The sequence below is a fragment of the Ralstonia sp. OTU4908 genome (assembly GCF_038440115.1).
In the GTDB taxonomy this organism is placed as follows: domain Bacteria; phylum Pseudomonadota; class Gammaproteobacteria; order Burkholderiales; family Burkholderiaceae; genus Ralstonia; species Ralstonia pickettii.
In genome coordinates, this window is sequence record NZ_JASATD010000005.1 from 57,055 (window position 1) to 112,643 (window position 55,589).

55 protein-coding genes and 1 other RNA gene (2 of these 56 only partly in view) are annotated in these 55,589 nt (G+C 64.6%); 28 read left to right on the forward strand and 28 right to left on the reverse strand.

Annotation, left to right across the window (positions count from 1 at the left end; translation table 11 throughout):
* From AAHM38_RS06310 to AAHM38_RS06325, 4 genes are all read left to right on the forward strand, one after another.
* On the forward strand, nt 1–558 hold the 3' end of the coding sequence (locus AAHM38_RS06310) for a 3-hydroxyacyl-CoA dehydrogenase/enoyl-CoA hydratase family protein (protein ID WP_116575865.1). Its footprint begins 1,923 nt before the window's first position; the window shows 558 of its 2,481 coding nt (coding positions 1,924–2,481); its start codon lies beyond the left edge, outside the window; its stop codon occupies nt 556–558.
* A gap of 33 nt (nt 559–591) precedes the next feature.
* The gene (locus tag AAHM38_RS06315) at nt 592–1,791 is read left to right on the forward strand and encodes an acetyl-CoA C-acyltransferase (RefSeq protein WP_012761166.1); all 1,200 of its coding nucleotides are present in this window, start codon (nt 592–594) and stop codon (nt 1,789–1,791) included.
* Between the two features lie 218 nt (nt 1,792–2,009).
* On the forward strand, nt 2,010–2,975 hold the full coding sequence (locus AAHM38_RS06320) for a DegV family protein (RefSeq protein WP_116575866.1): 966 nt from the start codon (nt 2,010–2,012) through the stop codon (nt 2,973–2,975).
* 26 nt (nt 2,976–3,001) lie between these two features.
* Complete coding sequence (locus tag AAHM38_RS06325) at nt 3,002–3,766, forward strand: enoyl-CoA hydratase (RefSeq protein ID WP_116575867.1); 765 nt, start codon at nt 3,002–3,004, stop codon at nt 3,764–3,766.
* 63 nt (nt 3,767–3,829) lie between these two features.
* Here AAHM38_RS06325 and AAHM38_RS06330 read toward each other — a convergent pair whose 3' ends face one another.
* Entirely contained in the window at nt 3,830–4,267 is a 438-nt protein-coding gene (locus AAHM38_RS06330) for an acyl-CoA thioesterase (protein ID WP_012761169.1), read from the reverse strand.
* Between the two features lie 90 nt (nt 4,268–4,357).
* Here AAHM38_RS06330 and AAHM38_RS06335 point away from each other — a divergent pair, with 90 nt between their 5' ends.
* From AAHM38_RS06335 to AAHM38_RS06365, 7 genes are all read left to right on the forward strand, one after another.
* Complete coding sequence (locus tag AAHM38_RS06335) at nt 4,358–6,196, forward strand: ABCB family ABC transporter ATP-binding protein/permease (RefSeq protein WP_116575868.1); 1,839 nt, start codon at nt 4,358–4,360, stop codon at nt 6,194–6,196.
* A 16-nt stretch (nt 6,197–6,212) separates the two neighbouring features.
* Complete coding sequence (locus tag AAHM38_RS06340) at nt 6,213–7,157, forward strand: LysR substrate-binding domain-containing protein (protein ID WP_116575869.1); 945 nt, start codon at nt 6,213–6,215, stop codon at nt 7,155–7,157.
* A 151-nt stretch (nt 7,158–7,308) separates the two neighbouring features.
* Nucleotides 7,309–8,610 carry a Glu/Leu/Phe/Val family dehydrogenase gene (locus tag AAHM38_RS06345; RefSeq protein ID WP_037027574.1) on the forward strand — a complete coding sequence of 434 codons (1,302 nt, stop codon included), beginning with the start codon at nt 7,309–7,311 and terminating at the stop codon, nt 8,608–8,610.
* A 521-nt stretch (nt 8,611–9,131) separates the two neighbouring features.
* The gene (locus tag AAHM38_RS06350) at nt 9,132–10,040 is read left to right on the forward strand and encodes a glutamate/aspartate ABC transporter substrate-binding protein (protein WP_012761173.1); all 909 of its coding nucleotides are present in this window, start codon (nt 9,132–9,134) and stop codon (nt 10,038–10,040) included.
* A 99-nt stretch (nt 10,041–10,139) separates the two neighbouring features.
* On the forward strand, nt 10,140–10,868 hold the full coding sequence (locus AAHM38_RS06355) for an amino acid ABC transporter permease (RefSeq protein WP_012761174.1): 729 nt from the start codon (nt 10,140–10,142) through the stop codon (nt 10,866–10,868).
* 17 nt (nt 10,869–10,885) lie between these two features.
* Nucleotides 10,886–11,569: a glutamate/aspartate ABC transporter permease GltK gene (gene gltK / locus AAHM38_RS06360; RefSeq protein WP_116575870.1), complete on the forward strand. Its 684-nt coding sequence runs from the start codon at nt 10,886–10,888 to the stop codon at nt 11,567–11,569.
* Entirely contained in the window at nt 11,566–12,300 is a 735-nt protein-coding gene (locus AAHM38_RS06365) for an amino acid ABC transporter ATP-binding protein (RefSeq protein ID WP_004633206.1), read from the forward strand. The genes gltK and AAHM38_RS06365 overlap by 4 nt, the downstream gene beginning before the upstream one ends.
* A 189-nt stretch (nt 12,301–12,489) precedes the next feature.
* Here AAHM38_RS06365 and AAHM38_RS06370 read toward each other — a convergent pair whose 3' ends face one another.
* Nucleotides 12,490–13,320 (reverse strand): class II glutamine amidotransferase, encoded by an 831-nt coding sequence (locus AAHM38_RS06370; protein WP_004633204.1) that lies wholly within the window; start codon nt 13,318–13,320, stop codon nt 12,490–12,492.
* Nucleotides 13,321–13,476: 156 nt separating this feature from the next.
* Between AAHM38_RS06370 and AAHM38_RS06375 the strand changes: the two genes are divergently transcribed.
* The 4 genes from AAHM38_RS06375 (at nt 13,477) to rnpB (ending at nt 17,003) form a co-directional block, all read left to right on the forward strand.
* Nucleotides 13,477–14,775 carry a glycerate kinase type-2 family protein gene (locus tag AAHM38_RS06375; RefSeq protein WP_012761175.1) on the forward strand — a complete coding sequence of 433 codons (1,299 nt, stop codon included), beginning with the start codon at nt 13,477–13,479 and terminating at the stop codon, nt 14,773–14,775.
* 33 nt (nt 14,776–14,808) lie between these two features.
* Complete coding sequence (pyrC, locus tag AAHM38_RS06380; protein WP_012761176.1) at nt 14,809–15,843, forward strand: dihydroorotase; 1,035 nt, start codon at nt 14,809–14,811, stop codon at nt 15,841–15,843.
* Between the two features lie 7 nt (nt 15,844–15,850).
* Nucleotides 15,851–16,648, forward strand: a complete 798-nt coding sequence (locus AAHM38_RS06385; protein ID WP_012761177.1) for a DUF3025 domain-containing protein — start codon at nt 15,851–15,853, stop codon at nt 16,646–16,648.
* 13 nt (nt 16,649–16,661) lie between these two features.
* An RNA gene (rnpB, locus tag AAHM38_RS06390) (RNase P RNA component class A) lies at nt 16,662–17,003 on the forward strand.
* Nucleotide 17,004: 1 nt separating this feature from the next.
* On the opposite strand, the gene AAHM38_RS06395 is transcribed toward rnpB, so the two are convergent.
* Entirely contained in the window at nt 17,005–17,451 is a 447-nt protein-coding gene (locus tag AAHM38_RS06395) for an OsmC family protein (RefSeq protein ID WP_004633197.1), read from the reverse strand.
* 700 nt (nt 17,452–18,151) lie between these two features.
* Between AAHM38_RS06395 and rplM the strand changes: the two genes are divergently transcribed.
* The 5 genes from rplM (at nt 18,152) to erpA (ending at nt 20,920) form a co-directional block, all read left to right on the forward strand.
* Nucleotides 18,152–18,580, forward strand: coding sequence for a 50S ribosomal protein L13 (gene rplM, locus AAHM38_RS06400; RefSeq protein WP_009239122.1), 429 nt, complete (start codon nt 18,152–18,154; stop codon nt 18,578–18,580).
* Between the two features lie 12 nt (nt 18,581–18,592).
* Nucleotides 18,593–18,985, forward strand: a complete 393-nt coding sequence (rpsI, locus tag AAHM38_RS06405) for a 30S ribosomal protein S9 (RefSeq protein ID WP_004633190.1) — start codon at nt 18,593–18,595, stop codon at nt 18,983–18,985.
* Between the two features lie 230 nt (nt 18,986–19,215).
* On the forward strand, nt 19,216–19,971 hold the full coding sequence (locus AAHM38_RS06410) for a DUF6776 family protein (RefSeq protein ID WP_012761178.1): 756 nt from the start codon (nt 19,216–19,218) through the stop codon (nt 19,969–19,971).
* 43 nt (nt 19,972–20,014) lie between these two features.
* The gene (locus tag AAHM38_RS06415; protein ID WP_012761179.1) at nt 20,015–20,419 is read left to right on the forward strand and encodes a bactofilin family protein; all 405 of its coding nucleotides are present in this window, start codon (nt 20,015–20,017) and stop codon (nt 20,417–20,419) included.
* 126 nt (nt 20,420–20,545) lie between these two features.
* A complete protein-coding gene (gene erpA / locus AAHM38_RS06420) occupies nt 20,546–20,920 on the forward strand; it encodes an iron-sulfur cluster insertion protein ErpA (RefSeq protein WP_004633183.1) in 375 nt (124 codons plus the stop codon).
* A gap of 65 nt (nt 20,921–20,985) precedes the next feature.
* Here the strand turns inward: erpA and AAHM38_RS06425 are convergent, their stop codons facing one another.
* The gene (locus AAHM38_RS06425; RefSeq protein ID WP_012761180.1) at nt 20,986–22,140 is read right to left on the reverse strand and encodes an anhydro-N-acetylmuramic acid kinase; all 1,155 of its coding nucleotides are present in this window, start codon (nt 22,138–22,140) and stop codon (nt 20,986–20,988) included.
* Between the two features lie 175 nt (nt 22,141–22,315).
* On the opposite strand from AAHM38_RS06425, the gene tyrS reads away from it, so the two are divergent.
* The 3 genes from tyrS to AAHM38_RS06440 are packed head-to-tail and all read left to right on the forward strand — an operon-like array spanning nt 22,316 to nt 24,790.
* Complete coding sequence (gene tyrS / locus AAHM38_RS06430; protein ID WP_116575909.1) at nt 22,316–23,581, forward strand: tyrosine--tRNA ligase; 1,266 nt, start codon at nt 22,316–22,318, stop codon at nt 23,579–23,581.
* Nucleotides 23,578–24,090, forward strand: coding sequence for a D-aminoacyl-tRNA deacylase (gene dtd, locus AAHM38_RS06435; RefSeq protein WP_116575871.1), 513 nt, complete (start codon nt 23,578–23,580; stop codon nt 24,088–24,090). The genes tyrS and dtd overlap by 4 nt, the downstream gene beginning before the upstream one ends.
* A 19-nt stretch (nt 24,091–24,109) precedes the next feature.
* A complete protein-coding gene (locus AAHM38_RS06440) occupies nt 24,110–24,790 on the forward strand; it encodes a histidine phosphatase family protein (RefSeq protein WP_009239120.1) in 681 nt (226 codons plus the stop codon).
* Here AAHM38_RS06440 and AAHM38_RS06445 read toward each other — a convergent pair.
* The 11 genes from AAHM38_RS06445 to AAHM38_RS06495 all read right to left on the reverse strand — a co-directional run bounded on the left by AAHM38_RS06445 (nt 24,787) and on the right by AAHM38_RS06495 (nt 36,270).
* On the reverse strand, nt 24,787–25,503 hold the full coding sequence (locus tag AAHM38_RS06445; RefSeq protein WP_012761184.1) for a queuosine precursor transporter: 717 nt from the start codon (nt 25,501–25,503) through the stop codon (nt 24,787–24,789). The genes AAHM38_RS06440 and AAHM38_RS06445 overlap by 4 nt on opposite strands.
* Nucleotides 25,504–25,520: 17 nt before the next feature.
* Nucleotides 25,521–26,594, reverse strand: a complete 1,074-nt coding sequence (ruvB, locus tag AAHM38_RS06450; RefSeq protein ID WP_004635579.1) for a Holliday junction branch migration DNA helicase RuvB — start codon at nt 26,592–26,594, stop codon at nt 25,521–25,523.
* A 64-nt stretch (nt 26,595–26,658) separates the two neighbouring features.
* Complete coding sequence (gene ruvA, locus AAHM38_RS06455) at nt 26,659–27,240, reverse strand: Holliday junction branch migration protein RuvA (RefSeq protein WP_004635578.1); 582 nt, start codon at nt 27,238–27,240, stop codon at nt 26,659–26,661.
* Between the two features lie 100 nt (nt 27,241–27,340).
* Nucleotides 27,341–28,480 carry a glycerophosphodiester phosphodiesterase gene (locus AAHM38_RS06460; RefSeq protein WP_116575872.1) on the reverse strand — a complete coding sequence of 380 codons (1,140 nt, stop codon included), beginning with the start codon at nt 28,478–28,480 and terminating at the stop codon, nt 27,341–27,343.
* Nucleotides 28,481–28,559: 79 nt separating this feature from the next.
* On the reverse strand, nt 28,560–29,105 hold the full coding sequence (ruvC, locus tag AAHM38_RS06465) for a crossover junction endodeoxyribonuclease RuvC (RefSeq protein WP_012761187.1): 546 nt from the start codon (nt 29,103–29,105) through the stop codon (nt 28,560–28,562).
* A gap of 81 nt (nt 29,106–29,186) precedes the next feature.
* Complete coding sequence (gene purH, locus AAHM38_RS06470; RefSeq protein WP_116575873.1) at nt 29,187–30,773, reverse strand: bifunctional phosphoribosylaminoimidazolecarboxamide formyltransferase/IMP cyclohydrolase; 1,587 nt, start codon at nt 30,771–30,773, stop codon at nt 29,187–29,189.
* Nucleotides 30,774–30,869: 96 nt separating this feature from the next.
* A complete protein-coding gene (locus tag AAHM38_RS06475; RefSeq protein WP_004635563.1) occupies nt 30,870–31,103 on the reverse strand; it encodes a Fis family transcriptional regulator in 234 nt (77 codons plus the stop codon).
* Nucleotides 31,100–32,167, reverse strand: coding sequence for a tRNA dihydrouridine synthase DusB (dusB, locus tag AAHM38_RS06480; RefSeq protein WP_012761189.1), 1,068 nt, complete (start codon nt 32,165–32,167; stop codon nt 31,100–31,102). The genes AAHM38_RS06475 and dusB overlap by 4 nt, the downstream gene beginning before the upstream one ends.
* 195 nt (nt 32,168–32,362) lie before the next feature.
* On the reverse strand, nt 32,363–33,646 hold the full coding sequence (locus tag AAHM38_RS06485; protein WP_116575874.1) for an FAD-dependent oxidoreductase: 1,284 nt from the start codon (nt 33,644–33,646) through the stop codon (nt 32,363–32,365).
* Between the two features lie 3 nt (nt 33,647–33,649).
* Nucleotides 33,650–34,885, reverse strand: a complete 1,236-nt coding sequence (locus AAHM38_RS06490; RefSeq protein ID WP_116575875.1) for a UbiH/UbiF/VisC/COQ6 family ubiquinone biosynthesis hydroxylase — start codon at nt 34,883–34,885, stop codon at nt 33,650–33,652.
* Nucleotides 34,882–36,270: an aminopeptidase P N-terminal domain-containing protein gene (locus tag AAHM38_RS06495; protein WP_012761192.1), complete on the reverse strand. Its 1,389-nt coding sequence runs from the start codon at nt 36,268–36,270 to the stop codon at nt 34,882–34,884. The genes AAHM38_RS06490 and AAHM38_RS06495 overlap by 4 nt, the downstream gene beginning before the upstream one ends.
* A 225-nt stretch (nt 36,271–36,495) precedes the next feature.
* Between AAHM38_RS06495 and AAHM38_RS06500 the strand changes: the two genes are divergently transcribed.
* Nucleotides 36,496–38,553, forward strand: coding sequence for a putative bifunctional diguanylate cyclase/phosphodiesterase (locus tag AAHM38_RS06500; protein ID WP_116575876.1), 2,058 nt, complete (start codon nt 36,496–36,498; stop codon nt 38,551–38,553).
* 4 nt (nt 38,554–38,557) lie between these two features.
* Here the strand turns inward: AAHM38_RS06500 and murU are convergent, their stop codons facing one another.
* From murU to AAHM38_RS06520, 4 genes are read right to left on the reverse strand one after another with little or no spacing between them, the layout of a single operon-like run.
* Nucleotides 38,558–39,250 (reverse strand): N-acetylmuramate alpha-1-phosphate uridylyltransferase MurU, encoded by a 693-nt coding sequence (gene murU / locus AAHM38_RS06505; RefSeq protein WP_041668438.1) that lies wholly within the window; start codon nt 39,248–39,250, stop codon nt 38,558–38,560.
* 17 nt (nt 39,251–39,267) lie between these two features.
* Complete coding sequence (locus AAHM38_RS06510; RefSeq protein ID WP_116575877.1) at nt 39,268–39,594, reverse strand: AzlD domain-containing protein; 327 nt, start codon at nt 39,592–39,594, stop codon at nt 39,268–39,270.
* Nucleotides 39,591–40,319, reverse strand: a complete 729-nt coding sequence (locus AAHM38_RS06515; protein ID WP_116575878.1) for an AzlC family ABC transporter permease — start codon at nt 40,317–40,319, stop codon at nt 39,591–39,593. Before AAHM38_RS06515 ends, AAHM38_RS06510 begins: the two co-directional genes overlap by 4 nt.
* Complete coding sequence (locus tag AAHM38_RS06520) at nt 40,319–41,392, reverse strand: aminoglycoside phosphotransferase family protein (protein WP_012761197.1); 1,074 nt, start codon at nt 41,390–41,392, stop codon at nt 40,319–40,321. Before AAHM38_RS06520 ends, AAHM38_RS06515 begins: the two co-directional genes overlap by 1 nt.
* A 176-nt stretch (nt 41,393–41,568) precedes the next feature.
* Between AAHM38_RS06520 and AAHM38_RS06525 the strand changes: the two genes are divergently transcribed.
* From AAHM38_RS06525 to rsmA, 4 genes are all read left to right on the forward strand, one after another.
* A complete protein-coding gene (locus AAHM38_RS06525; protein ID WP_116575910.1) occupies nt 41,569–44,010 on the forward strand; it encodes an LPS-assembly protein LptD in 2,442 nt (813 codons plus the stop codon).
* The gene (locus AAHM38_RS06530; protein WP_012761199.1) at nt 44,003–45,505 is read left to right on the forward strand and encodes a peptidylprolyl isomerase; all 1,503 of its coding nucleotides are present in this window, start codon (nt 44,003–44,005) and stop codon (nt 45,503–45,505) included. The genes AAHM38_RS06525 and AAHM38_RS06530 overlap by 8 nt, the downstream gene beginning before the upstream one ends.
* 88 nt (nt 45,506–45,593) lie before the next feature.
* Nucleotides 45,594–46,610, forward strand: coding sequence for a 4-hydroxythreonine-4-phosphate dehydrogenase PdxA (gene pdxA, locus AAHM38_RS06535; protein WP_012761200.1), 1,017 nt, complete (start codon nt 45,594–45,596; stop codon nt 46,608–46,610).
* A gap of 31 nt (nt 46,611–46,641) precedes the next feature.
* A complete protein-coding gene (gene rsmA, locus AAHM38_RS06540) occupies nt 46,642–47,487 on the forward strand; it encodes a 16S rRNA (adenine(1518)-N(6)/adenine(1519)-N(6))-dimethyltransferase RsmA (protein WP_116575879.1) in 846 nt (281 codons plus the stop codon).
* On the opposite strand, the gene AAHM38_RS06545 is transcribed toward rsmA, so the two are convergent.
* The 9 genes from AAHM38_RS06545 to lnt all read right to left on the reverse strand — a co-directional run.
* A complete protein-coding gene (locus tag AAHM38_RS06545; protein ID WP_102064531.1) occupies nt 47,474–48,379 on the reverse strand; it encodes a DMT family transporter in 906 nt (301 codons plus the stop codon). The genes rsmA and AAHM38_RS06545 overlap by 14 nt on opposite strands.
* Nucleotides 48,363–48,770, reverse strand: coding sequence for a lactoylglutathione lyase (gene gloA, locus AAHM38_RS06550; protein ID WP_027678185.1), 408 nt, complete (start codon nt 48,768–48,770; stop codon nt 48,363–48,365). Before gloA ends, AAHM38_RS06545 begins: the two co-directional genes overlap by 17 nt.
* 119 nt (nt 48,771–48,889) lie before the next feature.
* Nucleotides 48,890–49,768, reverse strand: coding sequence for a M48 family metallopeptidase (locus tag AAHM38_RS06555; RefSeq protein WP_012761204.1), 879 nt, complete (start codon nt 49,766–49,768; stop codon nt 48,890–48,892).
* Nucleotides 49,765–50,517 (reverse strand): lysophospholipid acyltransferase family protein, encoded by a 753-nt coding sequence (locus AAHM38_RS06560; RefSeq protein WP_012761205.1) that lies wholly within the window; start codon nt 50,515–50,517, stop codon nt 49,765–49,767. Before AAHM38_RS06560 ends, AAHM38_RS06555 begins: the two co-directional genes overlap by 4 nt.
* Before the next feature lie 11 nt (nt 50,518–50,528).
* Nucleotides 50,529–51,107 (reverse strand): D-glycero-beta-D-manno-heptose 1,7-bisphosphate 7-phosphatase, encoded by a 579-nt coding sequence (gene gmhB, locus AAHM38_RS06565; RefSeq protein WP_012761206.1) that lies wholly within the window; start codon nt 51,105–51,107, stop codon nt 50,529–50,531.
* A gap of 31 nt (nt 51,108–51,138) precedes the next feature.
* Entirely contained in the window at nt 51,139–53,232 is a 2,094-nt protein-coding gene (gene glyS / locus AAHM38_RS06570; protein ID WP_116575880.1) for a glycine--tRNA ligase subunit beta, read from the reverse strand.
* Between the two features lie 86 nt (nt 53,233–53,318).
* On the reverse strand, nt 53,319–53,978 hold the full coding sequence (locus AAHM38_RS06575) for a hypothetical protein (RefSeq protein WP_065856696.1): 660 nt from the start codon (nt 53,976–53,978) through the stop codon (nt 53,319–53,321).
* Nucleotides 53,975–54,955, reverse strand: a complete 981-nt coding sequence (gene glyQ, locus AAHM38_RS06580; RefSeq protein WP_116575881.1) for a glycine--tRNA ligase subunit alpha — start codon at nt 54,953–54,955, stop codon at nt 53,975–53,977. The genes AAHM38_RS06575 and glyQ overlap by 4 nt, the downstream gene beginning before the upstream one ends.
* A 169-nt stretch (nt 54,956–55,124) precedes the next feature.
* A protein-coding gene (gene lnt / locus AAHM38_RS06585) for an apolipoprotein N-acyltransferase (protein ID WP_116575882.1) crosses the window boundary here: on the reverse strand, nt 55,125–55,589 show its final stretch. Its footprint extends 1,047 nt past the window's final position; 465 of the gene's 1,512 nt are visible here — the last part of the coding sequence; its start codon lies beyond the right edge, outside the window; the stop codon is at nt 55,125–55,127.

The following is a 55,589-nucleotide window of genomic DNA, read 5'->3' on the forward strand; positions in this document are numbered from 1 at the left end:
GGCGTGGGCCTCGTGCCGGCAGGTGGTGGCCTGAAGGAGGCGGCTCTGGCGGCAGCCAAGGCTGCGCAGGCAGCCGGCAGCACGAACATCCTGCAGTTCCTGACCAATCGCTTCCAGGCCGCGGCCATGGCGAAGGTGTCGTCTTCCGCGCTGGACGCGCAGAAGATCGGCTACCTGCAACCGACCGACACGATCGTGTTCAACGTGCACGAATTGCTGCACGTTGCACGCAATGAAGTGCGTGCGCTGTCCGATTCGGGCTACCGCGCACCGCTGCGTCCGGTGGGCATTCCGGTGGCGGGCCGTTCGGGCATCGCCACGATCAAGGCGTCGCTGGTGAACATGCGTGACGGCGGCTTCATCTCGCAGCACGACTTCACGATTGCCTCGCGCATTGCTGAAGCCGTGTGCGGCGGTGATGTCGAAGCCGGCGCCCTGGTGGACGAAGAATGGCTGCTGGCGCTGGAGCGCAAGGCCTTCGTGGATCTGCTCGGCAGCTCCAAGACCCAGGAACGCATCATGGGCATGCTTCAGACCGGCAAGCCGGTGCGCAACTAATTGCCGCGACGACAGAGAGACAGGAGTTTCATCATGACCAAGCAACTGCAAGACGCCTACATCGTCGCCGCGACGCGTTCCCCGATCGGCAAGGCGCCGAAGGGCACGCTCAAGAACCTGCGCCCGGACGATCTGCTGGCGACCATCCTCAAGAGCGCTGTTGCCCAGGTGCCGAACTTGGACCCGGCGCTGATCGAAGACGCCATTGTTGGCTGCGCGATCCCGGAAGCGCAGCAGGGCCTGAACGTGGCGCGTATCGGTGCGCTGCTGGCCGGCTTGCCGAACACGGTGGGCGGTGTCACCGTCAACCGTTTCTGCGCCTCGGGCCTGACCGCTGTGGCGATGGCAGCCGACCGCATCCGCGTGGGTGAATCCGACGTGATGATCGCCGCCGGTGTCGAATCGATGAGCATGGTGCCGATGATGGGCAACTCGCCGTCGATGTCGCCAGACATCTTCACGCGCGACGAGAACGTCGGCATCGCCTACGGCATGGGCCTGACCGCCGAGAAGGTCGCCCAGCAATGGAAGATCTCGCGCGAGGCGCAGGACGCCTTCTCGCTGGCTTCGCACCAGAAGGCGCTGGCCGCGCAGCAAGCCGGCGAGTTCAAGGACGAGATCACCCCGATCGAGATCATCGAGAAGTTCCCGAACCTGGGCACGGGCGCGATCGACATCAAGACCCGCACGATGTCGCTGGATGAAGGCCCGCGTGCCGATACGTCGGTCGAAGGCCTGGGCAAACTGCGCGCCGTGTTCGCCAACAAGGGCAGCGTGACGGCCGGCAACAGCTCCCAGACGTCGGACGGTTCGGGCGCGTTGATCCTGGTGTCGGAGAAGATCCTCAAGCAGTTCAACCTGGTGCCGCTGGCGCGCTTCGTATCGTTTGCGGTGCGCGGCGTGCCGCCGGAGATCATGGGGATCGGCCCGAAGGAAGCGATTCCGGCCGCGCTGAAGGCGGGCGGCCTGACGCAGGACCAGATCGACTGGATCGAGCTGAATGAAGCGTTCGCCGCGCAGTCGCTGGCCGTGATCCAGGACCTGGGCCTGGACACCAGCAAGATCAACCCGCTGGGTGGCGCGATCGCGCTGGGCCACCCGCTGGGCGCCACCGGTGCCATTCGTGCGGCCACGGTGGTGCATGGCCTGCGCCGTCGCAACCAGAAGTACGGCATGGTGACGATGTGCGTCGGCACCGGCATGGGCGCCGCGGGCATTTTCGAACGCATGTGACCCCACGTCAGGGGGAAGGATTAAGTTCTTCCCCCTGCTTGTAAATCGCCCGTCTCAACACGCATGATTGCGCAGGCGCGCGCAGTACTACATCAACAAGCGCGCCGAAGAACGCGGCCGGCATCTAGCCGGCATCGCGACAGAAGCGGAACCATGATTCCGCAACAGAGGAGACACACCACCGGGCCACCGGCGGTGCACCAAGAGGAGGGCGTGCGATGGGCAACACTATCGGCGACACAATCGTATTGACCGACGCGGCATGCGATATGCCACGCTCGATGATCGATCAACTGGGGTTGGGCGTAGTGCCGTTCCGCATTCGTGCGGGCGAATTGTTTGTGGAAGACCGCCGCGACGAGGTGGCGCTTCCGCAGCTCTATCGCAAATACCTCGTCGACAAGCAGGATCACTACGCCGAATCGATTCCGCTGCTCGAGCGCGAAATCGAAGACTTCCTGCTCAAGCACGTGGTCACGCAGCACGATCGGGCCTTGCTGCTGACCATTGCCAGTTCGCGCAGTCATTTCTACAGCCATGCAACTGGTGCGGTGGTAGGCACCACGGCCAAAAGCTTCAAGCCACGCAAGGATGCAGGCCGGTCAGGGCTGTTCGAGTTGACGGTGGTCGATACCGGCGCCATTGGCCCGGGCCAGGCGCTGATGGTGCATGAAGCCGCACGCATGCTGCGGGAAGGCGCAGAGGTACGTGACGTCGTGCACGTGATCGAAAACCGCCTGCGCGACGCCTCGCACGTCTATCTCGTGCCCGACGAGTTGCTGTACATGTACACGCGCGCCAAGCAGAAGGGCGAGAAGAGCATCACTTGGGGCCGCTACATGATGGGGACGGCGTTCAACGTGCGTCCGCTCATCCATATGCACCGGGGCGAGACGGAAGCCATCGCCAAGGTGCGCGGCTCGGAGGAAGGGATTCGCCGCCTGCTTGCGCATACCGAAACCATGATCGCCGAAGAGCGGCTGGCCACGCCCGTGGTGGCGATCACGTATTCCGGTTCGCTCGACACCGTACGCCGCATGGAACCGGTGCAAGCGTTGATGCGAACCGCACAGGACCACGGCGTGGAGGTACTGCTTGCGCCGATGAGCCTGACCGTGGCGTTGAACGTTGGGGCCAACGCGTTCTCCGTCGGTTATCTATCTGACTCTCCTGTGCCGATTTAGGGGCGCAGGTTTTACCTGGAGTTTTCATGTCGATTCGTACCGAGACTGCAGACGGCATCCTGACGCTGACCTTTGACCGCCTGGACCGCAAGAACGCCATCACGGCCGCGATGTATCAAACGCTGGCCGATGCACTGGTGGCCGCCGAAACCGATCCCGTCATCCGCGTGATCGTGCTGGCCGGTCATGAGAGCGTGTTCACGGCGGGCAACGATCTCGAAGACTTCATGAAGAATCCGCCCAAGGACGAGAGCGCCCCTGTGCACCAGTTCCTGCGGGCGATCAGCACAGCGAGCAAGCCATTGATCGCCTCCGTGAGCGGCGCGGCTGTCGGCGTGGGTACGACCATGCTGCTGCATTGCGACCTCGTCTATGCGTCCGAGACGGCCAAGCTGTCGATGCCGTTCGCGCAGCTGGGGCTCTGCCCTGAAGCCGCATCGAGCTTGCTGCTGCCGCAGCTGGCCGGCTACCACCGCGCGGCTGACAAGCTGCTCTTCGGCGAGCCGTTCGATGCGAACGAAGCGCGCGAGCTGGGCCTGGTCAACCGCGTGTTGCCGGCCGGCGAGCTGGATGCGTTCGTGCGCACGCAAGCGCGCAAGCTGACGTTGTTGCCGCCCGCATCGCTGCGGGCCACCAAGCGCCTGATGAAGGAGGGCGCAATGCCGCAGATCGCCGAGCGCATGTCGGTGGAAGGCAAGCAGTTCGGCGAGATGCTGCGTGCCCCGGAGGCGCGCGAGGCGTTCACGGCGTTCTTCGAAAAGCGCCGCCCGGACTTCTCCAAGTTCAACTGAGCGAATCGTTTCCTGCAAAAGAAAACCCGGCGCGAAGCCGGGTTTTTTGTTGGGCCTGACCGTTCAGAGCGGCGGCAGCACGCGCGGCTTGCGGGTCTCGTCGGTCGCCACGTAGGTGAGGGTGGCTTCCGTCACCTTGACGGTGGCGTGCCGGCCGTTGGCGTGCATGCGTTGCGCATAGACTTCCACGTCCACGGTGATTGACGTGCGGCCTGTCTTCACCACGTTGGCGTAGAAGCTCACCAGATCGCCCACGTACACCGGCTGCTTGAAGACGAACGAGTTGACCGCGATCGTCGCCACCCGGCCGTTGGCGCGCACCACGGCGGGAATCGACCCTGCGATATCCACCTGCGACATGATCCAGCCGCCAAACACATCGCCGTGAACGTTGGCGTCGGAGGGCATGGGCATCACGCGCACGGCGGGTTGCTTGTCGGCGGGCAACGTGACGGTTTCAGGTGGGGCTTGGGTATCGGACATGATGATGCAGGGCAGCATTGAAGCAGAGGGAGGGCCCACCAGCGGGGCCAGGGCGCGCGCAGGTGATCGGTGGGAGAATACACAATCCGCCATTTTATTGCACCGCACATGCGCCGCTTTCCCGCCTCTTCCGAACCGCCTCCGCCGGGGGCTGCCCGCGGCGACTGGCGCACCATCAAGAGCCTGCTGCCGTATTTGATGGCCTACAAGTGGCGTGTGGCGCTGGCGTTGTCGTTCCTGATCGCAGCCAAGGTGGCAAACCTTGGGGTGCCGATGGTCATGAAACGGCTGATCGATTCCATGAACGTGTCGCCGTCCGACCCGCGCGCGCTGCTGGTTGTGCCGGTGGGCATCATCATCGGCTACGGGCTGCTGCGGCTGTCGACGTCGCTGTTTTCGGAGCTGCGCGAAATCCTGTTTGCGAAGGTGACCGAGAGTTCTGTGCGCACGCTCGCACTGCAGGTGTTTCGCCATCTGCATGCACTGTCGCTGCGCTTTCACCTTGAGCGCCAAACCGGCGGCATGAGCCGCGACATCGAGCGCGGCACACGCGGCATCCAGTCGCTCATCTCCTATTCGCTGTACAGCATCCTGCCGACGCTGGTGGAAGTGGGCCTTGTCATCACGTATTTCTTCGTGAAGTACGACGTGTGGTTCGCGCTCATCACGTTCTGCGCGCTGGTCAGCTACATCGTCTTTACGGTGACGGTGACGAACTGGCGCACGCACTTCCGTCGCAAGATGAACGAGCTGGATTCGCGCGCCAACCAGAAGGCGATCGATTCGCTGCTCAACTTCGAAACGGTCAAGTACTTCGGCAACGAAGACTACGAAGCACGTCGCTACGACGAGAACCTGAAGCACTACCGCGCCGCGGCCATCCGGTCACAGAACTCGTTGTCGGTGCTGAACTTCGGCCAGCAGTTCATCGTCGCCACGGCGCTCATCCTGATTCTGTATCGCGCCACGCAGGGTGTGGCGGCGGGGCACATGACGCTGGGCGACCTCGTGCTCGTCAACACGCTGATGCTGCAGATCTACATTCCGCTCAACTTCCTGGGCGTGATCTACCGTGAGCTGAAGCAGGCCGTGACCGACATGGACCGCATGTTCAATCTGCTGCAGACCAACCGCGAAGTGGCCGACAAGCCAGACGCCCCGCCGCTGACGGTGCATGCGGGCGAAGTGCGCTTCGCGCATGTCGACTTCAGCTACGAGGCCAATCGCCAGATTCTGTTCGATGTCGATTTTACGATTCCGGCCGGCACGACCACGGCGGTGGTGGGGCAGAGCGGTTCCGGCAAGTCGACGCTGGCGCGCCTGCTGTTCCGTTTCTATGACGTGAAGTCCGGCGCCATCCAGATCGACGGACAGGACTTGCGCGATGTCACGCAATCCAGCGTGCGCGCCGCTATCGGCATCGTTCCGCAAGACACGGTGCTCTTCAACGACAGCATCTACTACAACATCGCCTACGGCCGCCCCGATGCAAGCCGCGAAGAGGTGATCGAAGCCGCCCGCGCGGCGCAGATCCATCACTTTGTCGAATCGCTGCCCGACGGCTACGAGACGCAAGTCGGCGAGCGCGGCCTGAAGCTCTCCGGCGGCGAGAAGCAGCGCGTGGCGATTGCGCGCACCCTGCTCAAGCGGCCACCGATTCTCGTCTTCGATGAAGCGACGTCTGCGCTGGACTCGCGCACCGAGCACGCCATCCAGGAAGAACTGATGCGCCTGGCGCAGAACCACACCACGTTGGTCATCGCGCACCGCTTGTCGACCATCGTGCGTGCGCACCAGATCCTGGTGATGGAGCACGGTCGCATCATCGAGCGCGGCACGCATGAATCGTTGTTGCGTGCGGAAGGTCGTTACGCGCAGATGTGGCGCATGCAGGCGCGCGAGCCGGAGCGCGTCTCCGAAGAAACAGAAGACGCCCGAGCAGGTTGAGGGGAGAGACAACGCGATGGAACTCAAATGGCTGGAAGACTTCATCAGCCTGGCCGAGACGCGCAGCTTTTCGCGCTCGGCCGAATTGCGGCACGTGACGCAGCCGGCGTTTTCGCGGCGCATCCAATCCCTTGAGGCGTGGCTTGGCAATGAGCTGATTGACCGATCAAGCTACCCCACGCGCCTGACCCCCGCCGGCGAGGTCTTCTACGAACAGGCGTTGGCGATGCTCGCCCAGGTAAGCGAGACGCGCGCACTGATGCGCGGCCAGCGTCCGGCCAGCGCGTCGACGATCGACTTTGCCGTGCCGCATACGCTGTCGCTCACGTTCTTCCCCGGCTGGCTTGCACAAGTGGAAGAAAAGATCGGCAAGCTGCAATGCCGCTTGCGCGCGCTCAACGTGCACGATGCCGTGATGACGCTGGTGGAGGGGGGGTGCGATCTCGTGATGGTCTATCACCATGCACGGCAGATGATCCAGCTCGACCCCACGCGCTACGACATGCTGGTGCTTGGCACCGAGCGCCTGTCTCCGTTTTCCAGACCGGATGCAAGCGGGCGGCCGATTTATCGGCTCGTTCCGACCGCACGCAAGCCCATCGCCTACCTGAGCTACACGCCCAACGCTTTTCTCGGGCGCATGGTGGATGTGCTGCTGGAAAACTCGCCGGTGGCGCCGCTGCTTGACAAGTGCTACGAAACCGACATGGCTGAGGCGCTCAAGGTGATGGCGCTGGCCGGCCATGGCGTGGCCTTCCTGCCCGAGAGTGCGGTGCGCGACGACGTGGCAGCCGGACGCCTCGTGCGCGCCGAAGGCAAGGGCGGCGGTACGTTGTCGATCGAGATGGAAATCCGGCTTTACCGCGAGCACCCGCAAAGCGGCGCACACGACCGTCGACACCCCCAGTCCAAGCGGAAACGCGAGCTGATCGACACGTTATGGAGCGCGCTGGCGGCCTGAACGGACACCCGGATTCGAGTAGAGGGTTATGCGTCTGATGCATAACCCGATGTAAAAACGGCATTGGATTTCGTTCTGGCCGGTCCCTAAGCTGGCGGGCATTTTGTGGGACTTGAAGGACCTTACCGAGGTCCAAAAAAGGAAGACAGCCATGTCCAATGTCGCATCTCCGTCGACACTCCAGCACGCCATCCCGTCCTATCTGCCGGCCGACAATCTCGGCCCGTGGGGCATCTATCTGCAGCAGGTCGATCGGGTCACCCCCTATCTCGGCTCGCTCGCACGTTGGGTTGAAACGCTCAAGCGCCCCAAGCGCGCGCTGATCGTCGATGTGCCGATCCAGATGGACGACGGCCGCATCGCCCACTTCGAGGGCTATCGTGTGCAGCACAATACGTCGCGCGGCCCGGGCAAGGGGGGCGTGCGTTTCCACCAGGACGTGACGCTGTCGGAAGTGATGGCGTTGTCTGCCTGGATGTCGGTGAAGAATGCGGCCGTGAATGTGCCGTACGGTGGTGCCAAGGGCGGTATCCGCGTCGACCCGCGCAAGCTGTCTTCCGGTGAACTTGAACGCCTGACGCGCCGCTACACGAGCGAGATCGGCATCATCATCGGTCCGAACAAGGACATTCCGGCTCCGGACGTGAACACCAACGCGCAGATCATGGCGTGGATGATGGACACGTACTCAATGAACGAAGGCTCCACCGCCACTGGCGTGGTGACCGGCAAGCCGATCGCACTGGGCGGCAGCCTGGGCCGTCGCGAGGCGACCGGCCGCGGCGTGTTCGTGGTCGGCAGCGAAGCCGCACGCAATCTCGGCATCGACGTCAAGGGTGCGCGCATTGTGGTGCAGGGCTTCGGGAACGTCGGCAGCGTGGCCGCCAAGCTGTTCCACGACGCCGGCGCCAAGGTCATTGCCGTGCAAGACCACAAGGGCATCGTCTTCAACGGCAACGGCCTGGATGTCGACGCGCTCATCAAGCACGTTGACCACAATGGCAGCGTGGCCGGCTTTGCTGCCGAGACCGTCTCGCAAGACGACTTCTGGGCCCTGGACTGCGAATTCCTGATCCCGGCCGCGCTGGAAGGCCAGATCACCGCCAAGAACGCGCCCCATATCAAGGCAAAGATTGTCGTGGAAGGTGCAAACGGCCCGACGACGCCCGAGGCGGACGACATCCTGCGCGACCGAGGCATCCTGGTCTGCCCGGACGTGATCGCCAACGCCGGCGGCGTGACGGTCAGCTACTTCGAGTGGGTGCAGGATTTCTCGAGCTTCTTCTGGACCGAAGACGAGATCAACCAGCGCCTGGTACGGATCATGCAAGATGCCTTCCGTGGCGTCTGGCAAGTGGCGCAGGACAACAAGGTTACTCTGCGTACGGCGGCGTTCATCATCGCCTGTACGCGGATTCTGCAGGCTCGCCAAGAGCGCGGTCTGTACCCCTGATCGGCAACGCGCTGGTCAATACCGGCGCGGTGCTCCAACAGGGCACCGCACTGGTCTATCGCGTTGCTGCCGATCAGGCGGCCATGCGCGACGGTTGAAGAAAGCCGGTGCTCATGGGGCGAACCATAACGTTCCGGAGCGCCGCACCATGAGAAGGGCGATGGCGTCATCGTCGTCCTTCCCATCCTCAAGTCGGGTTCGTTAAGCGACAGAGAGCGCACATCGGGCGGGCTTTATTTCCCCTGGTTTTCCTTAGCAATGGGCGGTCATTCCGCTCAAGCAACCGTGCCCGCGTGCCGATGTTGCAGAGCGCCGCCATGTCTGGCCCTGCGCGTCTTTTCCGGTTTTCCGGAAAGCACAACGTAAGGTATCCGGTTGCTCGGAAAACACAGCTGCGGCAGGGTCCGCGCCAGAGGAAAAACTCCGTTGGATTCAACGATTTAGTGGCAACACCAATACTGTCGCCAAACGTTTTTTGGTACAGTCCCGTCTTTCTCTTTCATGGTCAAAAGGAGACTTTCATGAACCTCGCCAAGCTGGCAACTGTGGTTGCAGCCGTTGGTGTCGCCGTTGGTACGTTCGGCAGCGCTGCCCACGCAGAAGAGCTGACCGGTACGCTCAAGAAGATCAAAGACACCGGCACCATCACGCTGGGCGTGCGCGATTCGTCGATTCCGTTCAGCTACAACGTCGGCGGTGTCCGCACGATCGGCTATTCGTACGACGTCGCCACCAAGATTGCCGAGGACGTGAAGAAGCAACTCGGCCTGAAGGATCTGAAGGTCAACGAGATTCCGGTTACGTCGCAGAACCGCATCACGCTGCTGCAGAACGGCACCATCGATCTGGAGTGCGGCTCGACCACGAACAACCTCGAACGTCAGAAGCAGGCATCGTTTACGAACACCATCTTCATCATCGGCACGCGCATCATGGTGAAGAAGGATTCGGGCGTCAAAGATTGGGCAGACCTGAAGGGCAAGAACGTCGTGACCACCGCCGGTACGACTTCGGAACGCCTGCTGCGCAAGATGAACGATGAGAAGCAGATGGGCATGAACATCATCAGCACGAAGGACCACGGCCAGTCGTTCCTGACGCTGGAATCGGGTCGCGCTGTCGCGTTCATGATGGACGACGCCCTGCTGTATGGCGAGCGCGCCAAGGCCAAGAACCCGGCTGACTGGGTGGTCGTGGCCAAGCCGCAATCGCGCGAAGCCTACGGCTGTATGGTTCGCAAGGACGACAAGCCGTTCAAGGCCCTGGCCGACAAGACGATCGCCGGCATGATGAAGGACGGCACGATCAACGCCGAATACAAGAAGTGGTTCGAGCAGCCGGTTCCGCCCAAGGGCGTGAACATGGAGTTCCCGCTGTCGGACGACATGAAGGCGCTGATCAAGAACCCGAACGACAAGGCTCTTGACTGATCGGCTCCCTCAACGGGCCTGATACAAGCGTCACCGAAACGGAAGGCAAAGGCCGGTTAACAGGTCTTCTCCCTTCCGTTTCTTTTTGAGGGAACCATCATGAATTACCACTGGAACTGGGGCGTCTTCTTTACGGAAGCCGCCCAGAATCAGACCTATCTGGACTGGCTGCTGGCGGGGTTGAAGACCACCGTCGTGCTCGGCCTGTCTTCCTGGATCATCGCGCTCGTCATCGGCTCCGTGCTGGGCGTGCTGCGTACGGTGCCGAACAAGTGGCTGTCGGGCCTTGCCGCAGCCTACGTGGAAGTGTTCCGCAACATTCCGCTGATCGTGCAGCTCTTCATCTGGTACTTCGTCATGCCAGAACTCGTGCCGGGCGGCGACTACATCAAGCAGATGAACCCCGCCACGGCGATGTTCCTGTGCGCGATGCTGTGCCTCGGTACCTTTACCGCGGCACGTGTGTGCGAACAGGTGCGCTCGGGTATCAATTCGCTGCCGCGCGGTCAACGCAACGCAGGCCTGGCGATGGGCTTCACGCTTGCGCAGACGTATCGCTACGTGATGTTGCCGATGTCGTTCCGCATCATCGTGCCGCCGCTTACGTCGGAGTTTCTGAATATCTTCAAGAACTCCGCCGTGGCCTCGACGATCGGCTTGCTTGAGCTTGCCGCACAAGGCCGCCAGTTGGTCGACTACACCGCACAGCCGTACGAATCGTTCATCGCCGTGACGCTGATGTACATGCTGATCAACCTGACCGTGATGGGCCTCATGCGCTGGGTGGAAGCACGTTCCCGGCTGCCTGGCTTCATCGGTGGCAAGTAATCGGGCGAGGACTCTTCATGGCTTATCAATTCGATTTCTCGTCCATCAACGTCGACAACATGCGCGTGCTCGGCGAGGGCATGGTCCTTTCGCTCGAGATCACAGGCACGGCCATCCTGGTCGGCATCGTGTGGGGCACGCTGCTGGCGATGATGCGCCTGTCGGGCATAAAGCCGCTGCAGGTGTTCGGGCAGGCGTACGTGAACCTCTTCCGGTCCATCCCGCTGGTGATGGTGCTGCTGTGGTTCTTCCTGATCGTGCCGCAGGTACTGCAGAAAATCTTCAACCTGTCGCCGGCCACCGACATGCGCATGACGTCCGCGCTGGTCGCCTTCGCGCTGTTTGAAGCGGCGTACTACTCGGAGATCATCCGCGCCGGTATCCAGAGCGTCTCGCGCGGGCAGATGTTCGCCGCCTACGCGATGGGTATGACGTACGGCCAGGCCATGCGCCTGGTGATCCTGCCGCAGGCATTCCGCAACATGATTCCGTTGCTGCTCACCCAGGCCATCGTCCTGTTCCAGGATACGTCGCTGGTGTATGTGAGCGCGCTGTCGGACTTCTTTACGCAGGCATACAACATCGGTGAGCGCGACGGCCGTATCGTCGAGCTGCTGCTGTTTGCCGGCTTGTGCTATTTCGTGATCTGCTTCGGCGCCTCCGTGCTGGTGAAGCGACTTCAGAAGAAGGTGACCCAATGATCGAGATCAAGAACGTTTCCAAGTGGTACGGCAGCTTCCAGGTGCTGACCGACTGCACCACCAGCGTGAAGAAGAGCGAGGTGGTGGTGGTGTGCGGCCCGTCGGGTTCGGGCAAGTCCACGCTGATCAAGACCGTCAACGCGCTGGAGCCGTTCCAGAAAGGCGAAATCTTCGTCGACGGCACTTCGGTCGGCGCCAAGGGCACCAACCTGCCGAAGCTGCGTTCGCGCGTGGGCATGGTGTTCCAGAACTTCGAGCTGTTTCCGCACCTCTCGATTACCGAGAACCTGACGATTGCACAGCAGAAAGTGCTGGGCCGCTCGAAAGAAGAAGCCATGGCCAAGGGCCTGAAGTATCTGGATCGCGTGGGTCTGAAGGCGCACGCTGCCAAGTACCCGGGCCAACTGTCGGGCGGTCAGCAGCAGCGGGTGGCAATCGCCCGCGCGCTGTCGATGGACCCGATCTGCATGCTGTTCGACGAGCCGACCTCCGCGCTGGACCCCGAAATGGTCAACGAAGTGCTCGACGTGATGGTGGAACTGGCAAAGGAAGGCATGACCATGATGTGCGTGACTCACGAAATGGGTTTCGCGCGCAAGGTGGCCAACCGCGTGATCTTCATGGACCAGGGCCGCATCGTTGAAGACTGCGAGAAGGAAGAGTTCTTCGGCAACATCGACGCGCGTTCCGATCGCGCCAAGCAGTTCCTGTCGAAGATCCTGTCGCACTGAAAATCGCTTCACGATCCTACTGCGCGACCCGATCTTGGCCCTGCGATGCTCGCCGTACCCATGTACGGCTGCGCTTCTCGGACCAACCTCAGGCCGCTCGCTACGGATTGTGAACCGATTTAAGCGCCGGGTTGGAGGCAACAAAAAGCCGCTCTATCAGGAGCGGCTTTTTGTTGGGCGATGATCATGTCAGGTGCAAGCCGTATTGGCCGCGTTGGCGATCTGCACGGCTTCCGGAATCGGCACCTTGGTCGCCATCGTGGCTTGGCCCGATTCGAACATCAGCAGCTCGCCCGGGGCGAATTGCGTCCAGACTTCGTTGTCGGTGAGCGGCGCAGTGGCGATGACAGCCACCCGATCGGCGGGCGTGGTGTATTTGGCGAAGTCGATCGTCATGTCGGCGTCGATCAAATGCGCCGTCGAGAACGGCCACTGCCGCACGATGTAATACAGCCGCGTTGAGCAATGCGCGAACTGCGCCTGCCCGTTGCAGAGCAAGAAATTGAACACACCGTAGCGGGTGATTTCCTTGGTGATGTCGGACAGCGCGTAGAACAGCTCGTTAAGCGGCGGCTGCGACCCGGGAAAGCGCTTGCGCAGCGCCTGCATGATGAAACAGAAGGCGAGTTCGCTGTCGGTATCGCCCACGGGCTGGTAGACGCCCGAGAGAAACGGCGAGAAGTTCTTCAGGTCGCCGTTGTGCGCAAAGATCCAATGCCGGCCCCACAGCTCCCGCATGAAGGGGTGGCAGTTTTCCAGCCGCACCGTGCCCTGCGTCGCCTTGCGGATGTGCGAGATGACGTTCTTGGACTTGATCGGGTAGCGCTTGACCAGTTCCGCCACCGGCGAGGTGCCGGCCGACTGATTGTCGATGAACAGGCGGCAGGCCTTGTCCTCGAAAAAGGCGACGCCAAAGCCGTCGGCATGGTGGTCGGTGACGCCACCGCGCGCGGCGAACCCGGTGAACGAGAACGTCACATCGGTCGGTTCGGCGCAGTTCATGCCCAGCAGCTGGCACATGGTGGGGGAAAAGTCGGATGCAATAAAATGTTCATTATCCTGCCGGCCGCCGGGGGTGCCAAGCGCCTTCGTCTTCACGGCACCGCCCCTGGGGCCGGGCGTTGCGCACATGCCGCACGCCATGCGTCCAGACTACCTAAACCGGAAGCCATTCCCATGAAGCTCGACCGCACCGCCGCCCGCGCCCTCCTGCTGGAGAGCTACGCCGCCGCCGTGGGCGCGGCCGATCCGCTGAAAATCGTCGCTGACTTCCTCCCCCCGCCGCATGCCGTGGGCAAGACGCTCGTGGTCGGCGCCGGCAAGGCGGCTGCCTCGATGGCGCTGGCCGTCGAGCAGGCCTATGCCGGCCGCGCACAGATCGAAGGCCTGGTCGTCACGCGTTATGCGCATGGCCTGCCGACCGAGCACATCCGCGTTATCGAAGCCGGGCACCCGGTGCCGGACGAGGCGGGCGAACAGGCGGCGCAGGAAATCCTGGATCGGGTTTGCGCGCTCACCGAGCGCGACCGCCTGATCGTGCTGGTTTCGGGTGGCGGCTCCAGCCTGCTGTCCCTGCCTGCCGAAGGCATCCCGATGGCCGATCTGAAGGCCGTGACGCGGGAGTTGCTGCGCTGCGGCGCGCCGATCACCGACATGAACATCGTCCGCAAGCACCTGTCGCGCATCCAAGGCGGGCGGCTTGCGGCCGCATCCCGCGCGCCGGTCACGACACTGATCGTCTCGGACGTGGCAGGCGATGACCCGAGCGCCATTGCCAGCGGCCCGACCGTGCCGGATGCGAGCACTTACGCCGATGCGCTGGCCATCATCAAGCGTTGGGGCGCGCAGATACCCGATACCGTGCGCGCGCACCTCGAACGTGGCGCACGCGGCGAAATTGCCGAAACGCCCAAACCCGGCGACGCCTGCTTTGCACGCGTGACCAATCACGTCATCGCCACCGCGCAACAAAGCCTCCAAGCCGGTGCCCAGGTGTTTGCGACGCGCGGCATCCACACGGCCATCCTCGGCGACACGGTGACCGGCGAGGCGCGCGAGGTCGCCCAGGTGTATGGCGCGCTGGCGCGGCAGGTGCGCCAGCACGGCACCCCGTTTGTAGCGCCGGTAGCCCTCATCTCCGGTGGCGAATGCACGGTGACGATTCCGCCAGGCTTGACCGGTGGTCGTGGCGGGCGCTGCGCGGAGTTCCTCCTCTCGCTCGGCGTCACGCTCGAAGACATGGACAACGTCTACGCACTCGCCGCTGATACAGACGGCATCGACGGATCGGAGGACAATGCGGGTGCGCTGCTCGACCCCGAATCCATCGCCCGCGCTGCCGCCAACGGTGTCGGCGCACGCGCCGCGCTCGACGCACACGACGCCTACGGTTTCTTTGCGGCCGCCCATGACCTGATCGTCACGGGCCCGACACGCACCAACGTCAACGATTACCGCGTCATCCTCATTCTCTGATTCACGTTTTTGCCGACCGCTTTCGCACGCACCATGACCGACACTCTTACGATCGTCCGCCCCGATGACTGGCACCTGCACCTGCGCGACGGCGATGCGCTCGCCGATGTGGTGGGCGACACCGCGCGCCAGTTCGGCCGGGCGATCATCATGCCCAACCTCAAGCCGCCGGTGACCACGACTGCGCAGGCGCGGGCCTACCGCGAACGCATCCTTGCCGCGCTGCCCGCCGGCACGCAGTTCGAGCCGCTGATGACGCTGTACCTCACCGACAACACCTCGCCCGAGGTGATCCGCGAAGCGAAGGCCAGTGGTTTCATCCACGGCGTGAAGCTGTATCCGGCCGGCGCCACGACCAACAGCGATGCCGGCGTGACCGATCTGCGGCGCTGCGCCAAGACGCTTGAAGCGATGCAGGAAGTCGGCATGCCGCTGCTCGTGCACGGCGAGGTGACGGACCCGACCGTCGACATTTTCGACCGCGAGGCCGTGTTCATCGACACCGTGATGCTGCCGCTGCGCCGCGATTTTCCCGCGCTGAAGGTCGTGTTCGAGCACATCACCACCAAGCACGCCGCCGAATACGTGCGCGATGCGGAAGGCCCGGTTGGCGCGACCATCACCGCGCATCATCTGCTGTACAACCGCAATGCGCTGTTCGTCGGCGGTATTCGCCCGCATTACTACTGCCTGCCGGTGCTCAAGCGTGAAACGCACCGCCTGGCGCTGGTGGCAGCGGCCACCTCGGGTCACCCGCGGTTCTTCCTTGGCACCGACAGCGCGCCGCACGCCAAGGGTGTGAAGGAACACGCCTGCGGCTGCGCCGGCTGCTACACCGCGCTGCACGCCATGGAGCTGTACGCCGAGGCCTTTGAAGACGCCAACGCACTCGACAAGCTCGAAGGGTTTGCGAGCCTGCACGGGCCGGACTTTTACGGCTTGCCGCGCAACGCCGGCACGCTCACGCTCACGCGCTCGCAATGGCAGCTTCCCGCCGAAGTCCCGTTCGGTGAGCAGACGCTGGTGCCACTGCGCGGCGGCGAGATGCTGCGCTGGAAGTCGGTCTGATTTGGCAGTGGAATGCTTGGGTGCGATCGATTGGAGCCATCCGGCGTTCGCACCGCTCGCTGCAGTGGGCGCGCCGCTTGCAGAGGCAATCTCGCGTGGCGCCGATCTTCGAGACGCACTGAACGCACAGCCGGCGGCACAAGCGATCCGCACGTGCAGCGGCCATGCTCTGCGCTTCGTCCCGCAAGATGCACTGCCGGCCGGCGCCGCGTACGAAGCACACATCGCCGCCACCGGCCAGGTGCCGACGCGGGACAATCTCCACGACTTTTTCAACGCCCTGATCTGGCTGCATTGGCCGCGTGCGAAGGCAGCGCTCAACGCGCGCCAGGCGCGGGCGATCACGCAGGACGGGATTGGCGCGGCACGCGGCACCGTCCGCGATGCCGCCACGCTGTTCGACGAAAACGCTCTGATCTTCGTGCACACCGAAGACGCGCCGGAGCGCTGTCTGACCGGATTCGACTGGCGCGGCTTGTTCGTCGAGGGCAGGGCTGCGTGGGGCGCCACGTGCGCCGTTCTGCCGTTTGGTCACGCAGTCTTGGAAAAGCTGGTCGCGCCTTACAAGTCGATCACCGCACATGCGTGGCCAGTGCGCGTGGCTGCGTTGCCGGCGAACCGCCCCTCGCTAGACGCTGCGCTGGCCGCGACGCTCCTGCACGCCGATCTCGCGCCGGGCAATTTCCGTCCGTTGCCCGTCATGGGGATCCCCGGGTGGTGCGATGCCAACGAAGACGCCGGCTTCTATCTGGACACGTCAGTCTTTCGCCCGGGCCGGCGGCGATTCTTACCCGAACAGTGCTAGACTCGCGCCTCGCGAAGCGGACCAGACAACCGCTGCTTCCGCCGCCTCGTGCGAGCGGAAGGGGAGGAAAGTCCGGACTCCATAGAGCAGGGTGATGGCTAACGACCATCCACGGTGACGTGCGGAATAGGGCCACAGAGACGAGTCTTCGCCCCGGCTTCGGTCAGGGCGAAGGGTGAAACGCGGTAACCTCCACCCGGAGCAATCCCAAGTAAGCAGGCGATGAAGCGGCTCGCTGAGTCTGCGGGTAGGGAGCTTGAGCCGGCTGGCAACAGCCGGTCTAGAGGAATGGTTGTCACGCCGCTGGTTTCGGCCACGCGGCGCACAGAATCCGGCTTATCGGTCCGCTTCGCTTCTTATTCCGATGCCGTTGGCTGCGTGGCGAGGTCCACCAGTTCCAACGAGTGCGTAATCTCGGCCGTCTTGGCCAGCATGATCGACGCCGAGCAATACTTCTCGTGCGAAAGCTGTACCGCGCGCTCCACCGTTTCCCGTTTCAGATTGCGCCCCGTCACCGTGAAGGTGAAGTGGATGCGCGTGAAGACCTTGGGGTCGGTCTCGGCGCGGTCGGCGTGCAGCTTGACGCTGCAGCCCTGCACGTCCTGGCGACCGCGTTTGAGGATCAGCACCACGTCATATGCGGTGCAGCCACCGGTGCCCAGCAAGACCATTTCCATGGGGCGCGGTGCCAAATTGCGGCCACCCCCGTCCGGCGCACCATCCATCGTGACGAGATGGCCGCTGCCGGTTTCCGCCAAAAACGCCATGCCATCCGGGCCGGTCCAGCTCACTGTGCAGTCCATGTCCAATCCTTGTGCAGAGGGTCGGCCAGCGCCGACGGAAAGCCACATTGTAGCCATCGACCCTCGCACGCGTTGGCATGCCTAGGGTGAACGCGGCTTGACAGTGACACCCATGCGAAAAGGTGCAACCCGTCACTTGTGCACCCAAATCGCGCGCGAATTTGAGGAATAGCTCTAGCGTTGGCTGGCTGGGTCGACGGCAATTGTGAGCAAACCGTTGATTTATAAAGTAAATTCTCAAACTTCGCTCACCCGATTTGTATTCCGCATTACGAAATTCAATTTCGTAGTGCAAATTTCCTTGCGCGTGCCCCAGAAGTGGATATAATTTGCACCATTGGATCGACTGATGCGGTGCAACCCACCAAGTCAACGATCAGCAGGTGTCTCCTCCACCCTCCTCCTTTGGTGGATTCAAACCCAAGCTTGATGGCTTGGGTTTTTTTTGTCCGTCGGTCACGTTGGTGCCTTTTTTCTTGTGTCAAGGGGTCTCTGCGGGGTACAATCGAAATCTTTTCCGGATTGCCCGCGGAAAAGAAATCCAGAGAGCCCGCACCAACAAGCGGGAAGGCGGGCCGGCGATGACCTTGCATGAGGTTGCGCAGGCGTCCGCAAGACGATCCGTTCGTGAGCAGTCTGAACGCAAGTTCTCAGCGCGATACGGGTCCACTCGGGCACTGACTCAATATTTGGAAAAATCATGAAGACCTTTTCCGCAAAGCCCCATGAGGTGAAGCGCGATTGGTACGTGATTGACGCGACGGACAAGGTCCTCGGGCGTGTCGCCAGCGAAGTGGCACACCGACTGCGCGGCAAGCACAAGCCCGAATTCACTCCGCACGTCGATACCGGCGATTTCATCATCGTCATCAACGCAGCCAAGCTGCGCGTGACGGGCGCCAAGACGACCGACAAGAAGTACTATCGCCACTCGGGTTACCCGGGCGGTATCTACGAAACGACGTTTGGCAAGATGCAGCAGCGTTTCCCGGGCCGTGCCCTGGAAAAGGCTGTGAAGGGCATGCTGCCGAAGGGTCCGCTGGGCTACGCGATGATCAAGAAGCTGAAAGTTTACGCCGAAGGCTCGCATCCGCACGAAGCTCAGCAGCCGAAAGCGCTGGAAATCTAAGGGGCCTAATCCATGATCGGAAACTGGAACTATGGCACCGGCCGCCGCAAGAGCGCTGTGGCACGTGTCTTCATCAAGTCCGGCAAGGGCGACATCATCGTCAACGGCAAGGCCATCAACGAGTACTTCGCTCGTGAAACCTCGCTGATGATCGTGCGTCAGCCGCTGGAACTGACCAACCACGCCGCTACGTTCGACATCAAGGTGAACGTGGTCGGTGGCGGTGAAACCGGCCAAGCCGGTGCCGTGCGTCACGGCATCACCCGCGCCCTGATCGATTACGATGCAACGCTCAAGCCCGCCCTGTCGAAGGCCGGTCTGGTGACGCGCGATGCACGTGAAGTCGAGCGTAAGAAGGTTGGTCTGCGCAAGGCCCGCCGCGCCAAGCAGTTCTCGAAGCGTTAATCCGCTTCCACCTGCTTCAGCAAAGAACCACACCCTCGGGTGTGGTTTTTTGTTTTGAGCGTTCGAACTAAACGATGTGATGTTTTGGGCGCGTTGCTTACCCTTTGCAACAGCTCCGACATGTCCGCAGGACTACAATTCACACTTCGTTAGCGTTCGGCCCGTATGATGCAATCCGCTGTTTCTCCTAATCCGATTCTGATCCGCAAGACGGGTCAGGAGGTGCGCGCATGAAGGCGCGTCGCTTGTTGCGTCGCGCTTCCGTGCTCGCGCCGAACGTCACTGTCCGTTCGCGCCTGCCTTGGCCAGTAACAGTTTTGCTGGTCGCGGTCGTACTGGGGCTAGCGGCAGCCGCGGCGCTGTGGGCGTTCGAAGAAGGGCGCCGCCTGACCGGGCCGCACGATGCCGATTTGCGCGCAATGAATCGCGAGCTGGCTGCCAAGTTGGCCGCCGTGCAGGCCGAGCGCGACAAGCTTTCCGCATCGGCCGGCACGGTGGATGCCCGTCTGGGGATCGCCGAAGGTGCTCAGGCGCAGATGGCCGAGCAACTCAAGGCACTGGAGACTGAAAACGCTCAGTTGAAGGAGGATCTGGCGTTCTTTGACAGTCTGTTGCCCGCCCCCACCAATTCCGCTGGTATCTACGTGCGCAGCTTCCGCATCGCGCCGGATGAGGCGCAGCCGACGCGCATGCGGTTCCGGGTTCTGCTGATGCAGGGCGGCGGCAAGGCCTTCGCGCCGGTGTCCGAATTCGAGGGGCAGCTGGCGCTCACGCTTAACGTAGTGCAGGGTGGCAAACCTGCTACGATCGATTTCCCGGGCGCCGCAGCGAGTGGATCACCTGCGACCAGCGCCCGCGTCAAGCTCACGCACTACCAGCGCCTCGAGGGCTGGGTGGACGTGCCCCCCGGCGCCACGGTGCAATCGGTGATGGTGAAAGTGCTGCAGAACGGCAAGATCAAAGCGAGCCAGAGTTTTTCCATCTGACGGGCGTTGTCCTGTCGAGGATCCGTACACAGAGGAGTCGACGATGCTATTTGGCAAAAAGAAAGGGCTAGCGATCGAAACGCTACTGGGTGCCCGTACCAAGCTGGAGGGGGATCTGCGTTTCTCGGGCGGTCTGCGGATTGATGGCGAGATCAAGGGCAACATCTACGGCGATCCTGACAAGCCCAGCATGTTGGTGATTACCGACAGTGCGCGTGTCGAGGGGGAGGTGCACGTCGGCCATCTGATCCTGAACGGGACGGTGGTTGGCCCGGTGCACGTGGCGGAGCTGCTGGAACTGCAGCCGAAGGCGCGCATTGAGGGCAACGTGCAGTATGCGGCGCTGGAAATGCACCAAGGCGCAGTCGTCATGGGCACGCTGACGCACGCGGCGCCTGGCGATGTGAAGCTGCTGCCCAACCTCAAGCTGGCCTCCAACCAGGATTGATCACATCCCGCGCCGGCCGTTGCTGGCGCACCGCACAATGCCCACTTGAAACGCGGGGCTTCGGCACGATTTGCAGCTTGCGCTTAAAATACAGGCAAGTTTCAGTCGTTCCCACAGGAGATTTTCATGAACGCAGTCGCGCAGGCAGCCACGCCCGATGTGAACGAGGTTCCGGCTCCGCTGGTCTTTACAGACAGCGCTGCGGACAAGGTCAAGCAACTGATTGAAGAAGAAGGTAACCCAGAGTTGAAGCTGCGCGTGTTCGTGCAAGGCGGCGGGTGCTCGGGCTTCCAGTATGGCTTCACCTTTGACGAAGAGACCAACGAAGACGATACGACCATGACGAAGAATGGCGTCTCGCTCTTGATCGACTCGATGAGCTACCAATACCTGGTGGGCGCCGAGATCGACTACAAGGAAGACATCAACGGCGCGCAGTTCGTCATCAAGAACCCGAATGCTTCGACCACGTGTGGTTGCGGCTCGTCGTTCTCGGTCTGACGCCATATCGCTGTAAAAGAAAAAGCGCACTTCGGTGCGCTTTTTTGTTGGCTGCAGATTGGGGCTCAAGCCGGGTAGATCGCGCCGAGGATGCGACCGCCCGATGCGCCGGTCGCGGTGTGCAGATTGCCGTGGGCGCGGAGCAGGCACTGGCGCGCGAGCCACGCGAATGCGAGCGCCTCCACCTGATGTGCGGGCACACCGAACACCTCCGTCGGAGCGACTTGCACCCCCGGTAATTGCTGCGCGATGCGTGCCATCAGCGCGCCGTTGCGGGCGCCACCACCACAGACCAGTAGTGACGCCGCCTGTGCCGCATGGGTATGTACGGCATCGGTGATGGTGTCCGCCGTGAGCGCGAGCAGCGTGGCTTGAACATCTTCGGGGCGCGCGGTGTTCAGCGCATCGCCGAGGATTTGTTGCAGCCATGCCGGGTTGAACAGGTCGCGGCCGGTGCTCTTGGGCGGCAGCGCCGCGAAGAACGGTTCAGCCTTCAAGCGCGCAAGGAGCATCTCGTCGACGTGTCCGCTGCGGGCCCAGGCGCCGTCGGCGTCGTAGCGGGTATCGCGGTGCATGTGAACCCAATAGTCCATCAGCGCGTTGCCCGGGCCGCAGTCGAAGCCAAGTACGGCGTCGCGCGCGTTGGAGGCCTGCGGCGGCAAGATCGTGAGGTTGGCGATGCCGCCAATGTTGCAGACCACTCGCCAAGCATCGGGCAGGCCGAACAGCGCGCGATGCAGTGCCGGAACGAGGGGGGCGCCTTGGCCGCCGGCGGCGATGTCGCGACTGCGAAAATCGGCAATGACATCGATGCCGGTGCGCTCGGCCAACACCGCCGGGTGCTGCGTTTGGCGCGTGTAGCCGATGCCATCGTGGGTGCCGGGCTGATGACGGATGGTCTGCCCGTGCGCGCCGATGGCCCGCACGTCCTGCGCGGCCAGGCCGGTTGCGGCAAGCAGTCGGGCAACGCAGTCGGCGTAGGCCATGGCCAGCGCATTGGCGGCCAGCGCCTCACGATGGATCTCGTCGTGGCCGGCGTGTTGCAGGTCCAGGAAGCGCTGGCGCAACTCGGGCGAGAAGGGCACGTACGCGTCGGCGAGGACGGTCGGGGTTTCGCCGGAAAAGTCCGCCAGTACGCCATCGACGCCATCCAGGCTGGTGCCCGACATGAGGCCGATGTAGCGATCGGTAGAGAGTGCGGTGTGGTTCGGATGGCTCATGCGCGACAGCTTACCAGCGCAATGGCAGGCCAAATGGACACATCACGGTAAAATCCCCGGATCGCGCGGCCGGCACGCTTCAATTGATGTCGGCCATCGTGCACGCACCTTTTCCCTGATTGTTGATCCGTTCGCGCCGTTTTCCCTGTGCGGCGCGGTGACCTTTCCTTTTGCCATGACTGCACCTGCCACTTCCGCCGCTTCCGACAACGCTACGCCGGGCAAACCAAAGTATCCGGTCACCCTGGAGGTGGCGCACGCGATGGAAGTGTCGCTGCGCGGCTGCGACGAATTGCTGATCGCTGCCGAGTGGGAGCAGAAGCTGGCCAAGAGCGCCGCGACAGGTGTGCCGCTGCGCATCAAGCTGGGCCTGGATCCCACGGCGCCTGACATCCACATCGGCCACACGGTGGTGCTCAACAAGATGCGCCAGTTGCAGGACCTGGGCCACCAAGTGATTTTCCTGATCGGCGACTTCACGTCGACCATTGGTGACCCGTCCGGCCGCAACGCCACGCGCCCGTCGCTCACGCGCGAGCAGATCGAGACCAACGCGCAGACGTACTACCGCCAGGCCAGCATGGTTCTGGACCCGAGCAAGACCGAGATCCGCTACAACAGCGAGTGGTGCGACCCGCTGGGCGCGCGCGGCATCATCCAGCTCGCCGCCAAGTACACCGTCGCCCGCATGATGGAGCGCGATGACTTCACCAAGCGCTACAAGGCCGGCGTGCCGATCTCGGTGCACGAATTCCTTTACCCGCTGATGCAGGGCTACGACTCGGTCGCGCTCAAGTCCGATCTGGAACTGGGCGGCACCGACCAGAAGTTCAACCTGCTGGTCGGCCGCGAACTGCAGAAGGAATACGGCCAGGAGCCGCAGTGCATCCTGACGATGCCGCTGCTGGTTGGCCTGGACGGCGTCGAGAAGATGTCCAAGTCCAAGGGCAACTACGTCGGTATCAGTGAGGCGCCCAACGAGATGTTCGGCAAGCTGATGAGCATCTCCGACGACCTGATGTGGACGTACTACACGCTGCTGTCGTTCCGCCCCCTGGCCGAGATCGACCTGATGAAGCAAGAGATCGCGCTGGGCCGCAACCCGCGCGATTGCAAGGTGATGCTGGCGCAGGAGATCGTTGCGCGCTTCCACAGCCAGGCGGACGCCGAACGCGCCCTGGAAGACTTCAACCACCGCGCACGCGGCGGTGTGCCGGACGACATTCCGCAGATCGAGCTGTCGGGCGCACCACTGGGTATTGCACAACTGCTGAAGCAGGCTGGGCTCTGCCCGTCCACGTCGGACGCCAACCGCAACATCGAGCAGGGCGGCGTGAAGATCGACGGTACCGTCGTCAGCGACAAGGCCTTGAAGATCGACGCCGGCACGTTTGTGATGCAGGTCGGCAAGCGTCGCTTTGCGCGCGTGGTGCTGAAGTGATCGGACTGATCCAGCGTGTGTCCGAGGCGGCGGTCCGTGTGGACGGCCGCGTCGTCGGCGAGATCGGCCCGGGCCTGCTCGCGCTTGTCTGTGCGGAGCGCGGTGACACCGCTGCAGAGGCCGATCGTCTGCTCGAGAAGCTGCTGAACTATCGCGTGTTCTCCGACGCGCAGGGCAAGATGAACCTGCCCGTGCGCAACATCGACGGCAACGGGCAGGAGGGCGGCTTGCTGCTGGTGTCGCAGTTCACGCTGGCGGCCGACACCAAGTCCGGCACGCGGCCGAGCTTTACCCCCGCCGCGCCGCCGGAAGATGGCCGCCGCCTGTACGAACACTTCGTGGCGCGCGCGCGTGCGCAGCACCCGATCGTGGCGACCGGCGAGTTTGGTGCCGACATGAAGGTGTCGCTCGTCAACGATGGCCCGGTCACGTTTTGGTTGCAGGTTGCGCCGCAAGCTGCTGCATCTGCTGCAAAGATAGCCACGCCGGACGTGGCCAAATCTGTCTGACTCGTCCAGGAACCTTGTGATGCCACGCGCCGCCGCCATCCCCCTGCCGATGCTGCAGATCACCCACATCGTGCTCATCCGCCACGGCGAGACCGACTGGAACCGTGAACGGCGCCTGCAAGGCCAACTCGACGTGCCGCTGAACACGCAAGGGCTGGAGCAGGCTGCGCAGTTGGGCAAGGCACTCGCGCGCGAGCGGTTCGATGCGGTCTATGCGAGCGATCTGTCGCGCGCCAGGCAGACGGCGCGGGCGCTGGCAGATGAAGTGGGCGTGCCCGTGCGCGACGACGCCGGTTTGCGCGAGCGCTGCTACGGCCAGTTCGAAGGTCTGACCTACGCCGAAGTTGCCGCACGGCATCCGGACGACTTTGATGCCTGGCAGAACCGCGTGCCCGAATTTGCCCCGCCCGGCGGCGAGACCCTCACTGAATTCCACGAACGTGCGGTCGAGACTGCGCTCCGGCTGATCCGTCGCCACCCCGGCGAGCGCATCGCGCTGGTCAGCCACGGCGGCGTGCTCGATTGCCTGTACCGCCACGCCAACGCCATGACGCTCACCGAGCCGCGCCAGCACGAGCTGCGCAACGCGAGCATCAACCGGCTTTCATCCGATGGTCATCAACTGACCGTGTTGCAATGGGGGGATGTCGCGCACCTGGATTTGCTGGTGCTCGACGAAGTGGACCGCCGTGTTCCTTAAACCTTCAGCCGGAACGGCGTGAAGTTGGTGTCGCGGTCGTAGTAATCCTCGTTCTCGGCGCGCTTGAGGAAGGCGACGACGCGGTAGGTGAGCGGCGTTGCGACGATTTCCCAGCCAGTCTTGAGGATGTATTGCGCAATGGCGACACGCAGCACCTGTTCGTGGGGCCAGATGCCGTAGAAGGCGATCACGTAGAACAGCGACGAATCGACCGCCTCGCCCACCACGGTGGATCCGACGATGCGCGTCCACAGCCATTTTCCTTCCGTCGCGATCTTCATCTTCGCCAGCGTGTAGCTGTTGGCGAAGCTGCCGCACCAGAACGCAATGAGCGACCCGGCGACGATGCGCGGCGTGTTGCCGAACACGTCGTTCAGGCTCTTCTGATAACCGGCCATGAAGGGCGCCACCGGTAGCGCCAGCACGACCAGCGACATGAACGACGCAAAGATCAGTGCGGCAAAGCCCGCCCACACCACGCGCCGATCACGCCCGTAACCGTACACCTCGGTGAGGATGTCGCCGAAGATGTAGGAAATTGGAAAGAACAGCACGCCAGCGCCGAAGGTGACCGATCCGAGCACCGGTAACGTGACCTGCGCCGCCTTGGACGCGCCGATCAGGTTCGAGCACAGCAGCACTGTGACGAAGGCCGCCATGATGAAGTCGTAGTATCGGAACGTGCGATTCGGGTGGTGCGGGGCGGCAGACATGTCGGGGTGCGCGGAGGTTATTGGTTGTCGTCCCAGAGGTCCCGCACCGGGCCGCTCTTCGGAGCGCCCAGCCCGAAGTGCTGGTATGCCGAAGCCGTGGCCACGCGGCCGCGTGGCGTGCGCTGCAGGTAGCCTTGCTGGATCAGGTAGGGCTCGAGCACGTCTTCAATGGTGTCGCGCTCTTCGCCGATGGCGGCTGCCAGGTTGTCGATGCCGACCGGCCCGCCATTGAACTTGTGCAGGATCGCTTCGAGCAGTTTGCGGTCCATCAGGTCGAAGCCGACCGCATCCACGTCGAGCATGGCGAGGGCGGCATCGGCGACTTCGCGGGTGATGATGCCGTCGGCCTTGACTTCGGCGAAGTCGCGCACGCGGCGCAGCAGGCGGTTGGCGATACGGGGCGTGCCGCGCGAGCGCTTCGCAATTTCAAGCGCGCCTTCGTCCACGATGTGGGCGTTCAGCAGCCCCGACGAGCGCGTGACGATCTTCGCCAGTTCGGCCGGTGTATAGAACTCCAGACGCGCGACGATCCCGAAGCGATCACGCAGCGGGTTGGTCAGCATGCCGGCGCGCGTCGTGGCGCCCACGAGCGTAAAGGGCTGCAGATCGAGCTTGACCGAGCGCGCCGCCGGGCCCTCGCCGATCATGATGTCGATCTGGTAGTCCTCCAGCGCCGGGTACAGGATTTCTTCCACCACGGGCGAGAGCCGATGAATCTCGTCGATGAAGAGGACGTCGTTGGCTTCGAGGTTCGTGAGCAGCGCGGCCAGATCGCCCGGGCGCTCCAGCACGGGGCCGGAAGTCTGGCGCAGGTTGACGCCCATTTCGCGCGCGATGATGTGCGCCAGCGTCGTCTTGCCGAGGCCCGGCGGCCCGAACAGCAGCACGTGGTCCAGCGCTTCGCTGCGGTTCTTGGCCGCGGTCATGAAGATGTCGAGCTGGCCGCGCACCTTTTCCTGACCGACGTATTCGTCGAGCAGCTTGGGGCGCAGCGCCCGCTCGAACGCCTCCTCATTGGGGGAGGCGGGGGAGGCTGAGATGATGCGCTCAGCAGAGACAGCCTTGGCGGCGAGCTTGTCGGTTTCGATCATGACGGGCAGACGGCGCCGGGAAGGCGCGAGCAGGCCATTCTACCGTCTTGCCGCGCCGCGGGCTTCAGCCTTTGGATAGCGCCTTGAGCGCTAGCTTGATCCCCTCGGATACGCCCGTGCCGGCCGGCACCTGCTTGATGGCGAGCGCCGCTTCCTTGTCGGAATACCCCAGTGCCAGCAGGGCGTTGAGCACGTCGACCGCGTCGTCCGAGACGGCGGGGCCGCCGGGCACCGTACCCAGGTCGGCACCGAGCTTGCCCTTGAGTTCGAGCAGCAGGCGCTCGGCCGTCTTCTTGCCGATGCCCGGGATGCGCGTCAGCCGCCCGGCTTCCTGCAGCGTGACGGCCTGCGCGAGTTCGGCCACCGACATACCCGACAGCACCGCCAGCGCGATGCGGGCGCCGATGCCTGAAATCTTGATGAGCTGGCGGAAGGTTTCACGTTCGGCGGCGGTGCCGAAACCGTAGAGCAGGTGCGCATCCTCGCGCACGATCTGCTGCGTGAGCAGGACGACCTTCTCGCCGGTGGCGGGGAGGTTGTAGAACGTGCTCATCGGCACGTCGATTTCGTAGCCGACGCCGTGGCAATCGACCAGCAGGTGCGGCGGGTTCTTTTCGATCAGCGTCCCGGCGATGCGTCCGATCATGGGTGGGGTTCCTCCTCCAAAACGGGACGCAGTGTAGCCCAAACCCACCGCACGGCCCGGTCCGGTCTCTGCCGCTGCCGACGGCTCCGATGCGCGAGGGCTAGCGTTTGAAGGTCGACACGGCTTGCCGCCCGACGGCAGGATCATCCGTGAAGAAGCCGTCCACGCCCGCGCGCAGGAACGCCTGGATCTCGGTAATCGAGCCGTTGACGTTGCGCGTGTTGTCCGCACCGCTGCGCAGCGACGGCGGCAGAAAGGTGTTCTCCGGGCGGAACGTGTACGGATGGACAATCAGCCCGGCGTTGTGCGCGTTGCGGATCAGGTCGGTCGGATCGGTCAGCTTGCCGTTCGCATCCAGGCCCATGATGCTGCTCTTGTCCGGGCCGACGCCGTTGGCGTATGCGGCGATGTCGCGCATCCCTTGGCTCGTCATCATGTCGCCGAAGGTACGGCTGTCTTTGGCGACTACAAAATCGTAGGGCTGTCGTCCGGATGTGCCCATCAGCTGCACGAGTTTCCAGTTCGGTTGGCTGCTGCCGATCTTGTTGCGAATGGCCTTGAGGTTGGCGACCTCGAACGACTGGATGTAGACCGTCGTGCGGCTGGCCGTGAACGCGTCACGGCGCAGGCCGTCGATCAGCCTGTCTTCGAGCGGCAGGCCGATCGACTGGAAGTACGTCGGGTGCTTCGTCTCCGGATAGATGCCGATGTTGCGGCCGAGCTTGGCGGATTGGTCCCGCGCCAGCGCGATGATCTCGTCGAGTGTGGGGATGTCGAACTGGTCGTTGTAGGCGACGTTGTCGGGGCGGATGCTCGGGATGCGTTCGCGTGCGCGCAGCGTTTTCAATTCGCCAAGCGTGAAGTCTTCGGTGAACCAGCCCGTGACGCTCTGGCCGTCGATCGTCTTGGTGGTCCTGCGGCCGGAAAACGCGGCCACGTCGGCCACGTTGGTCGTGCCGGAGATTTCGTTCTCGTGGCGCGCAACCAGCACGCCGTCTTTGGTGGAGACGAGATCCGGCTCGATGATGTCGGCGCCGTCGTCGATGGCTTTCTGGTACGAGGCCAGCGTGTGTTCCGGCCGCAATGCGGAGGCACCGCGATGGCCGATCACCTGGAGGGTGGCGATGGGCGTGGTGTTGCCACCGCCACCGCTGCCGTGGTGGTACTCCAGCCGGCAGGCGGAGAGGGCGACGGACGTACTCAAGATCAGCAGGGTCGGCAGGATGAGGCGGCGAGGCATCGGAGGCTCCTGAAGACGGGTACCCGCATGGTAGTCGCCGTGCCTGGATGCTGCTACCCCGCCGGCTTTGAGAATCCTGTCAGCCGACGAGGCGGCCGCGCCGCACGCGCAGCCCCTTTTGCGCAAGCTGCGGCGCCAGACCAGCCATGGCGGCCAGCGTCTCGCCGCCGTGCGCATGGCAGATCGCCACGCCCAGCGCGTCGGACGCATCGGCGCCCGGTCTGCCTGCGAGGTTGAGCAAGCGCACGACCATTTCCTGCACCTGGTCCTTGTTGGCGCGGCCGTAGCCGACCACGGCCTGCTTCAGTTGCAGCGCGGTGTATTCGAACACGGGCAGGTTGCCGCTCATCAGGCCGCAGATCACCGCGCCGCGGGCCTGGCCGAGCAGCAGCGTCGATTGCGGGTTGACGTTGACGAACACCTTTTCAATGGAAGCGCAGTCCGGCCGGTATGTGCTCACCAGCTCAGACACCCCGTCATACAGCGTCTTCAGACGGCTGGGCAGGTCGGCATTGCCATTGCTCTTGATCGTGCCCGAGGCCACGTAGACGAGCTTGTGCCCGTGCCGTTCGAGCACGCCGAAACCCGTGGTGCGAAGGCCGGGATCGATGCCGAGAATGCGCATGAAGGAAGTGGGCAGAAATGGAAACGGGGCAAGGCGCCAGTTTACGCCTTGCCCCGCTGATCGGTCGAACGACCGGGCCGTTTAGTGGCGGAAGTGGCGGGTGCCGGTGAAGATCATCGCCACGTTGCGCTCGTCGGCGGCGGCGATCACTTCATCGTCGCGTACCGAGCCGCCCGGCTGGATCACGCAGGAGGCGCCAGCATCGACCACCACGTCCAGGCCATCGCGGAACGGGAAGAACGCATCCGATGCCACAGCCGAACCGGCCAGCGTCAGGCCGGCGTTCTGCGCCTTGATGCTGGCGATGCGGGCCGAGTCCACACGGCTCATCTGGCCGGCGCCCACGCCCAGCGTCATGCCGCCGCCGCAGAAGACGATGGCGTTGGACTTGACGAACTTGGCGACGCGCCAGGCGAACATCAGATCGTCCATTTCCTTCGGCGTGGGGTGGCGCTTGGTCACCACGCGCAGCTCGCTCGGCTGCACGTTCTTGGCGTCCGGGCTCTGCACCAGCAGGCCGCCGCCAACGCGCTTGAAGTCGTATGCGTTCACGCCCGCATTTGCCCCATTCGCCAGCGGAATCTCCAGCACACGGACGTTCTGCTTGGCGGCGAACACCGAACGTGCGCCTTCCGAGAAGCCCGGGGCGATCAGCACTTCTACGAACTGTTTAGCCACCACCTGTGCGGCCGCATCATCCAGCGGCACGTTGAAGGCGATGATGCCGCCGAAGGCCGAGGTGGAGTCGGTCTTGAACGCCTTCTCATACGCCTCTTGCGCGGTGACGCCGATGGCCACGCCGCACGGGTTGGCATGCTTGATGATGACGCAGGCGGCGCCCTTGGCGGGGTCGAACGACTTCACGCATTCCCACGCCGCATCGGCGTCGGCGATGTTGTTGTACGACAGCTCCTTGCCCTGCAGTTGCGTGTAGTTGGCGAGCGCGCCGTCGACGGCCTTCAGGTCGCGATAGAACGCGGCGGATTGGTGCGGGTTCTCGCCGTAGCGCATTTCCTGCACCTTGTCGAAGGCGAGGTTCAGCGTTTGCGGATAGGCGCTGCGCGTGCTGTGCGACTTGTCGGCGCCGAGGCTCGTCAGGTAGTTGGTGATCGCGCCGTCGTACTGCGCGGTGTGCGCGAACACCTTCTTGGCCAGCATGAAGTTGGTCTCGTAGCCGACCGTGTTGTTGTTGGCTTGCATTTCGGCCAGCACGGTGGCGTAGTCGGCCGGATCGACGATCACCGTCACGTCGCGATGGTTCTTGGCCGCCGAGCGCAGCATGGTCGGGCCGCCGATGTCGATGTTCTCGATGGCGTCGGCCAGCGAGCATTCGTCCTTGGCCACCGTCTGCTGGAACGGGTACAGGTTCACCACCAGTAGGTCGATGGTCGGGATGCTGTGTTCGGACAGTGCGGCCATGTGCTCAGGCAGGTCGCGGCGGGCCAGGATGCCGCCGTGCACCTTCGGGTGCAGCGTCTTGACGCGGCCGTCGAGCATTTCCGGGAAGCCGGTGTAGTCCGCCACTTCCGTCACGGGCAGGCCGGATTCGGCGAGCAGCTTGGCGGTGCCGCCGGTGGAGAGGAGCTTGACGCCGCGCTCGTGCAGGGCACGGGCAAAGTCGACGATGCCGGTCTTGTCGGAAACGGAAAGCAGGGCTTGCTGGATCATGGTGGAAACGCCGGTGGGCGGGTGTGGCGCTGGGTTTGCCGAACTGGCAGAAGGCGCCGTCAGAAGGGAAATCGGTTCAAAGGCCGGCCCGCAACCTCAGATGAGGCCGTGCTGCTGCAACTTCTTGCGCAGCGTATTGCGGTTGATGCCGAGGTAGTCGGCCGCCTGCGACTGGTTGTTGGAAGCCCATTCCATCACGGTTTCCAGCAGCGGCCGCTCGATGGCCTGCAGCACCATGTCGTAGACGTTGGACGGGTTTTCGCCGTCCAGGTCACGGTAATACGCATCCAGGCTGTCGCGGATGCAACGTTCGATCGGGTTGCGGCTCATGCGGCAAGCAGTTCCTTGTTGTTGTCGTTGTTGCCCGTCGTGGGGTGGTCGCCACCGGTTGCCTGGTCTTCGTAGACCAGCCGGTCGGACAGCGCACGCTGCTCGTCGAAGAACGCGTTGACGGCGGCCAGCTGGGCCACTGTGTCCTCGATGGTGTTCATGCGGTGGCGGAACAGGTTGGCCCCCGCCAACCCGCGCGTGTACCAGGCGATGTGCTTGCGTGCGGTGCGCACGCCGGTGTATTCGCCATAGAACGCGTAGTGCTCTTCCAGATGCGCGTTCATGATGCCGCGAATCTCTTCCACTTCCGGCGCCGGCAGCAGCGTGCCGGTCTGCAGGAAATGCTCGATCTCGCGGAACAGCCACGGGCGCCCCTGCGCCGCGCGGCCGATCATGATGGCGTCGGCGCCGGTCACGGCCAGCACGTGCTTGGCCTTGGCCGGTGTGGTGATATCGCCATTGGCCACTACCGGAATGCGCACCGACGCCTTGACCGCGGCGATGGTGTCGTATTCCGCTTCACCGTGATACAGATCGGCGCGCGTGCGGCCATGCACGGTCAGCATGCTGATGCCGGCGTCCTGTGCAATGCGCGCCACGCTCAATGCGTTGCGGTGTTCGCGGTCCCAACCGGTACGGATCTTGAGCGTCACGGGCACGCGGTCGCCGACCGCACCCACCACGGCCTCGACAATGCGCTGGACCAGCGGCTCGTTCTGCAGCAGGGCAGAACCGGCGGCCACATTGCACACCTTCTTGGCGGGGCAGCCCATGTTGATGTCGATGATCTGCGCGCCGCGATCGACGTTGTAGCGCGCGGCCTCGGCCATCATCATCGGCTCGGCGCCGGCAATCTGCACGGCGATCGGCTCGACCTCGCCCGTGTGGTTGGCGCGCCGCATCGTCTTCTCGCTTTTCCACAACTGCGCGTTGGACGCGACCATCTCGGACACCGCATAGCCCGCGCCCAGCCGTTTGCACAGCTGACGGAACGGGCGGTCCGTCACGCCCGCCATGGGGGCGACGAACAGGTTGTTGCGAAGGGTATGCGGTCCGATCTGCAAGGCTGTCGAGAAAGACGCGGCTGAAAGAAACGAAAAATCACCCCTTCCGCCCAGAGTCGAATGACGATCGGGCGGAGCGACGGGAGTGAAAAATGCGAGGACGGGATTTTACCGCCAAACCGCCGGATTGCCTAAATGTTGTGCACAAACTATGCGGCAGTGCAGTCGGCGGCCGGGTTCTTGCCGTGGCTGGCGCTAGCGGAACCGTTGCAGGCCGTAGGGGCGGCCGTCGATGAAAGGCGTGCGCTCGCTGACCAGATCGGCGATGAGTCGGGCGGTGCCTGGCGCGCCTGTCATGCCCAGGTGGCCGTGCCCGAACGCGAAGAACACGTTGCGGTAGCGCTCCGAGCGGTCGATCACGGGCAGGCTGTCGGGTAGAGAGGGCCGATGGCCCATCCATTGGCTGTCGTCCGTAAAGCCGAGGCCGGGGAAGAGCTGCTGGCCCTGTCGCATGAGGATGCGGGCGCGGCGGTAGTCGGGCGCAGCGTCCAACCCGCCGATCTCCACGGTGCCAGCAATGCGCAGGCCGCCTTCCATGGGCGTCGCGATGAACTTGCGCTCGCAATCCATGATTGGCCGTGAAGGCTGCACGCTGGGCGCGCGCAGCGTGGCGTGATAGCCGCGTTCCGTGTCGAGCGGAATGCGGATGCTGGTGAGCTTTGCGCCCAGCCGCATCGACCACGCACCCGCGCACAGCACCAGCTTCGACAGGGGCAGCGTGCCGCAATCGGTGTGCAGCCGCGTCGGGCCGCCGTAGTCGCTGCGGCCGAACTCCACGTCCAGCACCTTGCGGCGCAGGAAGGTGCCACCCGCGGCCATGAAGTTGGCTGCCAGCGTTTTGACGAGCTGTTCCGGGTTGATCGTGAAGCCGTTGTCGGGCAGCAGCAGACCGGATTGGATGTCGGCGGCCAGCGCAGGTTCCAGTTCGCGCGCTTCACCAGCGCTCAGGGCTTGCGAGCGCACGCCCGTGGCATCGCGAATCGACTGTGCCAGCACATCGCCCGACGAACGCGCCAGCGTGCGCCATACATACAGGTGGCCCGTCTGGCGGATCAGGCTGTCGTATTGCGCGGCGTCGAGCAGGTTGCGATAGCCGGGAAAGGTTGCGCCAAAGAGGTTTGCCAGCGGCTGCGCCGTCGCACGGGCCTGCGTCTCGTTGCCCGCAAACACCCATTGCAGCAGCCACGGCAGCGCGCGCGGCAGATAGGGCCAACGCACCGTCAGCGGGCCCATCGGATCGGCCAGCCACTTGGGCACCTGCTTGAGCATGCCCGGCAGCGCCATCGGCACGACCGACGCCACGCTCAGGCAGCCGGCGTTGCCGAACGAGCAACCCTCGCCAATGCCGGCCTGATCGAGCAGCGTGACTTGATGGCCATCACGTTGCAATTGCAGGGCGCACGCCGTGCCGACAATGCCGGCGCCAATCACGGTGATCTGGTGGCGATCGCCGGCAGCGCAGCCCTCGGGTGTTGCCACGCGTTAGCCCCGCTGCCCGAACATCATTTGCCGCGCCAGGCCGTGCTTGAGCGGCGGCAGGCATTCCAGCAGCGTGAGGGCGGCGCCGCGCAGGTGGCCAAACGGCCGGCCGGGCAAGGCAAACGCACGCGGTAGCAAATCGGTCAGACCGATGGTGACGGCGCGGTCGAACGCGCGTTCGCGGGCGAAGCGGGCGAGGGTGGCTGCCGTGGCCCCTTCCCGAAGCGCGCGCGCCATCTCGAACGCATCGCGCAGGCCGAGGTTGAAGCCCTGGCCCGCCACGGGGTGAATCGTCTGCGCGGCATTGCCGATGGCGGCGACACGGCGGTCGACCGGAATGCGCTGGGCGTGCAGCCCAAGCGCGAATGTGTGGCGCGGACTGGCGTGGGTGAAGCGGCCCATGCGCTCACCGAAGGCAGCGCCCAACTCAGCAAGGAAGGCGTCGTCGGGCAAGGCTGCGCGTCGGCGCGCTTCGTCGGGCGCGCAGCACCAGACGAGCGCGTAGCCGGGGCCTTGCGCGTCATCCTGCGGCAGCAAGGCGAGCGGGCCTTCGGGCGTGAAGCGCTCCCACGCCCAGCCTTCCAGCGGGGCGCTGCAGCGCACGTGCGCGACGATGGCGGTCTGGCCGTAATCGCGCCGCCGCGCCTGTGCAATGCCGCGTTGCTGCTTGCGTGCGTCGTCAAACAAGCCGCCTTCGGCCTGGATGACGACTTCGGTTTCGATGGCCAGCGGATGGCGCCCCTCGCGCAGCGCCCGCACGCGTGCCGGGGCCACCGTGCCGTCGGCGCGCGGCAGTTGCTCGACGCGCTCCACGGGCGTGTGGTCATAGCGGGTGAGGCGCCCCGGGTGACGCTCCATCTGCGTGTCGAGGGCGGCGTTGAGCGCGGCGCTCAGGTCGCCGTATTGCACGACGTGTCCGAGCGCGGGGACGTCGTAGTCTTCGCGGCGGATATGCGCCTGCCCGAAGTGGCCGCGCTGCGAGACATGGATGTGCGTGATGGGCGTGGCGCGCGTAGGCCAGCCGCCAATCTCCTGCAGCAGCACGCGCGAGCCATGCGAGAGCGCCAGCGCGCGCGGGTCTCGCGCGGCGGCTTCAGCATCGCGCGCGTCGAACAGGGCGATGCGCAAGTCGGTGTCGCGCAGCAACCAGTTCGCCAGCGCCAGCCCGACGGGTCCTGCGCCGACGATGGCGACGTCGAACTCCGGCGCGGCGCTGTTCGCTGTGATGCTCCCGGTCATGCGCGGCTCCGCATCACCAGTTCGATTTCGTCTGGGGCCACCGGCACGTCGCGCGTGATGATTTCGCACCCTTCGGGCGTGACGATGGCGTCGTCTTCAATGCGGATGCCGATGTGCCAATACTGTTCCGGCACGCCGGGCGCGGGGCGCACGTAGATCCCGGGTTCGACGGTCAGCACCATGCCGGCTTCCAGCGGGCGCCACGGGCGTTCGCCTTCAGCCGGGGCAACGGTGCCGGGCGTGCGGTATTCCCCCACGTCGTGCACGTCCATGCCGAGCCAGTGGCCGGTGCGGTGCATGTAGAACTGACGGTATTGGCCGCCGGCGATCACGTCATCGAGCGTGCCGACCTTGTTTGCGTCGAGCAGGCCGGTGTCGAGCATGCCTTGGGCCAGCACGCGGGTGGCGGCATCGTGCGGCACGTTGTAAGGCACGCCGGGGCGCGTCTGCGCAAGGGCGGCTTCCTGCGCGGCCACCACAAGCTCATACAGTTCGCGTTGCGGGCCGGTGAAGCGGCCATTGACCGGGAACGTGCGGGTGATGTCTGACGCGTAGCCATCCAGTTCACAGCCGGCATCGATCAGGCAGAGATCGCCGTCGCGCAGTTCTGCATTGCCGGCGCGGTAGTGCAGTACGCACGCGTTCGGGCCCGTCGCCACGATGGAGTTGTAGGCAACGCTCTGCGCGCCGTGGCGGCGGAATTCGTATAGCAGTTCCGCTTCGAGATGGTATTCACGCAGCCCGGCACGCGACGCCTGCATGGCGCGCACGTGCGCCCCGGCAGAGATGCGTCCGGCACGGCGCATGATGTCGAGTTCGCTTGCGTCCTTGAACAGCCGCATCTCATCGAGGATGGCGCGCACGTCCAGGGCCTGGTGCGGCGACGACACCCCCGCGCGGCCTTGCATGCGCACTGCATCGAGCCAGCGGCGCATGCGGCGATCGAACGCACTGCTCTCGGCGAGCGGATAGGCCACGGCACCGGCATTGGCGAGCAACTTGGGCAGCGTCGCATCAATGTCTTCCACCGAGTGCCCCTCATCCAGGCCGAAGGCGTCCTTCGCGGCTTCCGGGCCGAAGCGGAAGCCGTCCCAGATTTCGCGCTCCTCATGCTTTGGGCGGCAGAACAGCACGCTGCGCGCCGGCGCGTTGCCCGCGGGCACCACGATGGCGAGCACCGCTTCGGGCTCGGTAAAGCCGGTCAGGTAATAGAAGTAGCTGTCGTGCCGGTAGGGGTAGTCGCTGTCGCGGTTGCGCATCGCTTCGGGCGCGGTCGGCACGATGGCGACTCCGCCACGACTACCCGATGCAGTGCGCAGCCACTGCACGACGCGTTCGCGGCGCTGGCGATAGGTCTGGAGGAAAGCGAGTTCGGTGGCGGACATGGCGTGTTTTCCAGCGACAGAAAGGATGCATCGATTGTAACGCCGCGCTTGGCGGGCGCTGGGAGGAGGGCATCGCTACACCCAAAAGGAGACTTGTGCGGTGCGGACGGCGTCTCCTAAAGTCTCGGGCGGCGGCCGCCGTTAATACTGAGCTGTTTGCATCCCGGTTGCGACCTCCGCCTGCAGTGGATTGGCCGCATTGGATCGGCCTGCCCAGGAGAACCGATGCTCGCCAGTAGTTACAACCCTCTTCTCGTCCTGCTTTCCCTCTTCGTGGCCATCCTGGCGTCGTACACGGCGCTGGATATGGCAGGACGTGTCGTGACCGCACAAGGCCGCGCGGCGTTGTGGGGGCTCATCGGTGGCGCCTCGGCCATGGGGTTGGGCATTTGGTCGATGCACTTTGTCGGCATGCTGGCGCTGAACCTGCCGATCCCGGTTGGATATGACGTCGGTATCACATTGACCTCGCTCGCCATTGGCATTGGGGCGTCAATATTTGCGTTGTGGCTGGTCAGCCGGCGTGAACTGCCGTGGCCCCGCTTGGCGGGCGGCGCCGTCCTCATGGGCGCAGGCGTGGCGGGCATGCACTACACCGGCATGGCCGCGCTGCGCATGAACCCTGGCATTCAATACGACCCCGCCAGGTTTGTGCTGTCGATCGTGATTGCCGTGCTGGCCTCGGGCGTGGCGCTGTGGATGGCGTTTCGCCTGCGGCAGCAGTCGCGACGCGTTCGTGCGCTGCGTGCCGGTTCGGCGGTGGTGATGGGCGTGGCGATCGTCGGCATGCACTACGTGGGCATGGCCGCGGCGGCGTTTCCATACGGCAGCGTGTGTGGCGCTGCGCATACCGGCGCGAGTGCCGAATGGCTGGCGCTGGTCATCATCATCGTCACGCTGGCGGTGCTGGCGATCGCGCTCATCATTTCGGTGCTGGATTTGCGCATGGAAGCGCGCACCGCCTTGCTGGCGAACTCGCTGGCCGCAGCCAACAAGGAATTGGCCTACCTCGCGCTGCACGACAACCTGACCAAGCTTTCGAACCGCGTGCTGCTGGAAGACCGTCTGACCCAGGCGATCCGCACGGCTGATCGCGAGAAGCGCCGCTTCGCAGTCATGTTCATGGATCTGGACGGTTTCAAGGCCGTCAACGATGTCTATGGCCACCACGTGGGCGATCTGCTGCTGATCGACGTCGCGCAGCGCATCGGCGCGCGGGTGCGGCAGCAGGACACCGTGGCGCGAGTCGGTGGGGATGAATTCGTCGTGCTGGCCTATGTGGATGATCCGGAAGACGCCGGCACCCTGGCCGACGCGCTGCTGGGCGTGGTGCGCGAGCCCTTCATGGCCGGCGGTCACGAGTTGCGCGTCTCCACCAGCATCGGCATCGCGATCTACCCTGGCGACGGCGGCAACCAGCATGACCTGCTGACCAACGCCGATGCGGCGATGTACCACGCAAAGGGCCTGGGCCGGAACGCCTACAGCTTTTTCGAGCCATCGATGAACGCCGACGTGCATCAGCAGTTGCAGCTTGTGCAAGACCTGCGCCGCGCGGTCGAGCGGCACGAACTCGTGCTGCATTACCAGCCGAAATTCAACGCGCCCAACGGGCCGATCATGGGCGTGGAGGCGTTGGTGCGCTGGCAGCATCCGCAGCGCGGTCTGGTGCCCGCCGATGAATTCATCCCGCTGGCCGAAAAGACCGGTCTGATCGTGCCGCTGGGCGCGTGGGTGCTGGATGAAGCCTGTCGCCAGATGGCGCAATGGCAACGCGAGAGGCACGCCGGCTGGACCGTCGCCGTGAATCTCTCCGCGCTGCAGTTTGGCCATGCCGCACTCATCGACACCGTGCGCGAGACGCTCGCGCGCCATGCGCTGGACCCGCGCAGCCTGATGCTGGAAATTACAGAATCGACCGCCATGCGCGATGTCGACGCGAGCCTGCAGATCCTGCAGCAGCTCGACGCGATGGGCGTGCGGATTTCGATCGACGATTTCGGCACCGGCTATTCGAGCCTGCTGTACCTCAAGCGTTTGCCTGCCAGCGAGCTGAAGATCGACCGCGGTTTTGTGCGCGACCTGGCGCACGACACGGAAGACGCAGCCATCGTCTCGGCCATCGTGGCGCTGGGTCAGACGCTGAACCTGCGCATCGTCGCAGAAGGTGTGGAGACGGCCGAGCAGCAGGCGTTTCTGACGCGGCTCGGCTGCCACTCGCTGCAGGGCTACCTGCTCGGCCGCCCGATGACGGCGGAATCGCTGAGCGCTGCGATGGCGTAAGCGCTTAGCGCGACGCGATCTCTGCGTCGAGTGCGGCCAGTTGGGCGGGCGTGCCGACGTTTTCCCAGCGGCCATCGAAGCGCTCACCGGTGGCGCGACCTTCGGCGATCGCCTGGTGGTACAGCGGCGTCATCGCCAGTCGCGTGCCGGGCGCGATGCCGGCAAACAGGCGGGTGTCGTACAAGCCGATGTTGCCGAACGTGAGGCGCTCGGCGCCTTCGGTGTGGAGCATGCCTTCGTTATCCAGCGCGAAATCGCCGCGCAGGTGGTAGGGCGGATTGGGCACCATCACCAGATGCATGCCCGGCGCCGCTTGCGCGGCCATTGCGGGCGCCCGGTCGCGCAGCAACGCGTAGTCGTAATCGCAGAACACATCGCCGCTGACGGCGATGAATACGCTGTGCCCATCGCCGGCATGCAGTAGCGGCATGGCCTGCGCAACCCCGCCTGCCGTTTCGAGCGCCTGCCCTTCCGGCGAGTATGCGAGGCGCACGCCCCACGCGCTGCCATCGCCCAGGGCGGTTTCGATCTGCGCGCCGAGCCACGCGTGGTTGATGACGATGTCGCGCACGCCGGCCGCGGCCAGGCGCTCGATCTGCCAGACAATCAGCGGTTTGCCGCCCACGGTGAGCAGTGGCTTGGGCGTGTGGTCGGTCAGCGGCCGCATGCGATCGCCGCGACCCGCCGCAAAAATCATGGCGCGCGTCATCGAATTCAAGCCATCACCTTCATGAGAATCAGCAGCACAGCCATGCCGCCGACGATGGTCCACATCGCGCTTTTCGTCACCCGTGCAATGACGATGGCGACGATGCCGGCAAGCAGGCGTGGGTTGTCGACCGACGCCGCGAGCGCGCCATCGCGCATCAGGAGGTCGGGCGCGATGAGCGCGGTCAGCATCGCAGCCGGCACATAGGGCAGGGCGCTGCGGAACCACATCGGCAGGTTCATGCGCCCTTCCAACGCGATGAACGATAGGCGGATCAGATAGGTGGCGGCGCCGGCAATCAACAGCACGCCGAAGAGGATCAGGGCTTTCATGCGGCAGCGCCCTTGTCGGACGTCCGGGCCAGTAAGCGCTCAACCAGTGCGCCGAGGGCAATGCCCACGCACGCCGCGCTCATGAGCCCGAGCTTGTGCGGCCAGCCCGTCCACGCCACGGCCAGCGCGGCGCCGGACAAGGCTGCAGCGAGTTGTGCGCGCGTGCGCAGTGCTGGCACCACGATGGCGATAAACGTAAGGGGCAGGAAGAAATCGAGCGGCCACGAGGTCGGCACCTGGGCGCCCAGCACCACGCCGACGATCGTCGATGCCTGCCAGCTCGACCACAGCGCCACGCCAGCGCCGAGGAAATACCAATGGCGGTAGGCCGCTTCCGCGCTGCCGGGCTGCGCGGTGACAACACGGCGGTTCATGGCGGCGAAGGCCTCGTCGGTCAGCAGATAGGCGATCAGCCATTTCCAGCGGCGCGGCAGGTGCGCCAGCGCCGGCGCAATGCTGGCCGAATACAGCGCGTGCCGCAGATTCACCATCGAGACCGTCGCCGCAATCACCAGCGCGGGCGCGCCGCCGGCCCACAACTGCACGAGGATCATCTGCGACGCGCCACCGAAAACGATGGCGCTCATCGCCACGGCAAGCCACGCGGGCATGCCGGCCGCCGTGGCCAGCACGCCGTAGATCATGCCGAACGGCACCACGCCCAGCAGCATCGGCGCGAGTGCCAGCATGCCGGCGCGAAACTCAACGGTGCGGGGGGAGGCCATCAGAACGTGTAGCCGATCTGCTGCGTGCGATCTTCGAGTTGATCAAGCAGGCGGGCCAGCGGCGCCAGCGCGTTGTAGCGGCTGCATACACGGCGCAGGTAGGCGATGAAGCGCGGAGTGTCTTCCACGTAGCCGGTCTTGCCGTCGCGGTAGCACAGGCGCGCGAAGATGCCCGCCACCTTCAGATGGCGTTGCGCGCCCATCCATTCGAGCGCACGGTAGAACTCGCCGAAGTCTTCATCCACCGGCAGCTTGGCGGCGCGGGCCGCTTCCCAGTACCGCACGGCCCAATCCAGCTCCTGCTCTTCGTCCCACGACAGGAAGGCGTCGCGCAGCAGCGAGGCGGCGTCGTAGGTGATCGGCCCATAGACGGCGTCCTGGAAGTCCAACACGCCCGGCTGCGATGGGTCGGCCGCGTTGATCATCAGGTTACGGGGCATGTAGTCACGATGCACGTACACGCGCGGCTGGGCCAAGGCGCTGTCGACCAGCAGCTTGAACACCTTGTCGAGCGATTCGCGCTGGGTGGCGTCGAGCGGGCGTTGCAGGTGGCGGTCGACGTACCAGTCCGGAAACAGCGACAGTTCGCGGCGCAGCAACGCCTCGTCATACGGCGGCAGCTCGCCTTCGCGGGAGGCCAACTGCCAGCGCACCAGCGTATGGATGGCAGGGCGGAACAACGTGTTGGCGTAGGCGAGGTCGAAATCGCGCTCGCGCAGCGATTGCAGATACGTTTGTGGGCCCAGGTCGGTCAGCAGCAGGAAGCCCTGCGCGAGATCCTGCTCCAGCACCTGCGGCGCACGCACGCCGGCGCCGTTGAGCAGGCCAGCCACATGGACGAACGGGCGGCAGTCTTCCTGCGGCGGCGGGGCGTCCATGACGACCAGCGTGCCGGGCTTGCCACTGACGGCGCTGTCCAGGCGGAAATACCGGCGGAAGCTGGCATCGGCCGAAGCAGGTTGCAGCGTGTCGATGCGCAGGCCGTCGGCGGCGGGCAATGTGCCGAGCCAGTCGCGCAGTTGGCTGAGGCGTGCGTCGGTTGCGCCTGCTGCGGCGCCAGGGGTCGAAGCCATGCTGAGAGAATGCTGGAATGAGGCTGGAAGGAAGCCCCGTATAATACCCGACCGAGTTTCGCCGCGAGCGAGCGCCGGCCTTGTCCTGGCCGCGTCCGGCGGCGGAATTGACCGCAGTACCGACTGATTTTGTGCCTGTGCGTGCCGTTGCGCGCGCGGCCCTGTTCCCGATCTGCATGACCGAACCGAACCGAGCCAGGAAGAACCGGCAGCGCGCTGCTGTTGCCGCGCCCGATCAGCGGCACGCCGACTTGGCCACCATCAGGCGTGGCACGCTGGCATTGCGCCCGTTGGTATTTGCGGTGGCCGGTGTCTGGACGGCGACGTCCGCGGCGCAGAGCGCGGGCACCGCGCAAGCGACGGCGCCCGCTGTCACTTCGGCCTCGTCGGTGACAGCGCTGGCGACGTCCGGCCCGACCACGCCCGGCGGCAGTCCGCTGGTGCCCAAGATGGCCGAGCCCGTCCAGCGCCCGGACAACACCGTCCCTACATTTACCGCGGCCGACAAGATGGACGGTCGCACCAACGAAGACATCCACCTGCGCGGTAATGGCGAACTGCGCCGCAACGGCTCGGTGCTGAAGGGCGACACGCTCGATTACAACCAGGACACCGACGTCGCAACCGCAACCGGCAACGTGCGCCTGTTCAAGGGCGGCACGCTGGTCACCGGCCCGGACGCCAAGCTGAAGATTACCGCCAACGAAGGGACCATCAGCACGCCGAGCTACGAGTTCCACGCGAACGGCGGCCACGGCACCGCAGACCGCATCGACTTCATCGACAAGGACAACAGCCGCATCACGCGCGGCACGTACACCACGTGCTCGCCCGACAACGTCGACTGGTACTTCAGCGCCAGCCGCATCGACATCGACAGCGACCGCCAGGTCGGCACGGGCCGCAACGGCGTGCTGCACTTCTTCGGTGTGCCGGTGTTTGCGGCGCCGGTCATGGATTTTCCGCTCAATGACGATCGGCGCAGCGGTTTCCTCGCACCGGTGTTCGGCTACAACAGCCGCAGCGGGGCCGACGTCACGCTGCCGTACTACTTCAATATCGCGCCGAATCGCGATCTGACGTTGTATCCGCGTCTGCTGAGTCAGCGCGGTCTGCAGCTTGGCGCCGAGTACCGCTATCTCGGTACGTCGTACAGCGGCGTCCTGCGTGGCGAGTTCCTGCCCGATGATCGTGAGGCAGGCCGCAATCGCTGGTCGATTTCGGCAGCACATGCGCAGCGCCTGGCGCCGGGCCTGACCGGCTACATCAACTACAACAAGGTTTCCGATAACACTTATCCGGATGACCTTGGCCGCAGCATCGTCACGGCGACGCAGCGACAGTATGTCCAGGAAGGCGGCGTCACCTATTCCATCGGCGATTGGGTTGCGGTGGCGCGTGTGCAGAAGTTCCAGACGCTGTCTACGGCAACTACGCCGCTTTCTGCACCGTACGAGCGGGTACCAGAGTTGAGTCTGACTTATAACCGGTACGACGTCGGCGGCTTTGACATCAATTTCCAGACCGACTACACGCGATTTTCGATCCCGACCGCCAACACCGTCCAGGGCGAGCGCCTGTTCATGCAGCCGACGATCAGCTACCCGATCGTTCGCCCCGGCTGGTACGTCACGCCGAAGTTCATCCTGAACACCACCGCATACCGTCTGGACCGCCCGGCCGGCGATACGCAAGACACGCAGATCAATCGCACGCTGCCGACGTTCTCGCTCGATTCGGGTATGACGTTCGAGCGCGATGCGCCGCTGGTCTCCAAATTGTTCGGCGTGAGCTACATCCAGACGCTGGAGCCGCGCGTGTTCTACGTGTACACCCCGTATCGCGACCAGTCGCAGATTCCGTTGTTCGATACCGGCCAGTCGGACTACAACCTTGGGCAGATCTTTACCGAGAACCCGTACACCGGTTACGACCGCATTGCCGACAACAACAAGGTGACGGCAGGTGTGACCACGCGTTTTATCGAGGCCGAATCAGGCATTGAGCGCCTGCGTGCCACGATCGCCCAGCGCATCGATCTCGACGGGCAGCGCGTGACGCTGGCGGGTGCGGCCCCGACGTCGGTACGCCGCTATTCGGACCTTCTGGGTGCGACCACGATCCAGATGTTCCGCGGCATCTTTTTCGATACGAACCTTCAGTACAATCAGGACCTCGACCGCATCATGCGTTCGACGGTCGCGTTCAGCTGGAAGCCGGAAGCCAACAAGGTGATCAACCTCGGCTACCGCTATTACCGGCAAGACGCCAATACCGGTCAGTTGCCGCTGGAACAGGCCGATATCTCCACGCAGTGGCCGATTACGCGGCGCCTCTACGGCCTGGGTCGCATCGGTTACGACCTGGATGCGCGCAAGCCATCGGATATGCTGCTCGGCCTCGAATATGTGGCGGACTGCTGGGTCGGTCGACTGGCGGTGCAGCGCTACAGCAATGCGGTTTCAGGCTATACCACGCATATCTTTGCCCAGATCGAATTCAAGGGTTTGTCGAAGGTGGGGAACAATCCGATCGACGTGATTCGTCTGAACGTGCCCGGCTACCAGCCGGTGACCGCACAGCCGATCACGCCGTCCGTGCTGGATCAATATGAATAACGACATCATGGCTTTCCAATCGACCGCTTTCGCCACGCGTGTGGCTTCTCTGGGCCGCTTGCGTGTTGCCACCGGCGTGCTGCTTGCGCTGTTGGCGGGGACCACGCTGTCGCCAGCCGTCCACGCGCAGCAGGCGCAATCGGCAAAAAAGAGCGCACCGGTGCGGGGCATCTTCGCCAACCCCGGTTCGTCGCCGAGCCAGCCGCTGCTGCAGGGCACGCTGCCCGAGCCAACGGCTCCAGGCGCGCCTCGCAGCCAGTTGGTCGACGAGGTGGTGGCTGTGGTCAACACCGACGTCATCACCCGCCGCGAACTGCTCAACCGCGCAGATCTGGTCGAGCGCACGTTCCGCGCACAGAATCGCCCGCTGCCGCCGCGCGCCGATCTGCTCGGCGAAGTGCTTGAGCAGCTCATCCTGGAGCGCGTGCAGGCGCAGACCGCCAAGGAAAGCGGCATCCGCGTGTCCGACGCCGATGTGGATCGCGCCGTGGAAAGCGTGGCCCAGCGCAACAACCTGTCGGTGCCGCAGCTCAAGAGCAAGCTGAAGGACGCCGGCATGACGTACGACAAGTACCGCGACGACCTGCGTCAGGAAATCCTTCTGGCGCGCCTGCGTGAGCGCGAGGTCGACTCGAAGGTGCAGGTCTACGACGGCGAGATCGACAACTATCTGGCGCAGCAGGGTGGCGGCACGGCCCCGGCCGGCGAACAGCAATACAACGTCGCGCAGATTCTCGTGCCCGTTGCCGAAGGCGCCACGGATGCCGAGAAGGCCGCAGCGCGCAAGAAGGCCGAAGGTCTGCTCAAGCAAGCGCAGGGCGGCGCGGATTTCGCCAAGCTGGCGCGTGACAATTCTGGCGCGCAAGATGCCGCGCAAGGCGGCGAGCTTGGGCTGCGTCCGATCGGGCGCCTGCCGGCTGTGTTTGCCAACGCCGTGGTCGACATGAAGGCGGGCCAAGTGGCGAGCCAGGTGGTCGAAAGCCCGGCCGGTTATCACGTGATCAAGCTGCTGGACAAGCGCGCGCCGGGAACCGCGATTGCCGCCAAGGTGCAGCAGACGCAAGTGCGCCACATCCTGATCAAGACCGGTCCGACGATGTCGGCGGACGACGCGCGCCGCCAGTTGGTGGGCCTACGTGACCGGATCGTCCACGGCTACGATTTTGGCGATGCGGCACGCCGCTATTCGCAGGACGGGTCGGCCGGTGCGGGTGGCGAGCTGGGCTGGGTGTCGCCGGGCCAGCTGGTGCCGGAATTCGAGCAGGCGATGAACCAGCTCAAGCCGGGCGATGTGTCGCAGCCGGTGCAAAGCCAGTTCGGTGTGCACCTGATCCAGGTGGAAGGCCGCCGCGAGGCAGAGGTGTCGGGAGACCGCCAACGCGACTACGCACGGTCGGTGATTCGCGAACAGAAAGTCCAGGCCGCCTATGAGGATTGGCTGCGTGAACTGCGCGATTCGGCACACGTGGAATACCGCGTGAACCGTCAGCAGTAAGCTACGGACATCCGCATCGCTCACGGCCGCCTGCGGGCGGCCGTGGCGTTTCTAGATCGCTCCAGAAACCATCGCAGGAAAGCGCTGCATGCTGAACATTGCCATCACCACTGGCGAACCCGCTGGTATCGGTCCCGACATCACGGTGGCCGCGCTGCTGCACCTGGCACGACAGGCGTCACCGCGTTACGCCGATGTGCAGTGGCATGTGATGGGCGATTCGGCATTGCTGCAGGCGCGCGCGGACGCGATCGGGCAGGGCGATTTCTGGCGCATTGTCTCTACGGCGCTGACTGTCGTGGAGCGCCCGCTGGGTGCACCCGTGCGCGCCGGCGTGCTTGATGACGCCAACGGCCGCTATGTGCTGGACCTGCTCGACGCGGCCATCGACGGCTGCCTGATCGGCACGGCAGACGGCATGCGTTACGACGCGATGGTCACAGCGCCGGTGCAGAAGAGCACGATCAACGACGCCGGGGTGCCGTTTACCGGCCACACCGAGTATCTGGCCGAGCGCAGCCACACGCCGCGCGTGGTCATGATGCTGGCCGGTCCGCAGCCGGCGCACGACAACGCCATGCTGCGCGTGGCGCTGGCGACGACGCACTTGCCGCTGCGCGACGTGCCGGACGCCATCACGCCAGCGGTGCTCGATGAGACGCTCGACATCGTGCAGCGTGATCTGCGCACACGCTTCGGTTTGACTGCTCCGCGCATCCTCGTGACGGGGTTGAATCCGCATGCGGGTGAATCCGGCCACCTCGGCCGCGAAGAGATCGAGGTGATCGAGCCGGCCATCGCGCGTGCGCGTGCGCGCGGAATCGACGCGCGCGGTCCATATCCGGCCGATACGCTGTTCCAGCCGCGCCTGTTGACCGATGCGGATTGCGTGCTCGCGATGTACCACGACCAGGGTTTGGCACCGCTCAAGTACGGCACCTTCGGCCATGGCGTGAATATCACGCTTGGCCTGCCGTTCGTGCGCACTTCGGTGGATCACGGTACGGCGCTGGATCTGGCGGGCACGGGCCGCGCCGAGTTCGGCAGCATGATCGAGGCGATCGATACCGCCATCGCGATGGCGCGGCATACGACGCGCTCCTGAGTTTCTTCACCTTTTCGATTTCGAGTTCGCAATGGCACGATCCACGACCGGCGTTCACCAGGGGCACCAGGCCCGCAAGCGCTTTGGCCAGAACTTCCTGGTCGATGACGGCGTGATCCACGCCATCGTCGCCGCCATTGATCCGAAGCCCGACGACGTGCTCGTCGAGATCGGCCCGGGCCTCGGCGCACTCACCGTCCCGCTGATGGAGCGCGTGCGCACCCTGCAGGTGGTCGAGCTGGATCGTGATCTTGTCGCACGCTTGCAGAAGCGTTTCGGCGACCGGCTGGTCGTGCATGCGGGCGATGCGCTGGCGTTCGGTTTCGGCGCGCTGCAGGAGGCGGACCGGCCGCTGCGCATCGTCGGCAACCTGCCGTACAACATCTCGAGCCCGCTGTTGTTCCATCTGGCCACGTTTGCCGATCGTGTACGAGACCAGCATTTCATGCTCCAGAAAGAAGTGGTCGACCGCATGGTGGCCGCGCCGGGTAGCAAGGCGTTCAGCCGGCTGTCGGTGATGCTGCAGGTGCGCTATTACATGGAGCTGGTGCTGGATGTGCCGCCGGGCTCGTTCAATCCGCCGCCCAAGGTGGATTCGGCGGTGGTGCGGATGATTCCGTGGCCGGCCGACAAATCGCCGTATGCGCCGGTCGACCTGCGCGCGCTTGGCACGGTGGTAACGATGGCGTTTTCGCAGCGGCGCAAGGTGCTGCGCAACACCCTCGGCGCGCTGCGCGATGTGATCGACTTCGAGGCGCTTGGCTTTGACCTGGGCCGCCGCGCGGAAGAAGTGCCGGTGGAAGACTTCGTGGCCGTGGCGAACGCGCTGCCGGCCAACCGCATTGCCGGCAGCGTTTCCGACCTTAGCGAAGATTGACGAGCAGGATGCCCGACAGCACGAGCGTTGCCGCCAGCGCGAACCGTAGGCCCACCGGCTCGTGCAACAGCAGCACGCCAAACGCCACGCCAAACAGCGGCGTCAGGAACGAGAACACGGACAACCGCGACGCCAGGTAACGGCGCAGCAGCCAGAACCACGTCAGGTAACTGGCAAACGCAATCAGCACGGACTGATAGGCGAGGCTGGCCAGCGCAGTCGGTGTGAGGTTCGCGGTAAAGGCCTGGCCGGTGCCGGCGGCCATCAACAGCAACAGCACAGCCGAGACGGCAAGTTGGTACAGCAGCGTCTTCGCCGCCGGTGCTTCGGAAAGCTTGCTTGCGCGCACGACGATGGTCGTCGCGCCCCACAGCGCGCCTGCCACCACGCCCAGCGCGTCGCCCAACGAGGTCGACGGCCCGGCCGCCGGGTGCAGGACACCGTCGGCGAACGCCAGCACGATCCCCGCAAATGCAATGCCGATGCCCGCCCACTGGCGCGGGCGCAGATGTTCGCCCGGCACGAAAAAGTGCAGGCCGAGCGCCGTGAAGATCGGCGCGGTGTAGAGGAACACCGCCATGCGCGAGGCAGTCGTGTAGCCCAGGCCGATGAAGATGCACAGGAACTCGACACCGAACAGCACGCCGGCCATGAGGCCACCAGTCAGCGTGCCGTCGCGCAACGACAGGCACGTGCCGCGCCAGAGCGCAAATGCGAACACCAGGACCGACGCGATGGCCGAGCGCACACCGGCCTGCATGACGGGGCCCACGTCGTGCGCGGCCACCTTGATGGCGACCTGCTGAAAGCCCCAGCACATGCACAGCACCACCATCAGCCCGATGGCGGTACCGTCCAGCGGCCGGCGGATGGCGTCAGTGGCGGTTGCCATCGGGCATCGAGCGTGCCTGGATCAGCTCGATCTTGTAGCCGTCCGGATCTTCCACAAACGCGATGATGGTGCTCCCGCCCTTGACCGGGCCGGCCTCACGCGTGACCTTGCCGCCAGCGTTACGGATCTGGTCGCAGGCCTGCGCGGCATTGTCGACCTCGATGGCCAGGTGCCCAAATGCCGTGCCGAGTTCGTACTCGCTCACGCCGTAGTTGTAGGTCAGTTCGATGACCGTGTTGCCGGCTTCCGGGCCGTAGCCGACGAATGCCAGCGAGTACTTGTATTCAGGGTTGTCGCTCGTGCGCAGCAACTGCATGCCGAGCACGTTCGTGTAGAAGTCGATCGAGCGCTGCAAGTCGCCAACGCGCAGCATGGTGTGGAGCATTCGCATGGGGTTTCCTTCCTGGAGGACTGTGGGGAAGGCAATATTGTAGGAGGGTGTGGCCGAGCGTGCAGGACAGGCGTTCTCTGCAACCGACGCATCCGCCGCAGGAGCGTCGGCAGGGCGAATCAGAACGCCGGCAAGTATTCCGGCGGATGCGAGCGCAGTTGCTCCCGCGCCTCACGAAACTCAGGGAAGATCGATTCCACCGTGTCCCAGAAGCGCGGGCTGTGGTTCATCTCCTTGAGATGCGCGAGCTCATGCGCAACCACGTAGTCGATCAAGCTGAGGGGGAAATGCACGAGGCGCCAGTTCAGGCGGATCTTGCCGTCGGCGGTGCAGCTTCCCCAACGCGTCGCGGCGGAAGACAGCGCATACGCGCTATGCCGCACGCCAAGGCGCTCGGCGTACACCTCCAGGCGCTCGCCGAAGAGGCGTCGCGCCTGCGTCTGCAGCCAGCCTTGCACGCGGTCTTTGATCTGCTGCTCGGTAGTGGTGTGCGGCAGGCCCAGGTGCAGCATGCTGGTGTCGGCATCGAACATCAATGCGCCGATGGGCGATTCCAGCTTGAGCGTGATCGTCTTGCCGAGGAACGGCAATCCGGCGCCGTCCTGCCACTCCATCGTCGGCAGCATGCGGCGTGCGGCGCTCGTGCGCCATTCGGCCAGCTTGGCGAAGATCCACTTCTGCTTTTCGGCGATGGCGTGTTCGATCTCGGCGAGCGTGACCCAGCGCGGTGCCGTGATCGACAGGCCCCGGTCATCGATGACGAAGCCGATGGTGCGCCGCGATGAACGCTTGAGGTTATAGATGAGCGCGCGCTCGCCCAGCGTCAGGCGGCGCTGGTGGGGGCCGAGCGGTGCGGTGGAAAAGTCGAGTGCGGGCGGAGCGAGGAGGGGCGCGTCAGGCGGCTGCAATGCCGACGGGGCTTCGGGAGCGAGCAGCGGCAGCTCAAGCTGGACGCTGTCGGCAGGGGTGGGCGAAGTCGGTGGGCGCAGCAGTTTCATGCGTGCTCGCGGTAGCTGTCGGCGTCGATTCTACGCATTTCTGTTTCGATCCACGCTTCGACTTCGCGATTGAGTTCGTCGCTGGTTTTGCCGGCGCTCGAGATGGCCGGTCCGACCGACAGCGTAATCAGGCCCGGATGCTTCAGGAACGAATTGCGCGGCCACACACGGCCGGAGTTGTGCGCGATGGGGATGACCCATGCGCCGGTATCCACGGCAAAGCGCGCACCGCCGCTCTTGTAACGCGGCTTGGGGTCGCCCGAACGCGTGCGCGTGCCTTCCGGAAACATGATCACCCACGCGCCATCTGCAAGGCGCTCCTTGCCCTGGCGCGCGACCGAGGCGAACGCATTGGCGCCGTCCTTGCGGTTGATGTGCACCATTTTGAGCATGCCGAGCGCCCACCCGAAGAACGGCACAAACAGCAGCTCGCGCTTGAAGACGTAGCACAACGGGCGCGGCATGGTCGCGACGAAGGCCATGGTTTCCCACGCCGACTGGTGCTTGGAAAGCAGCACAACCTGTTTGTTGGTGGCGACGGCTTCCTCGATGTTCTCCCAGCCCTGGTATTGCCAGCGGATGCCGAGCAGCCAGCGTGCCATCCAGATTGCAGACTTTGTCCAGCCGGACACCATCCAGAAGCGGCGGTGCGGGTTCATGAACGGAAAGACGATGAAGCAGGCCACCGCGTAAATCGGTGTCCAAACGATCAGGAAAACCAGGTACAGCAGCGAACGGATAAAAGTCATTGGGGGCGAATTCAAGGGGCGCGCGTGGGCGTGCCCTGGGGCACGGGAGACAGCAGCGCACGCACAAACGCCCGCAGGTCCTCGTGAATCTGGGTACCTGGGGGCAGGTTTCCGGCATCGCGGGTCTTGGCGCCCTTGCCGGTCAATACGAGGTGGGGCACGGCACCGACTTCTACACCGGCTTGCAAGTCGCGCAGCGAATCTCCCACGACCGGCACGCCGGTCAGGTCCATGTCGAAGCGGCGTGCGATCTCGCGCAGCATGCCGGCCTTGGGCTTGCGGCACTCGCAGGCATCGGCGGCGGTGTGCGGGCAGAAGAAGACGGCATCGACGCGCCCGCCGGAGGTGGCAAGCGCCTTGTACATCTTCTCGTGCATGGCGTTGAGCGCGGCGGCCTCGAACAGGCCGCGCCCGATACCCGACTGGTTGGTTGCCACCACCACCTGGTAGCCGGCCTGGTTCAGCTCGGCAATGGCTTCCAGGCTGCCGTCGAGCGCGATCCACTCGTCAGGCGACTTGATGAACTGGTCGCTGTCGCGGTTGATAACGCCATCGCGGTCGAGAATCACCAGTTTGGGAACGTGGGGCATGGTGGGCTCCGAACGGTGCTTGGGGTGCCGATCAGGCGGCCAGCTTGGAGATGTCCGCGACGCGGTTCATCAGTCCGTGCAGCTCAGCCAGCAACGCCAGGCGGTTATCGCGCAGCGCGGTGTCGTCGGCCATCACCATCACGCCGTCAAAGAAGGTGTCGACCGCTTCGCGCAGGCCGGCCAGCGTCTTGAGCGCAGTGGTGAAATCGCCGCGTGCGAAGGCGTCGTGCACCTGCGGCTCCGCTGCAACCACGGATTGATGCAGCGCGCGCTCGGCGTCTTCCTTGAGCAGTGGCGGCTGCACGGCACCAATGGCCACGTCCGTCTTCTTCAGGATGTTGGTGATGCGCTTGTTGGCGGCCGCCAGCGCCTCGGCCTGCGGCAGGGCAGTAAAGGCGCGCACGGCTTCTAGGCGCGCGACGATGTCGTCCAGGCGCTGCGGGCGCTGGCTCACTACGGCTTCGACCTCGTTGGTGCTGTAGCCCTTGTCCTTCAGGTAGCCGCGCAGGCGGTCGTAGAGGAAGTCAGAGATGGCGGCGAGGTCCGGTTTGACGGCGGCGATGCCGTCGAAGCTGGCAGCGGCAATCTGCAGCGCATCGTCGATCGTGAGCGCGAGCGGCTTCTCGATCAGCATGCGCAGGATGCCCAGCGCATGGCGGCGCAGCGCGAACGGATCTTTCTCGCCCGTGGGTTGCAGGCCGATGCCCCAGATGCCGACCAGCGTTTCGAGCTTGTCGGCCAGCGCCACCACGGTACCGGTGGCGGTGCTGGGCAGCGCATCGCCGGCAAAGCGCGGTTGGTAGTGTTCGGAGCAGGCCAGCGCCACATCGTCGGGTTCGCCGTCATGGCGTGCATAGTACGTGCCCATCGTGCCTTGCAGCTCGGGGAACTCGCCCACCATGTCGGTCAGCAGATCGGCCTTGGCCAGCAGCGCGCCGCGCGAGGCGTGCGCCACATCCGCGCCGAGCTTCTCAGCCAGTTGGCCGGCGATGGCCTGCAGGCGCGACACACGCTCAAGCTGCGTGCCGATCTTGTTGTGATAGACCACGCGCGAGAGCAGCGGCACGCGGTCGGCCAGCGGCTTTTTCTTGTCCTGCTCGAAGAAGAAGCGGGCGTCGGCCAGGCGCGGGCGGACCACGCGCTCATTGCCTTGAATGATGGCCTCGGGTGTATCCGTGGCGATGTTCGAGACGATCAAGAAGCGGTTGCGCAGATGGCCCTGCGCGTCGGTCAGCGCAAAGTACTTCTGATTGGTCTGCATGGTCAGGATCAGACACTCCTGCGGCACGGCGAGGAACGCTTCCTCGAAATGGCAGGGGTAGACCACGGGCCATTCGACCAACGCGTTCACCTCATCGAGCAGCGCTTCGGGCATAACGACCGTATCGGCGCCGGCGGTCTTGAGCAGTTCGGCGCGGATGGCCTCCTTGCGCTTGCCATAGCCGGCGATGACCTTGCCTTGCGACTCCAGCGTGCTCGCATACGACGCGGCGTCCTGGATGACGATTTCGCCAGCCGACAGGAAACGGTGGCCCAGCGTCACGTTGCCCGATTGCAGGCCGAACGCGCTGACGGGGATGACCTCGCTGTCGAGCAGCGCAATCAGCTTGTGGGCGGGGCGCACGAACTGGACGTTCTCGCCATTCGGGCGCTGATACGTCATCACCTTCGGGATCGGAAGGTTGGCGACGGTTTGCGACAGTGCAGTCTGCAGGCCGTCAGCCAGCACGGCGCCGCGTGCGGTGTAGCGATAAAACAGCGCTTCGGCCTTGCCGTCGGGCGCGCGTTCCAGCGATTCGGGGGCGATGGCCTCCACGCCCACGGTCTTGGCCAGTGCGGCCAGCTTCTTGACCAGCGGCGCTGCGGGCTTGCCCTCGGCATCGAAGGCGATGGTCACGGGCAGCACCTTCTCGCGCAACTCGCGATCGGGCGCAGTGCGGCGCACGCCGGTGATCGATGCGGCCAGGCGGCGCGGCGTGGCAAATCCTTCCACGGCGGCGCCCTCTTCGAGCAGGCCTTGCGCCGACAGACCGTCAAACAGGCCGCGTGCAAACGCCTCGCCCAGGCGGGCCAGCGCCTTGGGCGGCAGTTCTTCGGTCAGCAGTTCGATCAGGAGGGTGGACATAGCGTTTGAATCAGTGACGTCGTTGTTCTGCGCCGCAGGGTGCTCAGATCAGGTGCGGCGATACGTTGTGTGGTTCGGTTCGGTGATCAGCAGGGCGAGCCGGGAACGGGCTCCACGCCCGAAAGCAGCCACACGCCGTTCTGCTGCTGGAATTGCAATTGTGTGCCGGCGCACTGGCCCGGCGGCGGAGGTGGTGCAATCGGCGCAGGGGTGGTGCCGGGCGCGGCCGCATCGCGGCGCAGGAAGCGGGCCGACAGCAAGCCCCGTCGGGCGTCGTAACGCACTTCTTGCAGCGTGCCGGACACGTTGAATTCCAGGCGGCTCGGCAATTGCGCCGCCGAGCGGAACACGCGCGCGCGGCGCTGTGCCTTGGCGCCGGTGCCTTGCCATTCCACCCATGTCAGTGGGAAGCGCAGGGCCGTCACGTAGGTGCGCAACGGCACGCGATGCCAGCCGAGGTCACGCGCGCCGGACAGGTCGCACGCCATCGTGCGCACCAGGCTCGTCCATTGGTCGAGCGACGGCGGAGGCGGCGTCCAGGCCGTGCTCAGCGCTTGCTGCAGCGGCTTGGAATCGGACACGCAAAGCTGCGTCAGGGTGCTGGGCACGACGAAAACCTTCTCTGTCGATGCCGCCTTGGACGTGCGATGCCGTGCCGCTTGCGCAACGCTCGCCGGTAGCGCCAGCGCGGCGATGGACGCTGCCGTCAGCAGCGCCAGGCCACGCCGTGCTCGGTTGGCCGTCATGCGGCCTCCGTCGTCTTGGCGGCGGCTGTGCCGCACATCGGGAAGCCGAGGCGTTCGCGCGAGTCGTAGTAAGCCTGCGCGACCAGACGCGACAGGTTGCGGATGCGGCCGATGTAAGCCGCGCGTTCCGTCACCGAAATTGCACCGCGCGCATCCAGCAGGTTGAAGGTGTGGCCGGCCTTGAGCACCTGCTCGTAGGCCGGCAGGGCCAGTTGCACGACAGGTGCGTCGCCCTCGGCCGTGGCGTCGCCTTCTGCGCGCACGCCCATCAGGCGCTTCGCTTCGGCTTCGTGCTCGGCAAAGCGGCGGAACAGGACGGTCGTGTCAGCCTGCTCGAAGTTGTAGGTCGATTGCTCGACTTCGTTCTGGTGATAGACATCGCCGTAGGTCAGGCGGCGCTTCACGGGGCCGTTCGGGCCCGGCTCTTCCCACTCCGTCCAGACCAGATCGTAGATGTTCTCGACCTGCTGGAGGTACATCGCCAGACGCTCGATGCCGTAGGTGATCTCACCGGTCACGGGTTTGCAGTCCAGGCCGCCAACTTGCTGGAAGTACGTGAACTGCGTGACTTCCATGCCGTTGAGCCAGACCTCCCAGCCGAGGCCCCAGGCGCCGAGCGTGGGGTTTTCCCAGTCGTCTTCTACAAAGCGCACGTCGTTCTGCTTCAGGTCCAGGCCCAGCGCTTCCAGCGAACCGAGGTACAGGTCGAGGATGTTTTCCGGCGCGGGCTTCAACACCACCTGATATTGGTAGTAATGCTGCAGGCGGTTCGGATTCTCGCCGTAGCGGCCGTCCTTGGGCCGGCGCGACGGTTGCACATAGGCGGCTCGCCACGGTTCCGGGCCGATCGCGCGCAGGAAGGTGTGCACGTGCGACGTGCCGGCGCCGACTTCGAGATCGATCGGCTGCAGCAGGGCGCAGCCCTGGGCGTCCCAGTACGACTGCAGCTTGAGGATGAGTTGCTGGAAGGTGAGCATGGTGGTACCCGTTGGTCCGCCGGAACGATGCGTTGCGCGGCGCGACGGTGGAATGCAGCGGCGGGCACGAGAAGCGCCTGGCTCCCTGCCCGCCGTAAAACATTGAATTTTAGCGTTTTTTGTCAGCAACTCCGGAAAGTGGCTCGAAAGCCCTTCGGACGCTGAGCGATCAATCTGCCGATGCCCGACGGCGGCGTACGCATGCCACCAGCAGAACCAGCGCGCCCAGGCCCAGCGCGGGTGCGTTGCCGGCCCGCACGAATGGCGTCAGACCTTGCGTGCCTTGCACGTCAGCCTGCAATGTGCCGAGCGTGAAGACAGGCAGGCGCGCCTGTACGCTGCCGTCCGGCCGCACCACTGCGGTCGCGCCCGTGTTGGTGGCGCGCAGCATCGGACGGCCCGTTTCCAGGGCGCGCATGCGCGAGATCTGCAGGTGCTGATCCAGTGCGATCGTGTCGCCAAACCACGCCAGGTTCGTCACGTTGGCGAGCATCGTGGCGGGCTGATCCGCATGTCGCAGCGAGGCGGCAATTTCCTCGCCAAACAAATCTTCGTAACAGATGTTGGGTGCGACGCGCTGGTCGGCCACCGCCATGGGCGGCTGCACGGGCAGGCCACGCCGGAAGTCGCCCAG

Excerpts from the sequence above, each read along its gene's own strand:
- AAHM38_RS06315 (WP_012761166.1), top strand. The coding sequence starts at position 592 with ATGACCAAGCAACTGCAAGACGCCTACATCGTCGCCGCGACGCGTTCC.
- AAHM38_RS06320 (WP_116575866.1), top strand. The coding sequence starts at position 2,010 with ATGGGCAACACTATCGGCGACACAATCGTATTGACCGACGCGGCATGC.
- AAHM38_RS06325 (WP_116575867.1), top strand. The coding sequence starts at position 3,002 with ATGTCGATTCGTACCGAGACTGCAGACGGCATCCTGACGCTGACCTTT.
- AAHM38_RS06330 (WP_012761169.1), bottom strand. The coding sequence starts at position 4,267 with ATGCTGCCCTGCATCATCATGTCCGATACCCAAGCCCCACCTGAAACC.
- AAHM38_RS06335 (WP_116575868.1), top strand. The coding sequence starts at position 4,358 with ATGCGCCGCTTTCCCGCCTCTTCCGAACCGCCTCCGCCGGGGGCTGCC.
- AAHM38_RS06340 (WP_116575869.1), top strand. The coding sequence starts at position 6,213 with ATGGAACTCAAATGGCTGGAAGACTTCATCAGCCTGGCCGAGACGCGC.
- AAHM38_RS06345 (WP_037027574.1), top strand. The coding sequence starts at position 7,309 with ATGTCCAATGTCGCATCTCCGTCGACACTCCAGCACGCCATCCCGTCC.
- AAHM38_RS06350 (WP_012761173.1), top strand. The coding sequence starts at position 9,132 with ATGAACCTCGCCAAGCTGGCAACTGTGGTTGCAGCCGTTGGTGTCGCC.
- AAHM38_RS06355 (WP_012761174.1), top strand. The coding sequence starts at position 10,140 with ATGAATTACCACTGGAACTGGGGCGTCTTCTTTACGGAAGCCGCCCAG.
- gltK (WP_116575870.1), top strand. The coding sequence starts at position 10,886 with ATGGCTTATCAATTCGATTTCTCGTCCATCAACGTCGACAACATGCGC.
- AAHM38_RS06365 (WP_004633206.1), top strand. The coding sequence starts at position 11,566 with ATGATCGAGATCAAGAACGTTTCCAAGTGGTACGGCAGCTTCCAGGTG.
- AAHM38_RS06370 (WP_004633204.1), bottom strand. The coding sequence starts at position 13,320 with ATGTGCCAGCTGCTGGGCATGAACTGCGCCGAACCGACCGATGTGACG.
- AAHM38_RS06375 (WP_012761175.1), top strand. The coding sequence starts at position 13,477 with ATGAAGCTCGACCGCACCGCCGCCCGCGCCCTCCTGCTGGAGAGCTAC.
- pyrC (WP_012761176.1), top strand. The coding sequence starts at position 14,809 with ATGACCGACACTCTTACGATCGTCCGCCCCGATGACTGGCACCTGCAC.
- AAHM38_RS06395 (WP_004633197.1), bottom strand. The coding sequence starts at position 17,451 with ATGGACTGCACAGTGAGCTGGACCGGCCCGGATGGCATGGCGTTTTTG.
- rplM (WP_009239122.1), top strand. The coding sequence starts at position 18,152 with ATGAAGACCTTTTCCGCAAAGCCCCATGAGGTGAAGCGCGATTGGTAC.
- rpsI (WP_004633190.1), top strand. The coding sequence starts at position 18,593 with ATGATCGGAAACTGGAACTATGGCACCGGCCGCCGCAAGAGCGCTGTG.
- AAHM38_RS06410 (WP_012761178.1), top strand. The coding sequence starts at position 19,216 with ATGAAGGCGCGTCGCTTGTTGCGTCGCGCTTCCGTGCTCGCGCCGAAC.
- AAHM38_RS06415 (WP_012761179.1), top strand. The coding sequence starts at position 20,015 with ATGCTATTTGGCAAAAAGAAAGGGCTAGCGATCGAAACGCTACTGGGT.
- erpA (WP_004633183.1), top strand. The coding sequence starts at position 20,546 with ATGAACGCAGTCGCGCAGGCAGCCACGCCCGATGTGAACGAGGTTCCG.
- AAHM38_RS06425 (WP_012761180.1), bottom strand. The coding sequence starts at position 22,140 with ATGAGCCATCCGAACCACACCGCACTCTCTACCGATCGCTACATCGGC.
- tyrS (WP_116575909.1), top strand. The coding sequence starts at position 22,316 with ATGACTGCACCTGCCACTTCCGCCGCTTCCGACAACGCTACGCCGGGC.
- AAHM38_RS06440 (WP_009239120.1), top strand. The coding sequence starts at position 24,110 with ATGCCACGCGCCGCCGCCATCCCCCTGCCGATGCTGCAGATCACCCAC.
- AAHM38_RS06445 (WP_012761184.1), bottom strand. The coding sequence starts at position 25,503 with ATGTCTGCCGCCCCGCACCACCCGAATCGCACGTTCCGATACTACGAC.
- ruvB (WP_004635579.1), bottom strand. The coding sequence starts at position 26,594 with ATGATCGAAACCGACAAGCTCGCCGCCAAGGCTGTCTCTGCTGAGCGC.
- ruvA (WP_004635578.1), bottom strand. The coding sequence starts at position 27,240 with ATGATCGGACGCATCGCCGGGACGCTGATCGAAAAGAACCCGCCGCAC.
- AAHM38_RS06460 (WP_116575872.1), bottom strand. The coding sequence starts at position 28,480 with ATGCCTCGCCGCCTCATCCTGCCGACCCTGCTGATCTTGAGTACGTCC.
- ruvC (WP_012761187.1), bottom strand. The coding sequence starts at position 29,105 with ATGCGCATTCTCGGCATCGATCCCGGCCTTCGCACCACGGGTTTCGGC.
- purH (WP_116575873.1), bottom strand. The coding sequence starts at position 30,773 with ATGATCCAGCAAGCCCTGCTTTCCGTTTCCGACAAGACCGGCATCGTC.
- AAHM38_RS06475 (WP_004635563.1), bottom strand. The coding sequence starts at position 31,103 with ATGAGCCGCAACCCGATCGAACGTTGCATCCGCGACAGCCTGGATGCG.
- AAHM38_RS06490 (WP_116575875.1), bottom strand. The coding sequence starts at position 34,885 with ATGACCGGGAGCATCACAGCGAACAGCGCCGCGCCGGAGTTCGACGTC.
- AAHM38_RS06495 (WP_012761192.1), bottom strand. The coding sequence starts at position 36,270 with ATGTCCGCCACCGAACTCGCTTTCCTCCAGACCTATCGCCAGCGCCGC.
- AAHM38_RS06500 (WP_116575876.1), top strand. The coding sequence starts at position 36,496 with ATGCTCGCCAGTAGTTACAACCCTCTTCTCGTCCTGCTTTCCCTCTTC.
- murU (WP_041668438.1), bottom strand. The coding sequence starts at position 39,250 with ATGATTTTTGCGGCGGGTCGCGGCGATCGCATGCGGCCGCTGACCGAC.
- AAHM38_RS06510 (WP_116575877.1), bottom strand. The coding sequence starts at position 39,594 with ATGAAAGCCCTGATCCTCTTCGGCGTGCTGTTGATTGCCGGCGCCGCC.
- AAHM38_RS06515 (WP_116575878.1), bottom strand. The coding sequence starts at position 40,319 with ATGGCCTCCCCCCGCACCGTTGAGTTTCGCGCCGGCATGCTGGCACTC.
- AAHM38_RS06520 (WP_012761197.1), bottom strand. The coding sequence starts at position 41,392 with ATGGCTTCGACCCCTGGCGCCGCAGCAGGCGCAACCGACGCACGCCTC.
- AAHM38_RS06525 (WP_116575910.1), top strand. The coding sequence starts at position 41,569 with ATGACCGAACCGAACCGAGCCAGGAAGAACCGGCAGCGCGCTGCTGTT.
- AAHM38_RS06530 (WP_012761199.1), top strand. The coding sequence starts at position 44,003 with ATGAATAACGACATCATGGCTTTCCAATCGACCGCTTTCGCCACGCGT.
- pdxA (WP_012761200.1), top strand. The coding sequence starts at position 45,594 with ATGCTGAACATTGCCATCACCACTGGCGAACCCGCTGGTATCGGTCCC.
- rsmA (WP_116575879.1), top strand. The coding sequence starts at position 46,642 with ATGGCACGATCCACGACCGGCGTTCACCAGGGGCACCAGGCCCGCAAG.
- AAHM38_RS06545 (WP_102064531.1), bottom strand. The coding sequence starts at position 48,379 with ATGGCAACCGCCACTGACGCCATCCGCCGGCCGCTGGACGGTACCGCC.
- gloA (WP_027678185.1), bottom strand. The coding sequence starts at position 48,770 with ATGCGAATGCTCCACACCATGCTGCGCGTTGGCGACTTGCAGCGCTCG.
- AAHM38_RS06555 (WP_012761204.1), bottom strand. The coding sequence starts at position 49,768 with ATGAAACTGCTGCGCCCACCGACTTCGCCCACCCCTGCCGACAGCGTC.
- AAHM38_RS06560 (WP_012761205.1), bottom strand. The coding sequence starts at position 50,517 with ATGACTTTTATCCGTTCGCTGCTGTACCTGGTTTTCCTGATCGTTTGG.
- gmhB (WP_012761206.1), bottom strand. The coding sequence starts at position 51,107 with ATGCCCCACGTTCCCAAACTGGTGATTCTCGACCGCGATGGCGTTATC.
- glyS (WP_116575880.1), bottom strand. The coding sequence starts at position 53,232 with ATGTCCACCCTCCTGATCGAACTGCTGACCGAAGAACTGCCGCCCAAG.
- AAHM38_RS06575 (WP_065856696.1), bottom strand. The coding sequence starts at position 53,978 with ATGACGGCCAACCGAGCACGGCGTGGCCTGGCGCTGCTGACGGCAGCG.
- glyQ (WP_116575881.1), bottom strand. The coding sequence starts at position 54,955 with ATGCTCACCTTCCAGCAACTCATCCTCAAGCTGCAGTCGTACTGGGAC.